This is a genomic window from Colwellia sp. MB02u-9 (genome assembly GCF_014077085.1).
Lineage (GTDB): Bacteria > Pseudomonadota > Gammaproteobacteria > Enterobacterales > Alteromonadaceae > Cognaticolwellia.
The window spans coordinates 1-57,671 of the sequence record NZ_JACGVF010000069.1 but is presented as its reverse complement, the minus strand read 5'-3'; the positions used below and the strand labels follow the sequence as shown (position 1 = coordinate 57,671).

Below are 57,671 nucleotides of genomic sequence, written 5' to 3'. Positions count from 1 at the left end.
CCGTTAAATAATGCTGATAATCAATTATTGTGGTGTTGATTGTTTCCATCACTATCTCTTTATTAACGAGTATTTGTTGTCAAAAAAGCTGAAATTATTGGTATTACTCACTTAACTATATTTTCAATATTGAATTTACTGCTATTAAACAAGCATAAAAATTTATCGGTCAACATCTGCCATCACGTAATCAACACTGCCCAGTGTCGCAATAAGATCAGCCACCATTTGTCCTTTGCTAATTAATGGCAACATTTGTAGGTGAGGGAAACTAGGCGTGCGAATACGGGTGCGATAACTCATGGTGCTACCATCACTAATAAGGTGATAGGCCATAATGCCTTTCGTTGCTTCAACGCTTATAGACACTTCACCTGCGGGGATCACAGGCCCCCATGAAACATTGAGAAAATGCGGTATTAAGGTATCAATATCACGCATGGTGCGATCTTTTAATGGTGGCGTAGTTTGCGGATGTTCAGCTTTATAGGGCCCTTCAGGCATATTGTTAAGGCACTGTTTAATAATGCGAATACTCTGGCGCATTTCCTCTATACGCACCCGACAACGATCATAGCAATCCCCCTTGTGGCCCAACGGTACTTCAAAATCAAATTGATCATAACCACCGTAAGGCCGCTGCTTGCGTAGATCCCATGAAAAACCGGTTGCCCTTAATCCTGGACCCGTTACGCCCCAGTCAATAGCTTCTTGCGTGGAATAAGCACCAATGCCGATAGTACGTTGCTTTAAAATTGAATTTTGCATGACCATTTTTTCATATTCATCAAGGCGCTTAGGCAGGTAATTAACGTAATCGCGCACTAACCCCTCCCAACCTATTGGCAAGTCTTGTGCAACACCGCCAATGCGGAACCAACTCGGATGCATGCGAGCGCCAGTAAAGGCTTCAATAATACCAAAGAGTTTTTCACGATCGATAAACATATAAAATATAGGTGAAAGTGCGCCAAGATCTTGCGCGAAAGTGCCATAAAATAGTAAGTGACTAAGAATACGAAACATTTCTGCGGTCATAATACGAATAACTTTCGCGCGATCTGGCACGGTAATGCCCGCCAGTTTTTCAACCGCCATCACATAGGGAAAGTTATTCATTACCCCGCCAAGGTAATCAATTCGGTCGGTATAAGGAATATAACTGTGCCAAGATTGTCGCTCGCCCATTTTTTCAGCACCGCGGTGGTGATAACCGATATCGGGCACACAATCGACTATTTCTTCGCCTTCCATTTGTAACACAATACGAAAGGCACCATGAACACTCGGGTGATTGGGCCCAAGGTTTAAGAACATAAAATCGCTGTCTTTACTTTGTCGCTTCATACCCCAAGCTTCAGGGTTAAATTGTAGTGCTGCTTGTTCTTTATCTTGTTGATAAGGAGGAAGCGTGAAGGGGTCCATTTCAGTTGCACGCGCAGGATGAGTTTTAAGTAACGGGTGTCCTTGCCAGGTATCTGGCATTAAAATTCGGCTTAAATGTGGATGGTTTTTAAAAATAATACCGAACATATCCCACACTTCTCGTTCGTACCAATTGGCATTTGGCCATAAACTACAAACACTTTCTAAACTTTTATCTGTAGTGCTCAGCGCAACTTTAATTCGAATGTCTTGATTACGTTGATATGATCGTAAATGGTAGCTGACCGTAAAGGCTTGTGATGACAATGATTGATGCTCTCGTTCGCTTTCATCGATAGCGGTAAGATCAAAACACATATCAAACGGCTGATCTAACTCTTGCTTTAACACTTGCATCAATGTCATTAACTGTTTTTTTTCTAACCAATAAGAAGGAATATCGTCAACAATGTTTTCAACGGCAGTAACCGGCTGTAAATTGAGCTTAGGTGCAAGGGCAATAATTTCATCAAGCAAAGGCACAGCTTGTAGCATCTGCCAATCATTACTCGCTTTGATATTTACTTGTGATGCCATCAGCTTCCCTTCACGCTTGCCATTTTTCTTATTAGTCTGTTTTTACTGGGTTTTCACTTTATTAACGCATTGTTTATTAACACTTTTCTTTAATAATACTTAGTTTTAATAACACTCAGTTTTTAAAACGTTAATGTTACAAAACACCAACAGCCGCTTAAATGTGATCGGGTGAATCAAGGTTCGTCACTTGAATACGCTCTTCGTGCTTAATGTCTCGCAATGACGGTTTACCAATTTCGCTGACTTGCTGTTCGCCAACCGCCCAACTTAGCGGTCGTGGCTGATGTTGAATTTTGGTTTGCAACAGCAATAAGGCTTCAAGTAAAGCTTCTGGCCTTGGCGGACATCCCGGCACATAGACATCAACCGGGATAAACTTATCAACCCCTTGCACAACACTATAAATGTCGTACATACCGCCAGAATTAGCGCAAGATCCCATGGAGATAATCCAACGAGGTTCTAATAATTGTTCATAAAGGTGTTGGATCACCGGCGCCATTTTTCGAAAGCAAGTACCTGAAATCACCATTAAATCAGCTTGTCTTGGGGTTGCACGAATCACTTCAGCGCCAAAGCGGGCAATGTCATGTCGCGAGGTAAAGCTCGTTGCCATTTCGACATAACAACAACTTAAACCAAAATTAAACGGCCAGATGGAATTTTTACGCCCCCAATTCACCATGTCATCAAGCTTAGCAAACAGAACACTGCGCTTTAATTCTGCTTCAGAAACCCCTTTCATCTCCCCCATGGCGTCATCTAATTTTGCTTTCGTCAGTGACCATTCCATTATTGCTGTCCTTTACTTTTTTCAAAAAGAGTTTGATCAAAAAGGCTTTGCTCAACGGGCTGGTTTTCAGCTTGTTGCAAACGCTGCAGTTGTGTTGCTCTAAAAGGTTGATGACGTCGGGTTAACTCTAAGGCGCCAATACGAATTAAATAAATTAATGCTGCCAGTAATACCGTAATAAAAATACTGGCTTCGATAAAACCAGGCCAACCCACCTCATCAAAAGCAATAACCCAAGCAAAAAGATAAATGGTTTCTAAATCAAAAATGACAAAAAAAATGGCATATAAAAAGAAGTGATTGGTAAAGCGGGTTTTATTATCAGAGACAGAAACAATGCCGGATTCATAAGGGGTGTTCTTCGCTCGCTGTTTACCTTTGGGGCCAAGAAAATGGGATAGCAGCATCATCAGAACGAGCATAGCAGCCAAAATAATAAAGTAAGCCGCAATGGGCCATACTTGTGTCATTTGATCCGATGTTTCCACACAGCCTCCATTGATAACCTAATGCGTGATAATGCCAAATATCATTGGCAAACAATTCATTAAACTACAAATCGACAGACAGCAAACTCATCGATACCTACTTATGATACCTACTTAAAATCCATCACCAAGATACTCATCAGCAGCTTGGCAATCGCATTAGCCATTAAAAAATATCAATGTTAGTTAGCTAGATTAGATTTCAGTGTCATTCAAATTCATCACACATATTTCATCACACATTAACAACTAAGTAGATGGGACAGACAAAAGTGTCTGTTCGGCAGCTTAAGTACCTGATCTTTATAGGGAGATCGCCATTACTGATTGATAAGGTTAACTCGCTGCATTTACTTTTTATTGTTGTTATTCCGCTTTCGCTAACATGCTCTCTCCATAAATCCTACTGAGATAGCACCTATAACTAAGTACAAATAGTCAAACTTTGCATCATCAATTTCTGAGCGATTTTCGGCTCTAATTTCGGCCCTCACTTCAGCTAGTGTGCTTGGGAAAATATTACGATGAAAAATATTGTTGATAATGCCAGTATAGAAAAGAATTTAAGTAATGCTTGTTTTTTAAGCGAATACTAACATTTAAACATTTTAACTGGTGTAAAAAGCAATAAACACGGCGCTTGCCGTGTTTATTGTTAGAGGAGGTTTTTTACTTAATTATTCAAGCTAACTTATCTTTTAAGCTTATCGTTAAAGCTTATTCTTCAGCGCCATTAATGAGCTCTGAAAACGCTGACAGTTTATCTAGCACCATACCATGGATTGATTTTCTTGGATAACGGCCAGTACGCGTGATTGCTCCAGCGGGTTGCGCCATTAAAATCTCTATCGCTTGATCAATATTGTCAACCGCATAAATGGCAAACTGTCCATCGGCCACTGCCTGTATCACCTCAGGTGCCAACATCAAATTAATAGTATTGGTTTTAGGTATAATAACACCTTGTTCGCCCGTTAAGCCTTTGTCCTTGCAGAGACGATAAAAACCTTCTATTTTCTCATTAACGCCGCCAATAGATTGCACTTCGCCATGTTGATTCATCGAACCTGTTATCGCGATACCTTGATTTATCGGTAACTTAGCGATAGCGGAAATTAACACACAAAGCTCAGCCATTGACGCACTGTCACCATCAATATGGCCATAAGATTGCTCAATTGCAATATTAGCAGAAATAGTCACTGGAAATTTCTGCCCATACTTGTGGCCCAAATAACCAGTTAAAATCAATACACCTTTTGAGTGAATAGATTTACCTAAATCGACTTCACGCTCAATATCTGTCACCCCTTGGCTACCAGCATATACGGTCGCCGTTATGCGAGCGGGCGTACCAAAAACACTATCACCAATCTCTAACACGGTTAGACCATTAATTTTACCTACTTGCCCACCTTCGGTATCAATAAGTAACTGACGCTCTTTAATTTCCTCTAACCAAGCTTCACTCATGCGGCCGGTACGTCGTTGTTTGGCCGCCAATGCCATGGAGATATGTTTACCGCACAGGTCATTTTTGCCATCTGATCGCTGCCATAAATAAAAAGCTTCGTCTAATAAGTCATTAACCTCCACTATATTAGCTGATATTTTTTGCTGGTGTTCTGCGCGCCTGAGCGCATATTTAACTAACTCAAATACCGCTTCATCTGTCACTTGTGGATAATGGTTACGATGGGCACGCTGGCGAATTAAACTGGCGTAGTCATTTAAGTTACTTTGGTTTTTTTCTAAGTGACGATCAAAGTCTGCCAAAACTCGAAATAACTCAGTAAACTCTTGATCATAATCTTGTAAGGTATAGTAAATTTCAGGATCGCCCAATAAAATCACTTTAACATTTAACGGGATTTTTTCTGGTTGCAAACTAAAGGCACCCGGTTGTGCATATTCTGAATGCGGATTTTCGATAGTAATTTGCTGCGACTTTAGCGCTAGCTTTAAACGCGCCCAAACTAAAGGTTGGGTCAAAAGTTTATCCGCTTCAAGTAATATATAACCGCCATTGGCTTTATGCAGCGCACCGGGTCTTATTAAACGATAACTGGTGTAACTGCTGCCTTGAAAACTACCAAAATCAACATGGCCAAACAGGTTTTGAAAGGTCGGATTCTGTTCATAAATAACTGGCGCACCTTCATTGGCTTTTCGGGTCACCAATAAGTTAGGTAAAAAACGTTCCACCATGAGTTTACGCATATCTTTGTCATTAGGCGCCTCGTTACTTTCATCGACCAGTAACTCTAAAACAGCATCAACAACGTGCGCTTTAACTTTAGCTAAGTATTTTTGTACGCCAGTATTACTGGCGAATTCTGTTTCTAATTCTTTCAAAAAAGGTTGAATACTTTGTGCTGCCGTTTCATGTTTTAACTTACGTAATTTGTCGGAAGAAATACGTTTCCATTGCGGTAATTCAATTAATTTTTCAGAAAGTAAATCTTCTAATTTGGCCAACAAAATATAAAAGTCAGCACGTTTTGGTTCATTGAGTTCAGCAAACTCTTTATCATTAAGTGGCTTACCTTTAACCAATGGTGAAAAGCCAATTTCACCATTTTCTTCGAGCAACACCACATCATCTTTTAATGCCGCCTTTTCAACCTCAGTAATCGCTTGATCATATTTTTTATTAAAGTCACGATCAATCGCCGCTTTTTGACGTTGATAGCCAGGGTTATCAAAAATCTCTGGAAACAAATCCATTAACTCATCAATAAAGGTATTCATGCGAGTAAGTAATTGCTTACCATCACCAGGACTAACATAAAGGCTATATGGCGAATTTGGGTCATCAAAATTGTTGATATAACACCATTCATCAGGTGTAGGCTCTTGACTCGCTGTTGAGGCTAACATTTGCTTGATCAGGGTTTGACGCCCGGTACCATGCTCACCCATGGCGTAAACATTAAAACCTGGTGCATCCATCGACAAGCCAAAAGTTAGTGCTTCTTTCGCTCTTTCATGGCCAATAAATACTTGTTCAATTTCTGAGGTCGATGTGGCATTAGCAAATTGTTTAACCGTTAGGTCTGCGGTTAACTGGCAAGGTTTAAGACGTGTATTTGTTGACACATTTGTCATAGAAGATCTCTCGGGAGTGCGATTTTAATATCAGGTGAAATAAATACGGCTACAATAAGCACAGTGTACAGCGACACGCCACTGAACAGCAAAATAATATAAAGAAAAACCATCAAAAAAAGTTGTTTTTACGGCGTTAAACTCAATCGATCAAAGTCTTGACCACCACAGGTAATACAATCCGTAACAACATTTGGGTGGCTATAAGTAACACAATCTTGGCATGCTTTACATTTTAACTGACCAAAACCAACATAATCACCGACATGGTAGCCATCTTGATGTTGAAAATCATCCATCAGCTCGGCCCATTCAACTTGCGACTTATCGGTAATTTGCGCCAAGCTTGACCAAAGGTTTTCATTAAGTAGCTCTAAATATATTGAATGCTTAATGTCCGCTTGATATTGCTGATAAAAATCCCCCAAGTCGTACTTAAGATTAGCGATAAACTGTTTAACTTGCTGCTCAGGAATTTGCTCAGCAGCCATCAATATTGTTTTCGCTTGTTCGAGTAATTCAACAGCCGAGCGAATTTCGTTATCCTTGGTGTCTTCCAACCATGTTTGTAACTTTTGATAAAGCTCTTGAATTTGAGATTGCTTTTTTTTCATCATGCTGCCCTCATTTAAAAATCACTTATTAGTCTACTTATTGAGTAGATAACCTCAGCCATTAGCACTTTATTAAAGCATATAACAAGGACTAAAGTGGCTTTTATCAGCTATTTAGCTGTTAATGCGCAATATTTTTCGCTTATCTAGAAAAATTTTCCGCATAGCCCTGCTTTAACTTGTCGCAACGGCTAGAGATAAGGTATCCTATCAAGAATATTTTTATCGCTAAAACCTGGCCTTAACATGACAAATTTTATCAAGGTAAAATTGTCAAAAAAGCGGGTTGAGGCTCTTATTTAAGTGTGTTTGAGAAATCTTAATGGAATCCATCTACAATCCCCAATCAATTGAAGCCGAAGTTCAGAAATTTTGGACTGATAACGACACCTTCAAAGCCGAAGAGTTACCAGGAAAAGAAAAATTTTATTGCTTGGCGATGTTTCCATACCCAAGTGGTCGACTCCATATGGGCCACGTGCGTAACTACAGTTTAGGTGATGTGATTTCTCGTTACCAACGCATGCAAGGCAAAAATGTGATGCAACCTATGGGTTGGGACGCTTTTGGTTTGCCGGCTGAAAATGCCGCGATTAAAAATAATTCTGCGCCGGCAAAGTGGACTTATGAAAATATTGATTACATGCGTAACCAATTAAAATCATTAGGTTTTGGTTACGACTGGAGTCGTGAATTAGCGACTTGTAAAAAAGACTATTACCGTTGGGAACAATGGTTCTTCACTCAGCTTTATGAAAAAGGCTTAGTGTATAAGAAAAATGCCACGGTAAATTGGGATCCTGTTGATCAAACCGTATTAGCTAACGAGCAAGTAATAGATGGTCGTGGCTGGCGCTCTGGTGCGCTAGTTGAGCGTAAAGAAATACCACAATGGTTCATTAAAATCACAGCTTATGCTGAAGAATTAATTAACGACTTAGACCAATTAACCGATTGGCCTGAACAAGTTAAAACCATGCAACGTAATTGGATTGGTCGCTCTGAAGGTGTAGATATGACCTTTCAAGTGGCCGACTCGACTGAAAGCTTCGATATCTACACCACGCGCCCAGATACCATCATGGGGGTGACTTATGTTGCCTTAGCTGCACAGCATCCATTAGCCTTAGCTGCGGCTGAAACGAATCCGGCACTAGCGGCATTTATTCAAGGCTGTAAAACGAATAAATCTACTGAAGCCGATATGGCGACAATGGAGAAAAAAGGCGTTGATACCGGCTTAAAAGCACTGCACCCGATTAGTGGTGAAATAGTACCTGTTTGGGCGGCAAACTTCGTACTAATGGACTATGGCTCAGGCGCCGTTATGTCTGTACCGGGTCACGACCAACGCGATTGGGAATTCGCCACTAAGTATGGTCTAGAGATTAAACAAGTTATTGCCAGCGATGAAAGCGCTGACGTTACAAAAGCGGCAATTACTGGCAAGAGTGTTTTAGTTAATTCTGGTGAATTTGACGGTTTAAATTTTGAAGCGGCTTTTAAAGCTATTTCAGAAAAATTAATCGCTGAAAACAAAGGTAAAGTAACGGTAAACTATCGCTTACGTGACTGGGGTGTTTCTCGTCAACGTTATTGGGGTACACCTATTCCAATGCTGCATTTAGCCAATGGTGAGTCTGTGCCGGTACCTGCGGATCAACTACCTGTTGAACTACCCGAAGATGTGGTGATGAATGGCGTAACCTCGCCAATTAAAGACAACCCTGAATGGGCTAAAACCACCTTCAATGGTGAAGAAGCATTTCGCGAAACTGATACTTTTGACACCTTTATGGAATCGTCATGGTATTACGCACGTTATTGTTCACCGAACGACGATACGCAAATGTTAGATCCAGCCAAAGCTAATTATTGGTTACCGGTAGATCAATACATTGGCGGTATTGAGCATGCCATTTTACATTTACTTTATGCCCGTTTTTTCCATAAATTATTACGTGATGCTGGCTTAGTAGAATCTAACGAACCTTTTAAGAAATTGCTCTGCCAAGGCATGGTATTAGCTGATACCTATTATCGTGAAGCAGACAATGGCGGACAAGATTGGATTGCACCAACAGATGTTGACGTTGAGCGTGATGAAAAAGGCCATGTTACCTCTGCTATCAGTAAATTAGATGGCAAACCGGTTATTTCTGCTGGCATGAGCAAAATGTCAAAATCGAAAAATAACGGTATTGACCCACAAGCAGTTATTAATTTATATGGCGCTGATACCGTACGACTATTTATCATGTTTACCTCACCACCAGAGCAAACATTAGAATGGTGTGATGCCGGCGTGGAAGGTGCACATAGATTCTTAAAGCGGGTTTGGAAACTCACTTATGACTTTACCCAAGTTGCAGAAGTGTCAAAAGCAGCACCCAAGATTGCCAACTTAACGCTTAACTCGGCGCAAAAATCATTACGCCTTGAATTGCATAAAACCATTGCTAAAGTCAGTGATGATATTGGTCGTCGAAACACCTTTAATACCGCTATTGCCGCGATCATGGAATTAATGAATCATCTAGGTAAAGCGAATATTGCCAGCACTGAAGATCGCGTGGTGATGCATGAAGCTATTCGTGCGGTAGTCTTAATGCTAACACCTATTGTGCCACATTTAAGTCATCATTTATGGAACATGGTTGGCGATGGTAAGCCAGTTGAAAATACTGCCTGGCCAGTGGTTGACCCCACCGCTTTAGTGGAAGATGAAAAGCTTATTATTGTACAAGTTAACGGTAAATTGCGCGCTAAAATTACTGTGTCAGCCGAGGCAACAAAAGAAGCGGTTGAAGAAATCGGTTTTAATGATGTCAATGTTAGCAAATTTCTTGACGGTAAAACCGTACGTAAAGTGATTTATGTACCGGGTAAGCTATTGAATATTGTTGCTAATTAGTAGCTTCTATTGTTACAGCTGTTAATGATAACTTAATTAAAACAGCGATTTAAAAGTGCATAGCTAAAACTTGTCGGCTATGCACTGATTGAATTTTACCTATAAAAAGTGAACACTTTATGCAGCCATTAATAATTCGTCGAGTAAGCAAACTTTTATCCTTTAGCATTGTCTTAATGATGTTAAATGGTTGTGGCTTTCAACTACGCGGCAATTATTTATTAGCGCCTGAGCTACAAACTATTGTATTTAGCTCGGTTGATCAATATGGTGAACTCACCCGTTTAGTCAAGCAGCACTTAAGCATTAACGATGTGACTTTAGTGCGACAAAGTGAAAAAGCTATTCCGCAAATGCGCATACTACAAGACAACTTAGACCGAAGAACACTGTCGGTTTTCCCGAATGGTCAAGTAGCAGAATACGAGCTTATTTATACCGTACGCTATCAAATTTTAATCCCAGGACAAGATATTCAAAATTTCCGCTTTGAGCTTAATCGTGACTATCAAGATGATCCTGATATTGCCCTAGCAAAAAGTCGCGAATTGTCGTTAATGTTACGAGAAATGCGTAAAGAAGCCGCCAATAAAATTTTACGTGACATGGCTAGTATTCAGCTCTAGGTAACTTCACATGCGCATTTATCATAATCACCTCGAGAAAACCTTAACACAAGGCTTTAAGCCGATATGGTTAGTCTTTGGTGATGAGCCATGGCAAAAAAATGACGCCTTAGAAAAAATTAAAAATAGTGCTAAAAAACAAGGCTTTGACGAAGTCATTCGTTTTAGCATTGACGATAAATTTAATTGGGATGAGCTGTTTCAAGAATATCAGTCGATGAGTTTGTTTTCATCGTTACGTATTATAGAAGTAGAGTTTACTACAGGTAAAATTGGCGATAATGGTACGAAAGGTGTCGCGCAATTACTCACCCTGTTACATCAAGATATTCAACTCATCTTTCATGGCCCTAAAATTGACGCTGCCACACAAAAGCGCAAGTGGTTCAAAGCGTTAGAAGCTGCTGGTTGCTTTGTGCCTTTATACGATATCGAAGGTAAACAATTAAAACAATGGCTCAGCAATCAAGCTCGGCAGTTACAATTAACCTTACCTGACGATGTTATTAATTTAATGACTGAATTATTTGAAGGTAATTTACCGGCATTAGCTCAAGAGTTGCAAAAACTGTCGATATTATTCTCACAGCAACCCGTGAGTGTTGAAGAAGCAGAGCAACTTTTAATTAAACAAGCGAGATTTAATCCTTTTCAACTGATCGACACTTTGCTGATTGGCGATCTTAAAAAGTGCTTAACTATCTTAGATCAAATGCAGCATGACGGTAGCGCATTTGGCCAATTAGTTTGGGTGGTTCACAAAGAAATTAGTCAGCTTTATGCCATGTTAGAACAGATAGCACAAGGTAGTAATATTAACGACATTTTTAAGCAATACCGTATTTGGGAGAAGAAAAAACCCTTATATCAGCATGCGTTAAACAATATAAGTTTAAGCAATGCCGAGCAAGCATTGGCGAGGTTAGCGCAAGTGGATTTACTCAGTAAAACCAGTAGCGACTTTAATGCTTTTATTTTGCTCAGTGATGTTTTTATCAGCTTATTTCACGATAACATCAGTCAACACTTCAGTTTAGATTATGAGTATAACTAACCAAAAAACGCCAACGCTTATCGCGTTACTTGGCGGTACCTTCGACCCTATTCATCTCGGTCACATCTTACCTGCCCAAGAAACCGCGCAATGGTTAGGCGCAAAAAAATTACATTTAATTCCTGCCCATATTCCGCCACATAAAGCTGGCACTCATGCCAATGCGAAACAGCGTACTAAAATGGTGGCTTTAGTCTGTGATAAAAGCCCAGTATTTACCCTTGATACTCGCGAGCTCAAGCGTCACAGCCCTTCATATACCGTCGATACCTTACAACAAATAAAAACTGAGCAACCTAATGCCGCTTTATATTTTATTATGGGTATGGACTCGCTCTTATCATTTACCCAATGGCACCGCTGGCAAGACATTCTCACCTTATGTAACTTAGTGGTTAATATTCGCCCAGGCTACCCGCACCTAGCGTTGGAAGCAGCACTTGAGCCAGCACTAAAGTCTCGTTTAATTTATAGTCTTGCGCAATTACAGCGCCAGCAAACGGGACAAATACTGATCCATGAAAGTAGCCCTGTGGATATTTCCTCGACCACAATAAGAGCCAAAATTAAAGCGGGCTCAAACGTCAGTCAATACCTACCTGAATGCGTATATGATTATATAGAGCAACATAAGCTCTATCGATAACGCCATTATTTTTCAATAATAGCCGCCAAATCACTCATTTTGTGTCACTTGGGGAGAAGTTAAGTGAAATAAATCCATTGTTGTGCAAAAAAACGGCTATTTACTGCATTAGATGGTTAACTGACAAACAAAATAATGCTATTATCGCCGATTATTGTTGTTAATTATAGAGATCCCACTTTGCAAAGTTCAGACCTAATTACTTTTGTTACCGAAAAAATCGAAGATATGAAAGGCCGCGATATCGTTACATTAGAAGTAGCTACAAAATCGAGTTTCACTGACTACATGTTAGTTTGCTCTGGTAACTCAAAACGCCACGTTATTTCCATTGCACAATCACTCACTATTGAATGCCGTGCAGCTGGTATTGAAGCCTTAGGTGTTGAAGGAAATGATGTTGGTGAATGGTCTTTAGTCGACTTAGGTGATGTTGTTGTACATGTGATGACTGATGAAACTCGTGAGCGTTATCAACTAGAACAACTATGGCAGTAGTCTAAACAACAATGCGTATTACCTTATATGCCGTTGGTAATAAAATGCCCGCTTGGGTTAGCCAAGGGTTTAGCGAATATTGCCGTAGATTTCCTCGTGATATGAGTTTCCATCTAGTGGAGATTTCACCAGGGAAACGCGGTAAAAATGCAGACATTGCCCGCATTCTTGAAAAAGAAGGTGAGCTTATGTTAGCGGCTATTCCAAAAGGTAATCGCATTGTTACGTTAGAAGTAGAAGGCAAGCCTTGGACCACTCCTGATCTTGCCAAACAACTGGAACGTTGGCATATAGATAGCCGAGATGTTGCGCTTTTAGTTGGTGGACCTGAAGGGTTAGCACCTGCTTGCATTCAGGCATCTGAGCAAAAGTGGTCATTGTCACCACTGACCTTACCACACCCTATGGTGCGAATTGTTGTGGCTGAAAGCCTCTATCGTGCTTGGTCAATCAATAATAATCACCCTTATCATAGAGAATAAATAATGGCACCCAAAAAACGTGTTGTTATTAGAAATCATAGCGCTGAAGCCAATTTATTTGCCCGCCGTACCTTCATCACCTTTGCGGGTATCATCATACTTTCATTAGTGTTATTTAGTAATGTTTATAATCTTCAAGTTAGCTCCTATGAAAAATACCAAACACGCTCAAACTCTAACCGTATTAAACTCTTACCTGTCGCGCCCAATAGAGGCTTAATCTACGATAGAAACGGTGTTTTACTGGCTGACAATACCCCCGTTTACAGCTTAGAAGTGATCCCCGAGCAAGTAAATAACATTAAAAAGCGCTTGTCAGCAGTTAGCCAACTGTTAGATATAAGCCAAGAAAAACAAGACAAACTACTGCAAGCAATGAAGAGCAAACGTCGTTTTAAACCGATAGAGCTTTATTCACGCTTAAGCGAGCAACAGGTCGCCTTGTTTTCAGTCAATCAGCATAAATTTCCGGGTTTTTTTATTGATGCACGTTTAAAGCGTTATTACCCTTTTGCTGAGTTAACCACCCACTCACTGGGCTATGTCGCACGTATTAATGGTAGAGACTCACTCGCGTTAGAACAGCAAGGCTTAGCTGAAAACTATGCCGCTACGCGCAATATTGGTAAACGCGGATTAGAACGTTATTACCAAGACATTTTACACGGCACCATTGGCCACCAAGAAGTAGAAATTAACAACCAAGGTCGGATCATTCGTACCTTAGACTTTACCCCACCCATTCCCGGTAAAGACCTGACCTTAACCTTGGATATTGAGCTACAAATGATCGCAAAAAGGGCGCTTTCGGGTAAACGTGGTGCGATTGTCGCCATTGACCCAAGAGACGGTGGCGTACTTGCTATGTATTCAAACCCAAGTTTTGATGGCAACTTGTTTGTGCATGGTATTAGCAGCAAAAAATATAAAAGACTTTTAGCCCCAGAAAGTAATAAACCTTTACTTAACAGAACATTACAAGGATATCCACCCGCTTCAACGATTAAACCGTTATTAGCTATTACAGGTTTAGACGCGGGGGTCATTACGCCAGAAACAGAAATTTATGATCCCGGATTTTATCAACTGCCCGGGATAGAAACTAAGCGACGTGACTGGAAAAAATGGGGCCATGGCAAAGTCGGTTTATCTAAATCGTTAGAGCAGTCTTGTAATGTTTATTACTACGATTTAGCCTATAAATTAGGCATTACCCGTATTAGTCAAATGATGAGAAAATTCGGCTTCGGTGAATATACTGGTATTGACCTACACGAAGAAAGTCGTGCAATTATGCCCAGTATCGAATGGAAAAGAGCCCGTTATAATAAACCTTGGTATACGGGTGAAACCCTATCGGTAGGTATTGGTCAAAGTTACTGGTCAGTCACGCCACTGCAATTGTCACAAGCCTTATCTATTCTAGTCAACAAGGGTGAGATTAAGGTACCACACTTATTAAAAGCAACCACTGAAGTGGTTGTTAACGACAAAGATGCTAGCACAGCGCAAACCATTGTCACTGAATATGTTGTTGATGAAAAACAGCCTATCGTCTTAAAAGACCAACATAGCTGGGATCTGGTTTTAGACGGTTTACATAATACCGTGCAAAAATTTGGCGCGACCGGTTATGCCGCATTTAAAGGCAGTAAATACGACGCGGCAGGTAAAACGGGTTCGGCACAAACCGCTAACATCGAACAAGGTGAAGAATACGATGCGAGTCAAGTTAAAGAAAGTAAACGTGACAATGCCATGTTCATTGCCTTTGCTCCGTACGAAAACCCTGAAATAGTGATTGCGGTTGCCATAGAGAATGTTGCTGAAGGTGGTGGTGGTACCAATGCCGGACCGGTTGCACGCCAGATTATGGATCAGTATTTTGGTGATCGCGAAATTATCAGTAAAGACCCGCGCAAGCATCCACATCATAGCAAGGATTTTCATCAAAAAATTAAAAATACAGCAGGTAATCCCTAGTGCGTAATACCGGACATGATCAACACCAAGAGCGCACTTTATGGCAAAATTTACATATTGACCTGCCATTATTAATCGGAATTTTAATCTTACTAACACTGGGATTATTTGTTGTCTACAGTGCAGGTGGGCAAGAGTCTGCCGTGCTAATAAGACATGCAAAGCGTGTTAGCTTAGCATTATTTGTGATGTTTATTGTTGCGCAAATCCCACCCTTGTCTTATCGAAGATGGGCGGTGCCTGTCTTCATTATCGGCTTAATGCTATTAAGTGCCGTACTACTATTTGGTCATGTTGGCAAAGGTGCTCAACGTTGGTTAGACCTTGGCTTTACCAAGTTTCAACCCTCTGAAATTATGAAACTTATCATGCCTATTATGATCGCTTGGTATGTTAGTCAATACGATTTACCGATCAAAATATCTAAAATAATCATCGCTTTTATTTTAGTCTTAATACCCACACTGCTCATTGCTAAACAACCTGACTTAGGCACGTCTTTACTGATCGCAAGCTCAGGCATCTTTGTTATATTTCTTGCAGGTGCCAGTTGGAAACTTATCGGGGCCTGTGTTGGTTTAGCGTCTGCATTTGCGCCAGTTTTATGGATGTTTTTGATGAAACCTTATCAAAAACAACGAGTGCTAACATTTTTAAATCCTGAACAAGATCCACTTGGCTCAGGCTACCATATTATTCAATCTAAAATTGCCATCGGCTCCGGTGGTATACACGGTAAGGGCTGGTTACAAGGTACTCAATCACAACTAGAGTTTTTACCTGAGCGCCATACTGACTTTATTTTTGCGGTATTTAGTGAAGAATTTGGCTTAATTGGTGTAGGCTTATTGTTAACAGTATATCTGGCCATTGTTATGCGCGGCTTATGGATTGCGGTCAATGCTCAGCATGCCTTTACTAAGCTTTTGGCTGGCAGCTTAACACTGACATTTTTTGTTTATATATTTGTTAATATCGGCATGGTTTCTGGTTTATTGCCTGTGGTGGGTGTACCCCTACCTTTAATTAGTTACGGTGGCACATCAATGGTGACATTAATGGCAGGATTTGGCATGCTTATGGCAATAAGCACCCATAGAAGATTTAATATCTAGCAAAAAGAATGGCGTATTAAATAATAGCGCATGGAATAATAGCGTATAAAAAATCACCGAATAAACGATTGACGTAAATAATAATAGAGTCTACTGATATTTATGGCGAAACTAAACATCAACCACCCTATATACCTATGTGTATTGATCATACTTGTCTCGGCTTGTAGCGCTAACTATGGTCGCTACCAACAAAAAAATGACAGTACACCAAGCCGCTTACCTACCGCTAGCGAACTTCATGATGCTACGCCGCGAGCTGAAGCCTTTAGCCTTGGTGGTAATAAACACTATCAAGTACGCGGTGAAGACTATCAAGTATTAAACAGTGCAGAAAATTTTAGTCAAGCCGGAACGGCCTCTTGGTATGGTCGAAAGTTTCATGGTCACTTAACCTCGAATGGCGAAATTTACGATATGTATGCCATGAGTGCCGCCCATAAGAACTTACCTTTACCTAGCTATTTAAGGGTCGTTAATAATAGCAATGGGCTATCTGTTATTGTTCGAGTTAATGACCGTGGCCCTTTTCATCAAAGCCGTATTATTGATTTGTCATACAGTGCCGCCTATAAGCTCGATATGCTAAAAACAGGTACTGCCAATGTAACCATTACAGCAATCACTGATTTTACGCTTAATGGTTTAGCCAAACTTCAGGCCCGCAATCAACGCCCCGCAGATAGCGCAACAACAATCACGCCTTTGCCAAAAACAACGCTTTCAGTCGCAACTGAAACAATAGCCACAAGAAAAATTGAGCTTGAAACAGTGACACCATCACCATTAAAGGTTACACCTACAGCACAATATATTCAGGTATTTGCTAGTAGAAGTCATACTCAAGCGACCAAACTTGCCAAGGGATTAATTAAACAGCATCAAATAAATACCCTATTAGAACAAATAAATGGAATTTTTCGTGTGCTTGTTGGTCCGATAGAGCGCAGTGATGAATTATCTAGGTTATTGTTAGCCATTAAAGCAGATGGTTACCCTAAAGCTTTTATTCGCCAGTAACTTTATTCACTAGTAGCTTTTATGCACGAGTAAAATATTAAGCCCTAACGTTAACCGTTATTTTTTAGCGAATATGTTTAACGAACAAGTCATATTACTACGACTGAACGTAGACAAATAATTAGCAAAATTCATCAAAGGTAACAAATTGATGGTAGCACTGATTAGTATTAAAAAAGAAAAATGTTATACTGCACAAAATTTTTATAATTTCCATTAAATGTTTTTATAATTTCCATTAAATGATAGCGCTGTAGGACAATTATGCCCCAAATCAAAGTTACTCGAGTACCTAAAAAACCGATAAAGTTATTAACTGTTTTAGGCTCTGTATTATTAAGTGTTTGCTCCCTTTCTCATGCACAAACTATTATCCCACCCGCTCCAGAAGTAAGTGCTAAAGGCCACATTTTAATAGATTATGCCACGGGTACGGTTATTGCAGAAAGTAATGCCGATATTTTACTTGCGCCAGCAAGCTTGACCAAAATGATGACTAGTTACATCATAGGTAAAGAGCTAGATAATGGTAATATCAGTAATGATGACCCCGTTAAAATTAGCGAAAAAGCTTGGGCAAAAAACTTCCCTGAGTCATCAAAAATGTTTATTGAAGTGGGTACAGAAGTATCAGTAAGCTTGTTAAACCAAGGTATTATTGTTGCATCAGGAAATGACGCCTGTGTTGCTATGGCTGAACATATTGCCGGTAGTGAAGGTGCATTTGCCCAATTAATGAATGCCCACGCTGAACAATTAGGCATGTATAGTAGCTTTTTTGAAAACAGTCATGGCTTAGACAGCAAAGAACACAAAACCACAGCGCGTGATATGGCAACACTGGCCATTGCCCTTATTCGCGATGTACCCGATGAGTACAAGTTGTATCGCCAAAAGTCTTTTACTTATAACAACATTAAACAATATAACCGCAATAGCTTATTGTGGGATAAAAGTATGAATGTTGACGGTTTAAAAACCGGCCATACCTCACAAGCAGGTTATAGTTTAGTCACATCGGCTACTAAAGGCGATATGCGCTTAGTCAGTGTCGTTATGGGTACCGATAGCGAGCGCGCTCGTAAAGTAGAGAGTAAAAAACTACTGAACTATGGTTTTCGTTTTTACGAAACATACACACCCTATAAAGCCGGTGAAAAGTTTGTTAGTGATAGAGTTTGGATGGGCGATCGCAAAGAAGTTGACTTAGGTATTATGGTTAATACCCCAATTACCATTCCTCGTGGTCAACGTAAAAACTTACAAGCAAATTTTGAGTTAGACAAGCAACTTACAGCGCCACTGCAAAAAGGTGAAGTAGTAGGCAAATTGTTTTTACAACTCGACGGTGAAGATATTGCCCAATACCCATTAGTAACGCTACAAGAAGTTCAAGAAGGTAGCCTGTTTAATAAATTGATCGACTATGTAAAGCTGCAATTTATTAACTAGTTTTAATCACTGTTTTATTGGTTATACTAAACTGCACAGAAAACTTAGCCTAGGCTAAGTTTTCTGCTTTAATTCAGCTGTATTAGAAAATAAAACCATCACCAAACATTGATATTAGTTAATCTCCCCCTCATTTATATCCAATAACTAGCCTCGACTGGTCACATTCGTAACAAATAGTGTTAAAATATCACCAATTGGCACATTCAGCCGCTTAAATTATTACCACATGGATTGGTTTATTTACCACTAACTCGAATATGCTAGTCATGATTAAACCACCTACAGCATATGGGTTTCTTTACCGATTAAGAGAATAAAATGAATACTAAATTTGATGAATTATTAGATTTCCCCACCGTACTAAACTTTAAAGTCATGGGTATCGCGTGTGACGAATTACCAGACCTAGTTGTTGGTGAGTTGCAAAAACACACGCCTGGTGATTATGCGCCAAAGGTAAAACCAAGCTCGAAAGGAAATTATCATTCAATTTCAGTGGTTGTTACGGTTACCAGTAAAGAACATATTGAAACAATATATAAGACCTTGAACGCCATTGAGCAAGTACGTTACGTGCTTTGACCCTACTTCTTATCCGGTGTATTCACATTATTATTTAGCTATAATACCCGCAATAAAACCTATAGAGATGTATTTTGAAAAACACATTGATTATTCGGCAACTGAATAACCTCGACTACGTCGATGTTTGGCATGCCATGCAAAATTTCACCGATAATCGAGACGAAAGTACTGCTGATGAACTTTGGCTGGTAGAGCATCCGCCAATATTTACTCAAGGACAAGCAGGTAAAGATGAACACCTACTTATGCCTGGAGATATTCCAGTGGTAAAAGTAGATCGTGGCGGGCAAGTCACCTATCACGGCCCTGGCCAACAAGTGATCTACTTTATGATCAATCTACGTCGAAGAAAAATGGGCATAAGAACACTGGTTACGCTAATTGAAGATGGCATCGTAGCCTCAATGGCAGACTTTGGCATTACGGCAAAAGCAAAGCCTGACGCACCCGGTGTTTATGTTGAAGATAAAAAAATTGCCTCTTTAGGTCTTAGAGTACGTAAAGGCTGCTCATTTCATGGTTTGGCATTAAATGTTAATATGGACTTATCACCATTTCTACGCATTAACCCTTGCGGTTACCAAGGCTTAGAAATGATACAAACAATCGATTTACAAGGCCCTGCCACAGTAGATCAAGCGGGTGACTCATTGGTTAAACACCTAAGTGAGTTATTAAACACCCAGCATTTATCTTATCAAACGGGATTGGAAACAATACATGACCACTAAATCATCACAAATTACTCCAGGCACTAAACTACGCGATGCCGAAAAAATGGCGCATATTCCTATTAAGGTTATGACTTCTGAGCGCGAAACCATGCTAAGAAAACCTAATTGGTTACGCATTAAACTGCCAAAAAGTTCAGAGCGTATTGATAGTATAAAAGCAGCACTACGTAAACATAATTTACATTCTGTTTGTGAAGAAGCGTCATGCCCAAATTTATCAGAATGTTTTAATAACGGTACAGCAACCTTTATGATTTTGGGTGATATTTGTACCCGTCGTTGTCCATTTTGTGATGTTGGCCATGGCCGCCCAATGGCGGTAAATAAAGAAGAGCCGCGCAAGTTAGCCTTAACGCTAAAAGACATGAAGCTGAAATACGTAGTGATCACTTCTGTTGACCGCGATGACCTTCGTGATGGCGGCGCACAACAATTTGTTGATTGTATTACCGAAATTGCCGAGCATTCACCACATACTAAAGTAGAAATTTTAGTCCCTGATTTTCGTGGCCGTATGGATCGTGCTTTAGAAATTTTAAATACCCATCCACCGGGTACTTTTAATCACAACCTAGAAACCGCACCGCGTTTATATACCAAAGCTCGCCCAGGCGCTAACTACCAATGGTCATTAGATCTATTGAAAAAATTTGGTGAGGCGAACCCAAGTGTACCGACTAAATCTGGTTTAATGGTCGGCTTAGGTGAAACTAACGAAGAAATTCTTCAAGTGATGCGGGATTTACGTGCTCATGGCGTTACCATGTTAACTATTGGTCAATACTTACAACCGAGTAAACATCATTTACCGGTCGAGCGTTACGTTCACCCAGATGACTTTGCTATGTTTAAACGTGAAGCAGATAAAATGGGCTTTGATCACGCCGCATGTGGTCCACTTGTACGTTCTAGCTACCATGCTGATAAACAAGCCGCTGGTGAAGAAGTAAAATAGTACCTACCGCCTAAGTACATACTGCCTAGTTAATTAATATTAACTAGGCAAAATCAAAAAAGCTAGCCGATATAATGGCTAGCTTTTTCGTTACTAGCAAAGTAAAACGGTGAACTTATCGCCAGTGAAATAAATAATCGATTATTCTAAGGTAGGCTGACTTTTCGCTTAATGGGTTTATTACGCAAAAATAGCGCTAAAACCCCGCCAATTAGGGCGGTAATCGCCGCAAAATCAAAGGTTATCACGGCGCCAATACCCTCTTGCCATAATAAGCCAGCTACATAGGCACCAATCGCACCACCAACACCATAAACACCACCGATATAAATCGCCTGCCCTCGGCTTTGTTGGTTCGCGTTAAAGTGCTGTTGAATAAAGCTAATACTGGCACTATGGTATAAACCAAAACTTAGCGCGTGGATCAGTTGGGAGAATGCCAATGCCATATCGCTATTGGCAAAATGTCCGACAATAAACCAGCGAAATGCCGTCAATAATATACTCATGCTAATTAACGTTTTTAGTGAGAAACTCTTAAAGAAAATAGCGGCAAAAACAAAAACCCCAATTTCAGCAACCACACCAATAGCGATAAAAATACCAATTAAAAAGCCTGAGTAAGCTAAATTTTTAAGGTATAAAGCAAAAAAAACATAATAAGGTCCAAAGCTCATTTGCAACATTAAGCCGGCAAAAAAGAATAACAAAAAGTTACGGTTTAGCACTTTGGCTTTAATAGAGACATTATCAAGTGAGGTTTTTTTAGCTATTCGAGGTTGCTTGTTGAACAGTGTCGATATAAAAAGCCCTGCTAATATGACAATACCAATATAACTAAAGGCTTCGGCAGAATAACGCTCAATGAGTTCACCACTGAGCATAGCAACGATGACAAAACCGATACTGCCCCATAAACGAATGCGGGCATATATTTTCGCACTTTTGCGAATAGAGTTCAGGGTCATCACTTCAATTTGCGGTAATATTGAGGTAATAAAGAGGCTAAACATGGCCAAACTAAACATTAATGGCCAGTAACTGAATGTCCAAATAATCAAACTAAAACAAAACAACGACAGCAGTGCGCCAACCTTCACTATCGTTAGTTGTTGACCTGACTTGTCAGCAAGCTGCGCCCATAATGACGGCGCTACTATTTTTGTTGCGGTGATCACCGCTAATATTTCACCAATTTCTAGCGAAGTAAAACCTCTGTCATCAAGGAATACCGCTAAAAAAGGCACGATTAGACCTAAGAGACCAAAATACCAAAAATAATTTGTCGACAGACGCATGAATTGTTTTGAAGCCATTAGGTTAGGCTACCATAGCTTGGGGATTTACCCGCAAGCTTAACGTTCAATATCTGGTGTTTGACAAATCACATCCATATTTTGTGCTCGATGTCTCAAATAATGATCCATCAAGGTCAAGGCTAACATAGCTTCAGCAATCGGTACTGCGCGAATGCCTACACAAGGATCATGACGGCCTTTAGTCACAATGTCAGCAGACTTACCCGCAAGATCAACGGTTTTACCACTAACACCGATACTAGAGGTTGGCTTTAATGCAATCGACGCAACAATAGGTTGGCCTGAAGATATGCCACCTAAAACACCACCCGCATGATTTGACGCAAAACCCTCAGGGGTTAACTCGTCTCTGTGCTCAGAGCCTTTTTGATTAACAACAGCAAAGCCGTCGCCAACTTCTACCGCTTTCACCGCATTAATGCCCATTAAGGCATGGGCAATATCCGCGTCTAAACGATCAAAAATAGGTTCACCTAAACCCACAGGCACATTATTCGCTACTACCATCAATTTAGCGCCGATAGAGTCTTTTTTACGCATAATGCCACGTAATAATTCATCTAATTGCTCAAGTTTATTTGCATCTGGAAAGAAAAACGGATTTTCTTCAACAATATTCCAATCAATATTTTCAGCACATACCTCACCAATCTGGGTGACACAAGCTTGAATAGTGATACCAAATTTCTGTTTTAAATATTTTTTTGCTACTGCACCCGCTGCCACACGCATCGCAGTTTCACGCGCCGAAGAGCGACCGCCACCACGGTAGTCACGAATGCCATATTTTTGCCAGTAAGTATAATCCGCATGTCCAGGACGAAATGTCTTGGCAATATCACCGTAATCTTGCGAACGTTGGTCGGTATTCTCAATTAATAAACCAATAGGTGTGCCGGTAGTTTTACCTTCAAAAACACCTGACATTATTTTGACTTCGTCGGCTTCTCGGCGCGCGGTGGTAAAACGCGATGTACCCGGTCGGCGTCGATCAAGGTCGTGCTGTAAATCAGCTTCGTTAAGCTCTAAACCTGGAGGGCAACCATCAATAATGGCCCCTAAGCCTAACCCGTGGCTTTCACCAAATGAAGTAACTGTAAATAACTTACCAAAAGTATTACCTGACATAATGAATCTTACCCGTAAAAAATGATGATATACCAAATGCCTTAATGAATTGGTATCAGAGTGCCCAACAAACTACGCTAGGCAGCTTGTTGGGTATTAATTATTTATTGCCTGAAAATCTTGCTGATGATTTTCTAGTTGTGCTTTAGTTAAACGAAACACGCCATGGCCACCTCGTTCAAACGCCAACCACTGAAATGGCACGTTGGGGAAAGCAGCACTTAAATGGATTTGTGAATTGCCCACTTCACAAATCAATACGCCATTATCATGCAGATGACTCGCGGCTTGCGCCAAAATTTTTCGTACGATATCTAAGCCATCAAAACCACTGCCTAAGCCCATTACTGGCTCATGTAAATACTCTTGCGGCAATGCATCGACATCCTCTTGATCAACATAAGGCGGGTTTGTCACTATTAAATCATAACCTTGCCCTACGAGCCCAGAAAAAACGTCAGATTCAATTGGCATAACTTGTGCTGATAAACCATGACCTTCAATATTGATTTGTGCGACATTGAGTGCATCAATAGAAAGATCGGCTGCATCAACTTCTGCTTCAGGAAACGCAACAGCGCAGGCAATAGCAATACAACCACTACCGGTACATAAATCTAAAATTTGTTTTGGCGCATAATCAATTAAACCGGCAAATTTATTATCGATTAACTCACCTATGGGTGAGCGTGGCACTAGCACCCGTTCATCAACATAAAAGGGCAAGCCACAAAACATCGCTTGATTAGTTAGATATGCTGCAGGTAGCCCTTCAACCATTCGCCGCTCAAACAAGTGTAAAATCGCTATTCGCTCTTGAGATACCAAACAACATTGCATAAGATCATTAGATATTTCTTGCGGTAAAGCCAGTTGATGCATCACCAAAATAAGCGCTTCATGCCAAGCATTGTTTGTACCATGACCAAAATACAACTCAGCCTGATTAAACTGACTCGCACCAAAACGCACATAATCATTAACGGTATGTAATTGTTCACTTACCTCTACAAAATTTATTATTCCCACGCTTTCCTCAGGTTTTATTATCATAACACTTGTTTTTATTATTATACTTTCACTTGTTATTGTTCGTCGATGTTTTAAACTTCGCAAATGAAATCTAAAGACGCACTTAATGTGGAAGAAATAAATTTATTTAAAGACACCATAGGTAAGGTAAAACCTATGGTGCAGGACAGAATACACCCGGCAAAAAGAACCAGCAAGCAGAAAACGACTTTAGCAAAACAAAAAGATAAAAAAGCCTTGGCTGAGTTTCATTTCTCGGATGAATTTGAACCCGCGCTGAATCTTAATGGTCCTCTAAAGTACGTTCGTGATGGCGTTGATAGTTTTGAAGCTAAAAATTTACGCCGTGGTCAATACGCCCCTGACTTAATTTTAGACTTACACGGCCTTGATCTTTACCAGTCAAAACGTGAAATTGCCGCATTGCTTGCCGCTTGTGAAAAAGAGCATGCACAATGTGTTTGTATCGTTCATGGTTTAGGTGGCCGCATATTGAAAAATAAAGTGCCGCACTGGTTAGTACAACACCCTGATGTGATGGCCTTTCATCAAGCACCATTGGAATGGGGTGGCAATGGCGCCATACTGGTTTTAGTCGAATTAAAAGACAAGTTTAGTATTGATTAACCAAAACACTTAACGAGCCAGAGTCTCAAAAACATCATGGCAACCTAGCGCCGAACTTCATTAACTGAAAGCTTCATTAACTGACGACTTGATTAGGTGACATTAAGCGAATAAGCTCGCCATGCATTTTGTCGGTATCATAGTCAATTTGCGCTACCGAGCCCGTTTGAAATATCGGCATAGTGTTATCACTGCTCAATTCGGCGACCAAATAACTTACCAAAGGCATATGTGACACTAATAATATTTTCTGGTACTGCTCAACAGCGCAAACGGCATCAAGATAATCATGAACATCTTTAGCACTATCTTCTGGTGTAATAATACTTAAGGTTTGCCTTTTACCTACATTGCCTAATTGGCTAATCACGGCATCTGCCGTTTGTTGCGCGCGTAAATATGGGCTAACAAAAACACAATCAAATGAAAGACTGTTTTCTAATAACCATTGTCCCATAATTTTAGCTTCTTTGACGCCGTTTTCAGTTAACGGTCTGAGTGCATCAGACGGCGCAATCATTTTAGCTTGTCCGTGACGCATAACAAAAATTTGCATAAACACCTTAATTTCAACACAATTTTCAATATTGTTGATTGTAGGTCTAAACAAGATGAATCTTATATATTCAAGTGGTTTAGCCCTAGTTCTCAATAATTTTGGCTATAGTAAACGAATTGTTTAGCTTTTTATAACATCTAATAAGAATAAAATGGACTCACCTTATTCCTTAAGGTAATTTAGAAAGATTATCAATAGAGCATAGCCATACCGAGCTACAGCATAAATTGTGCGGGAGTAACCGTGAAACAAAGCCCGAATGACGCTAAACACTATCAAACCATCACCTTAGGCAATGGCTTAAGAGCTTTGTTGATCCATAACCCTGAATCAAATAAATCTGCCGCTGCTTTAGCCGTTAACGTGGGGCATTTTGATGATCCTAATCATCGACAGGGACTTGCTCATTTTCTTGAGCACATGCTATTTCTTGGCACCAAAAACTTTCCTGATGGCAGTGAATATCAGAAATTTATTAATCAACATGGCGGCAGTAATAATGCTTGGACAGCAACAGAACATACCTGTTTTTTCTTTGATATAGGTTATCAACATTTCAGCGCGGCAATAGCACGTTTTGGCGAGTTTTTTACTATGCCGTTATTATCTGAAGAATTTGTTAACAAAGAACGTAAGAACATTGACGCCGAATTCAAACTCAAGCTTAAAGACGATATTCGACGCCTTTACGACGTTCACAAAGAAACCATTAATCAAGCTCACCCTTTCGCAAAGTTTTCTGTCGGTAGCAGTGAGACCTTAGCCGATAAAGTCGGTTACAATTTACGCGATGAGTTGTGTGAGTTTTTTCAAAAGCATTATCAAGCGCATTTTATGACCTTAGTGTTAGAAGGACCACAAACGCTCACCGAATTAGAAAACTTAGCCCATGAGCATTTTTCCAAGATCAACACTAATGGCATGGCTAAAACAAAAATTAGTGAGCCGCTTTACTTGGCCCAGCATCAACAAAAATGGATCACGGTGCAGCCAGTTAAAAACGATCAACAGCTGATCATTAGCTTTGCCATGCCAAGTATTGATCAATTTTATCGTCAAAAGCCTGAAGCTATTCTGGCCTACTTAATTGGGCATGAAGGTCCGGGTAGCATTTTATCATTATTAAAAAGTAAACAATGGGCGCTGGCTTTAACGGCTGGCTCAGGCATAAATGGCTCTAATTTTAAAGATTTCAATATTAGCATCTCACTTTCTGAATTAGGTACACAGCACATCACTACCATTGTCAGTATCGTATTTTCATATCTAAATTTACTTAAACAAGCGCCAATTAATCAACAGTATTATCAAGAGAAAAAAGCCTTAGCTGAGTTATCATTTTCTTACCAAGAAAAACTATCACCTCTGAACTCTGTCAGCCAACTTGTGATCAATATGCAACATTATCCAGAGCAAGATTACATTTTCGGTGATTACGTTATGGAAGGTCAAAATCAAACAACACTAAATACCTTACTTAGCTTAATGGTTGCGACTAATATTCGCATTATTTCTATCGATAAAAATGTTCCTCAACAGTCTCATGTTAACACTAGTAAATGGTATCAAGTTCCCTACTCGGTCAAGGATATTAAACCTGAGGAAATTGAGCAGTGGCAAAATGCCCCCAAGATAGACGCGCTTTTTTTACCCAGCAAAAACCCTTATATAGTGTCCCGGCCTAAGCTGATAAAAAATGATGATACAGAAAATAGCCCGCTGACACCGCCCAAAAATATTTGTCAGCAAAATGGTTTAAATGTTTGGTTTAAACATGACACTAGTTTTAATACTCCTAAAGGCTATATCTATCTCTCTATAGACTCTCCAGCCGTAATAGAAAGTGCTAGCACGATAGCAATGACACGTTTATTTATTGACCTTTACAGCGACGCTGTTATTGAGGAGCATTACAACGCCGAATTAGCAGGCATTCACTATCACCTATATTCTCATCAGAGTGGGCTAACGCTAAAATTATCAGGCATTAGTACAAAACAAGAAAAACTATTGCCGCTATTGTTAGCTAGTTTAATGCAGGGAAAATTTTGTCCGAATAAATTCGAATTATTTAAGCAAGAGCTGCTCAGTCACTGGAAAAACGCAGAAAACAGCAAATCAATTTCACAACTATTTGCCAACCTTAGCGCCACAATGCAACCCAAAAGCCCCAGTAACCAAAGTTTAATTAATGCCCTAGAAAAAATAGCGTTTCAAACGTTTACAAATTTTGTAGCCCGTATTTTTGAAAACACCGCGGTCAATTTACTCATTCATGGCAATTGGTCCCGACGGTCTGCTGACCATATTATTACCAAGATTAAACAAGTTTTTGATGGCAAGTTATCTCAAGATAACCAAGTTGAAGTTCCATGTCTAGATCTTCAAGGCATAGGCCCATTAACACTACCGATGGAGTTACCAGAGCATGATCACGCAGCTTTACTCTACTACCCCATGCCAAATAAAGATTTGCGCACAATCGCGTTAACCATGTTAACTAATCAATTATTGTCGCCTATTTTCTTCCAAGAAATGCGCACAGAAAAACAATATGGCTATTTGGTTGGTGTCGGTTTTATACCGATTAATTGTTACCCAGGCATTGCTTTTTATATTCAATCGCCGCACACCGACTCAGTAACATTAACAGAGGCCATGAATGACTTTATCGCTCGAACAAATAATTACATTACCAATTTGCCTGCTGAGCACTGGCAGCATTTACAATTTGGCCTAGCAAGTCAGTTACAAGAAAAAGATACGAACTTGAGAATTAAAAGTCAGCGTTATTGGGCCGCTATTTGTAATAAAGAAGCCTCTTTTGACCAAAAGCAAAAACTCATTGCTATGATTAAAACTATCTCAATAGATAATGTAGCTGAATTTCTCCAACAATATTTTAATGGCGCAGAGCTAAAAGATCGCTTGTCGTTATTAAGTTATGAAAACAAAACGCAGTTAGATAAAATGACCAAGAATGTAACTATTAATGACAATATCGAATTTTTATTGAAAAAATGTCAAAGAAAATATTAAGTTAGCCGATACAAACAAGTGAATATATTAATAACCGGAATATCACCACACAATGCCGACACAATAACAGCAAAGATTGACTTAGTTCCTCACATCCATTGTAATAGGGCCTAGCATCCAGAAATAATCAAAATATATGGCATACCTAATAAGCTAAATCATTAAGGTATAGGTTTAACTAAAAAGGGTTGTATTAGTGCTTTTGCTTTTTTTCAAAAAAAAATTAATTTCTCAATTTCGTGCCATGTTTGCTGTCTTAGCTCTAGTGACTCTCCTATACCCTTATGGCAAAATTCTAGCGTCAGAAAACAATATTAATACCCCCCCACTGAAGTTTGACCGCATCTCAATTGCCGAAGGTTTATCACAGAGCTATGTTTACGATATTATACAAGACAACAATGGCTTTATATGGATAGCTACACAGGACGGTTTAAATCGTTATGATGGCAAAAACTTCGTTTATTATCGTCACGATAGTACCGATAAAAGCTCTATTGCTGGCAACTTCATTCGCAAACTTTTTATAGATAAGCAAAATATAATGTGGGTTGGAACAAACGAAGGATTAAGCCGTTACAACGAAGCATTAGACAGTTTTGACAACTTCTTTCATCAAACCAACGACAGCAACTCGCTCAAAGACAACGAAATTTGGGACATTTATCAAGACCAACAAAATGATATTTTAGTATCCACCAAAGAGGGTCTACATAAATACGACCAAAACAATAAAAACTTCTCTCGAATAAGAATTCGAGGTTTTGATTCGGCTTTAAGAGAAATTAAAACCATCTTTCAAGACAACAAAGGTAATTATTGGCTTGGCACTTATGATAAAGGGATATATTTAGCCAATAGTGCAATGTCATTTTTAGTCCCACTGTCAGGCGAAAACAAGTGGAATTTATCAATTAATGCTACGGGCCTTTTTGACCTGAAAATTATTGATAATCAATATTGGCTAGCAACTGATAATGGTTTATTTGTTATTTCTCAAGAATATAAAATTAAAAAGCATTATTCAGCTAACGAAGAAAATGTAAATGGTAAATTATTATCAAATAATGTGAGAGCTATCACATTATTAAATGAATCAGCGGTTTGGTTAGGTACGCTAAATGGCCTAAACATTATCAACTTGTTAACGGGAAATATAGATGCATATCAAACTGTGCAACATAAAAATGCTATCTCCAATAATTATATATTAAAGTTGTTCAAAGACAGTGCAGATAATATTTGGATTGGTACAGACGGAAATGGCATTAACACCTTTAATAGCTTGCAGCTAAAGATTAGGCATGGCTTATTTAATTATGAAAAAGCATCGAGCGCTGTATATGCTTTTGCAGAATCTGAAGACGGGAGGGTTTGGTTTGCAACAGATGATGGAAAACTAAGCTACCTAAATGCAGAAGAAAAAATCGTCCAACTAAAAATTGGAAATATGTCTACTATTTCTCACTTAATGTTAGATAATAAAGATAATTTTTGGCTACGAACTGAAGCAGAAAGTTCGAATCAACCAGGAAGTCTCTATTACTTTAATACTAAAACTTTAAAATTAACTGAAAACAAATTTTGGAAAAACAATTCCCATCACACCAACTTAAGTCAATTGTTTTTAATAAAAAATAAAATTTGGTTTATAGATAGCAAAATGCAGTTAGCATCGTTTAACATTCAAACCAATCAATTTGAAACTTATGTGCAGGAAAATGGAAGTATATTTACTACATTAAAATACGATGATGATAACAGAATATGGCTCTCCACAAATAAAGGTGAAATTTTAAACTTTAATGTTGAAAAACTTGAATTTTCAAAAAAACTATATTTACTTTCAGATAGAAGTAAATTTGGAGAAATATCAACTATTGCTATATCAAATGAATGGATCTGGTTAGGCTCACGACGCAATGGCTTAGCAATAATAAACAAAAAAAATAGTACGGAATTACATTTTAACGAAAAGAACGGTCTGAGCAACAACTTCATTGCTGATATAGTTATTGACTCGATTGGTACAGGTTGGCTTTCAACCAATATCGGAATCAACTCAGTTGACCCAAAAAATAAATTAGTTAAGTCTTTTAATAAAGATATGCTAATAAGTGACAATGAGTATATTAGTGATAGTTCAATACTAACATCTGGAGAGACTATTTTTTTTGGTGGAATAAATGGTTTTCATACATTTATCCCTCAAGAAGTTTCTCAAATAAGACAACGTATACCCACTCCCATTATTTCTAATATATTAATAGCCAACAAAGAGGTGCCTGTTGCTAGCGCTTTACAACCAAACGCAATAGATAAAGAATTTCATATAGAAAACTCACCGAATCATTTAACTTCTCTTAATTTACAGCATATTCAATCTCAATTTAGTATTGAATTTGTCGCACCTAACGCAAAGCTACCAAACCAGATAAATTATCGTTATCGTCTGGTTGGTTTAGATGAGAATTGGATTGATGCCGGTAAAAATAACCAAAGAGCAACTTATACAAATTTAAGTCCCGGTGACTACACTTTCGAAGTACAAGCATACGATTTACAAAACAACCAAGAAAGTGCAATAAAAACGCTAAATATTACCATAATGCCACCATGGTGGCTGTCACCTGGTGCCATATTTTTCTATAGCCTTATTGCACTATTAATCTTCGCCTACATATTGCAACAGATACGCCATAAGCGTCTTTATCACCTACAAATAAAGTTAAGTGAAGAGCGTCTTAAACTATCTCTTTGGGGCAGTGGCGATGAAATGTGGGATTGGAACATAAAGAGCGGAAAAATATTTCGCTCGAATATATGGGGAGTTTTAGAATTCCCGCAAGATGGCAAGCGAAATGTTGGAGCAGATCAAACCAATATTCACCAACACGATATCCCACGAGTACGGGAAGCTTTAAACCAGCACATGGAAGACAATAGCGAACACTTTGAAGCGACCTATCGTGTTAAAGATAAAGACGAAAAATGGATCTGGGTGCTAGACCGTGGAAAAATTGTCGAACGAGATGAAAAAAACAAACCTAGCCGAATGACAGGGACCTTAAAAGATATTAGTCAAATTAAACGCGCCGATGAACGTTTAAAGCTTTTTGCAAAATGTATCGAGAATATTTCAGACGCGATTGTTATTTATGACCGTCAATTTACTGTCGTAGATATCAATCAAGCATTTCAAAATATAACCGGTAAAAATAAGTTACAAATGCAAGGGACTTTACTTAATTTTGATCAATATCCTGATAGCTTTAATCAAAAGGTTAAACAGCATTTAATGACCAAAGGTAATTGGCACGGTGAAATAAAAAGTAAACGTGACAATGGCGAGATTTATTCAACTGACTTTAATATCGATATCATTCGTGACGACAGTGGTAATATATCGCACTTTGTCGGCGTTTTTTCTGATATAACCAAACGCAAGCAAACAGAAGCAGAATTAAGAAAACTTGCCAATACCGACACCTTAACTGGGTTACCGAATCGTGCTTATTTTCAAGCCAATCAACAAAAATTAGTGAGCAATAAAGTCCCACATGCCTTACTGGTGTTTGATTTAGATAACTTTAAAAAAGTTAATGACTCATTAGGGCATGAAGTTGGCGATGTTTTGCTATGCAAAGTGGCCGAACGCATTAAAATTCTAGGCCGAAATCAAGATACGGTTTATCGTTTAGGTGGCGATGAATTTAGTTTAATTGTTGAGAACACCAATGATCTTCATACCATCACCCACATCGCCAAAGAAGTTTTAAAATCTATTGCACTACCGCTTAGGCTTAAAAGCCAAGAAATTGTGCTTTATAGTAGTATTGGCATCGTAATTTATCCTGAAGATGGCGCGAGTCCACAAGAGCTCCTTAAGAATGCCGATACGGCCATGTACCATGCGAAAAACACGGGTGGTAATAAATACCAATTTTTCAGCGACTCAATGAATAAAACCGCCGTTAAACGCCTGCAAATAGAAAGCTTAATTCGACACGGATTAAAGGAAGATTTATTTTCGGTTTTTTATCAACCAAAAATCGAGATTGCAACAGGAAAAATAGCGGGTATGGAGGCCTTAGTTCGTTTTGAAACACCGAATAAAGGCATAATAAGCCCAGTGGTCTTTATCCCTGTGTCAGAAGAAACAGGGCAAATTATAGATATTGGTGAGATAGTTTTACGCAAAGCATGCTTTGCCACTAAAAAGTGGGTCGATACCGGGCTTTTTGACGGACGTGTGGCGGTTAACCTTTCGGCAGTGCAGTTTACCCAACCAAATTTGGTGGCAATGATTGCTGATACGTTAAAAGAAAGTGGCTTATTGGCAAAATATCTTGAGCTAGAAATCACTGAAGGCACGGTAATGGACTCACCACAAAAAGCGATTGATACTATGTTACAAATTCGTGCGATGGGCATCCATTTATCACTGGACGATTTTGGTACGGGTTATTCTTCACTAGCCTATTTGAAAAAATTCCCCTTAAATACGTTAAAAATAGACAAAGCCTTTGTTGATGATATTGAAACCTCAGAGCAAGGACGGAATATGGTGGCAACGATAGTGACTATCGCGCATAACTTAGGTATGCAAGTGGTCGCAGAAGGTGTTGAAACCAATCAGCAATTGAGTTTTTTATCTGGCTTACGTTGCGAACAATTACAAGGCTACCTTTATAGTAAACCGCTACCTAAAGGTGACTTCCAAAAATATCTGCTTTCTTTTCAAATTGCCAATAAATCCACTTCATTTGGAAAAAATGCCATTTAAACAAAGTCGTCAACTTTATGACGCTGTAAATTTTATGTAAAAATTGCGTTAAGAGCCTTGTAAATTAAGACTTTTATTGTTGGCACGATTTTCGCTTTACTCTTATTGAATTTAATTTAATTTAATAACAATAAGGAATACCATGCTTAGTTCATTAATTTTATCTTTGGTAATGTCAGGTGCACCTGCTGCTGCAAACGTAAACGTAAACGACTTCAACGCTGAAGTCACTGGTACAAAGCGAGGAACAGTTCGTATAGGTACTAAACGCGGCACAGTTCGCATTGGTACTAAACGTGGCACCGTTCGCATTGGCACTAAACGTGGCACCGTTCGTATATAGGAGGCTTTATGATTAATTTAATTAAATCATTATTTATGACTGCGAAAACTGAAAACACTATTGCGGCAAGCATCGAAATAAAAGAAATGCCTGCAAGTACTTGGTGGAATTAAGACCTTATAAAGCCTGTTGATTTTTATAAAGATTATTAGACACTACGCTACAAGGAAGTTAGCGTCTTTATAAATTAAAAGTTACTGACATTAAAACAGGCTATATTTTTTATTATGCTGGAAATAACAGGCAATCAAAACCAAAACGCTGGTATATCTTTACACGTTTTTTCATACAAAACATAGGCCAAACAAAAGGACCAAACATTAAACCGGCTATTGCCCATCGCTTTATACCTAAGCCACTGCTGATTGCCTGGCAATAAAAAAACAAAGAAAAAACAACGCTTAATACCCCGCTGAATAACAAAATCATGCTCTACTCACTTTGAAAAATTAGACTTGAAAAGTAAAAAAACCAACACGCCTAGTTATTTTAACAAGTTTAGAGTAATTATTCAAAAACTATGTATTTTATTGTTAGCTTATTATCTCAAATTAATAGACCTCTATTAAAAAAAACAATAAAAAAAGAGGCAATAAATTGCCCCTTAGTAAATCAATTATCACCACCTTAGCGGTAAATAAATACCGTATAAGATAATGTTAGCCAGAGTATAGGCTAATTATAAAAGCTTTCATTTTGCTCTGCCATTTTCACTAAGGCATCACAAGGCGTAAATCGCTCACCAAATTCAGCTTGCCATTTGGTTAATTTACTCACTAAAGTTGCCGCGCCAATCTTATCCATATATTTGAAGGGTCCACCAAGGAAAGGCGGGAAGCCTATACCAAAAATAGCGCCAATATCGCCGTCACGGGCATTGCGGATAATATCTTCATCTAAACAACGAGCTGCTTCATTAAGCATCATATAAACACAGCGCTCAACTTGTGCGTCAGTAACCGTGGTATTGCTCACCTTAAGCCCTAGCAAGGCGTATACACTTTCATCGACTAATTTTTTCTTACTTTTAGTATTATATTGATAAAAGCCTTTTTTAGTTTTTTTACCTAAACGGCCATCATCAATTAATTTAGAAAATGCCTTTGGTGGAGCAAATCTATCACCTAATTCTGCTTGTAGAATGGGACCGATTTTAGCACCGACGTCAAGACCCACTTCATCTAATAGCTGCATAGGTCCAACGGGAAAACCAAACTTAACCATAGCTTTATCAAGCGCTTTAATAGAGCAACCTTCAAGCAATAACGTCGCGGCTTCATTTAAATAAGGCGCTAAGATACGGTTAACATAAAAACCGGCTTTATCTTTTACCACAATCGGTGTTTTGCCTTGCTGCTTGGCAAATGCGACGGTAGTCGAGATAGTTTGATCAGAGGTTTTATCGTGGGCGATAATTTCCACTAACGGCATTTTGTCAGCCGGTGAAAAGTAATGTAGACCAATAACATTTTCAGGTCGTAAAGCGTGCTCTGCTATTTGGCCTATTGGCAAGCTTGAAGTGTTACTGGCGAAAATAGCACTTTCTTTACAATGGCTTTCAATATCCGCCAGCATATTTTGTTTTAAGGCTAAATCTTCAAACACCGCTTCAACAACAAGACCAACATTGCCAAAGCCAGTATATTCTGTCGTACCGGTTATTAGGGCTAATTGACTTTGCATTTCGCTATGACGCATAAAACGGCGTTTAACTTTTTTGTTTAACAAATCATAACCATATTTTAAGGCATGGCTGATACCTTGATTTGAAATATCTTTTATCCGCACAGGTAATTTAGCTTTTGTTGCTGTGACAAAAGCGATACCTCCCCCCATTAGACCGCCACCGAGTACTGCGGTATTAGTTATTTTTTTAGGCGCCACACCTTCAACGCCCTGCTCTTTTTTCATATCTGTGGTCGCAAAAAATAGTTGTCTAAGCTGAACAGAAACATCACTCATCACTAATTGACCAAAATGGTCAGCTTCCACTTGATAACCTTTTGAAGCAGCTTGCTCAACACCGGCTCGAATACAGTCAATTATTTTTAAAGGTGCAGGATAGTTACCTTTAGTTTGACCTAATACCATTTTTGTCGCTTTAGAGAATAAAATATTTCGGCCTACGCTGTTACCTTCAAGTAACTTATCCATCATTGATAATTGACGAACTTTAGGTTTTACCTTGCCAGAAAGCGCTAGCTGCTCTGCAGTTTTCAGTAAAATACTCGACGGCACTACCTCATTTACCAAACCCGATTTTAATGCTTGCTTAGCACGTAATTGCTTACCGGTTAGCATCATATCTAATGACTTTTGAATCCCAACACGCTTGGGTAATCGTTGCGTGCCACCACCACCTGGCAGTAAACCTAATTGCACTTCAGGCAAGCCTAGGACGGTTTTTGGGCTGTCGCTACAAACGATGGCATGACACGCCATAGCAAGCTCTAATCCGCCACCTAAACAAGCGCCATGCACTGCAGCAACAACCGGGATTGATAAATTTTCCAGTTGATCAAAAATCATTTGCCCTTGACGTGACAAAGCCGTGGCTTGCGCAGCAGAAGTACAATTCGCCAACATATGCACATCAGCGCCGGCGACAAAAGAATCCGCTTTACCACTGGCTAATACTAAGCCAGTAATCGACTTGTCTTCGCGAATCTCTTTTAATATTTCCGCGATCTCATCAGAAAATTCAGCTTTTAAAGTGTTCATAGAGTCGCCTTTAACGTCCATGATCAAATGCGCTATACCATTTTCTTGGCGAGCTAAACTAAAGCTTTTATTATTTTCTGCTTGTTCACTATTTGTTACATCAGTCATTAATCTGTCTCCACAATCATAGCCGCGCCTAAACCACCAGCTGCACAAGCTGTGGTTAAGCCAACACCGCCGCCACGGCGGTTTAATTCATTCAATGTTTGTACAATCAATCGAGTACCTGTTGCTGCAAACGGATGACCATAAGCTAACGAACCACCCATGACATTGAATTTGTCCATGTCGATTTCACCAATGGCTTTATCACGCCCTAAATGCGTTTGGGCAAACTTGTTACTGGCAAACATTTTCACGTTGGCCAGCGCCTGTGCCGCAAAGGCTTCATGCATTTCAATTAAATCTATATCGGCTAAATTCATGCCGGCACGCTGTAAGGCGATTGGCGAAGCATAACTTGGCCCCATTAGCATATCTTCCCAAACATCAATAGCGGCAAAGCCGTAACTGCGAATGTAGCCTAAAGGTTTATAACCTAGTTCTTTAGCTCGGCCTTCACGCATCATTAAAATGGCCGAAGCGCCATCGGTTAGCGGCGTACTTGTCGCCGCGGTTACCGTACCGTGTTTGCGATCAAAAACGGGGCGTAATTTTGCATAACTGGCTAACTCTGAGTTTTCACGAATACAATTATCTCTTTCGATAAATGACTTATAGGGTTCGCTATGGGCGGTCATCACCTCACCGGCTAGCTTACCTTCTTGCCAGCTTTTCGTGGCTAAAGTATGTGAGCGATGCGCTAATGCATCTTGTGCTTCACGGGTAATACCATGTGTTTTTGCCATTTGTTCTGCAGTATGTCCCATTGACAAACCAGAAGAATATTCGGCAACGGCCGGAGGTACAGGTAATATATCCTTAAAGTTAAGCTGGCGAATAAGCGCCATTTTTGCACCAAATGAGCGGGCTTTACTTAAATCTAATAAGGTGCGAGCAAATTTCTTCGAGACACCAATGGGCGCAACAGACGAAGAGTCAGCACCGCCAGCAATACCCACATCAACAAAACCCGCCATAATTGACTCAGCAACATTAACGGCAGATTGAAAACTAGTCGCACAGGCACGAGAAACACTATAAGCATCAGTATGAACATTCATGCCAGTACCTAGTACAATTTCACGGGCAATATTGGGTGCTTCTGGCATTTGTACTACTTGCCCAAACACTAACTGGTCGATAATTTTTGGGTCAACGTCATGCTTTTGTAGTAATTCATTGACAACAATTTTGCCTAAGTCGACAGCAGGAACACCATGAAAAGCAGTCGCTTGTTTTGCAAACGGCGTACGTAATCCCGCGACTATAGCTATACGCTCTCCACTGCCGGTTATTAATTTTGATTTTGTCATTTTTAATTCCATCTTGTTGCAACACTCAAGAGGTCAGACCTCTTCGGATTTGTGATAATTCTAACCAACTATAGAAATAATTCAATCATTAGCTTCAAAATTTAAGCAAACTTATATTCTGAACATACCGAGAACACACCAAGTAACTAAAAAGATAAAGAAAAAACCCTACAATTTTGTCATGGTGGTTGTTTTTTTAAAAGCTGAACCTTATATCTACTTATGTGTCAGACCTGCTGACTTAAACTTTTTTAATCAATAAGAACGATAAACTATGGCTATTGAACACTTTTCCTCATTAAAAGAACATTTATCTTCACAAATTATTGGACAGCACGCCCTTGTTGAAAACTTACTGATAGCGCTTTTAGCTGATGGACATCTTATTGTAGAAGGTCCTCCGGGTTTAGCAAAAACTCGTGCAGTTAACGCATTAGCGCAAGGTATCGAAGCAGACTTTCATCGCGTTCAGTTTACCCCTGATTTATTACCAGCAGATTTAACCGGCACAGATATCTATCGCCCTGAAGATGGTACCTTTGTTTTTCAACCCGGACCATTATTTCGTAACTTAGTCTTAGCCGATGAAATAAACCGCGCGCCGGCAAAAGTTCAGTCTGCCTTATTAGAGGCGATGGCGGAAGGCCAAATTACGGTGGGCCGCAATACTTACCCCTTACCTGAATTATTTTTAGTTATGGCAACACAAAACCCGATTGAGCAAGAAGGCACTTATCCGCTGCCTGAAGCGCAGCTTGACCGTTTTTTGATGCATGTTGAAATCGATTACCCTGATGCCGCTAGTGAGTTAGAAATTTTAAAACTTAACCGCGGTGAAGCATTAAAAGTAGCAACAAAAACCATTGAAAAAATGACTCAGGCTGATATTTTTGCTGCTCGCAAAGAAACCATGCAAATTCATATGGCGCCAGCGGTGGAAAACTATATCGTTGATTTGATCATGGCAACTCGTCATCCAGAAAAGTACGACGACAAATTAAAACAATGGCTTGCCTACGGTGCTAGCCCGCGCGCTACTATCGCACTTGACCGCTGTGCACGAGCAAGAGCTTGGCTAAATAACCGAGACTTTGTTAGCCCTGAAGATGTTCAAGCGGTTTTTCACAACGTATTGCGTCACCGGATAATAATGACTTATCAAGCTGAAGCAGAAGGTATCAGTAGTAATCAACTACTTGATCACTTACTCAGCTTAGTGGCGGTTGCCTAAGCGCAAGTTACCTTTATGTGGTTTAATCAAAAAAAATCGACCGAGCAAAACAACCCGCAATTGTTGCTTAATGAACTGGTCAGTAATGGCATCGAATTAACCATTGAAGAGTTAATTCGTTATCAGGCTAAAAGCTCACTCATTAATTTAGCCGCCTCAAAAAGTTTACGTGGCAAAATGTCAGGCAATTATCTCGCCCGCAGCAAAGGTCGAGGCATGGAGTTTGATGAAGTTCGCCATTATCAAAATGGTGACGACATTCGCGCTATTGACTGGCGGGTGACGGCTCGCACAGGAAAAACACACACAAAATTATTTCATGAAGAAGTGGAACGACCCGTGCTTATTGCCACCGACTTAAGCACCAGCATGCTTTTTGGTAGCCGTTTACTTTTTAAATCAGTGCAAGCAGCACATGTTGCAGCCTTAGTGGCTTGGCATGCCAAGTCACGCGGCGATCGCATTGGCGGTATTGTTTTTAACCAACACAATCACCAAGAATTAAAACCCCGTAGCAGGCAACAAGGTGTGCTGCATTACTTGCATGCGTTAGTCCAGAAACACGCGGATTCTTTAACTATTGCTAGCGACCCCTTAAACCGTGAACAAGCAATATTAGCCTTTGAACAAAACTGTGCTCGCCTACGCCAACTCGCTAAACCCGGTAGCTTAGTTTATCTGATCACCGATGCCTTTAATCTCACGGATGAAGCGGTGCGCCATTTAGCTCATATTACTCGACATTGTGAATTAGTCGTTTGCTTGCTCAGCGATCCACTCGAACAAAAACTGCCAGAAAGTAAACATAAAATCAGCGTTGGCATCACTAATGGTGGTGATAATGATGAGCGTCAACAATTAATACTCGGTGACCCAGCACTGGCAGAAAAATATCATCAACAGGCCCTGAGTTTAAGTAACACCAAAGAAGAAAAACTAACTAAAGCTGGCGTGCGCTTACTGCACTTTTGTGCCAGTGAAGCACTCGAAACTCAATTACATCGAGGAGTAGCGTCATGGATCCGCTAGCACAATTAAGTGATATTCATCTACCGGCCAATGTGCACGGTTATCCTATCGCACCAGGTTGGTGGCTTTTAGCCGTTATTGTTTTAGCCTTAATCATTTATGGCCTATTAAAACTGCGACAAGCCATGATTAAACGTCAGGCGCAAAAAATGGCACTCAAACAATTATCAACAGCGACTGACATCAGCGCTATGGTAGCCTTACTAAAATGGGCGGCTTTACAATACTTTCCACGACCACAAGTCGCACACTTAACTGGCCATGCTTTTAAAAGCTTTTTAATTGCCACATTACCCCCTAAGCATCAGCAAGAATTTACTGAACTTAGCGCCGAACACTTTGTTTCTGTTTACCAAAGTACTGCGGTAAGTACTACAACAAGTACTACAGCAAATATAATATCGGCTGAATTTTCAAATGCAGCGAAATTATGGCTTAGCCATGCTTTACCACCCAAAAAAGAGTTAGCTAGGTTAGCGCCTGCAATAATTAAAAACGCAAAAACTACCTTGCATAACAGCCCAGCAGCAGATAAATCAGCTAACGTAGTGCTTGAAAATGACGGAGAAAAATCATGATCCATTTTGATTTCCTCTGGGCCTTAATCGCCCTACCACTACCGTTACTTGTCTATTGGTTACCGGCTAAAAAACAAGTACAAGCCGCGCCACTTAGAATGCCCACCATCATTAAAGGTATTCAGACACCAGAGTTTGCCCCCGAAAAGAAGAAGTCATCAATACTCATACTCAGCCTTACTTGGCTGTTACTGGTACTAGCGAGCACTCAACCACAATGGCTGGGTGAATCTGTCAATGTGCCCACTGAAGGGCGCGAGATGATGATCGCGGTTGATTTATCCGGCAGTATGCAAGTAGAAGACATGAGCCTCAATGGCCGCAGCGTTAATCGTCTTGATATGTTAAAGCAATTACTAGGTGAATTTATCGCACGACGCAGTGGTGACAGGTTAGGTTTGATCTTATTCGCTGACGATGCTTATATGCAAACGCCGATGACCTTTGATCGTAAAACCGTGCAACAAATGCTTGATGAAACAGTGTTGGGCTTAGTCGGCAAAAAAACTGCGATTGGTGACGCTATCGCACTTGCGGTTAAACGCTTTGATGAAAAGAAAGAATCAAATAGGGTTTTATTGTTACTCACCGATGGTCAAAATACCGCGGGTAAAATTACCCCCGACCAAGCGCTTGAATTAGCTGTAGCAAAAAACATCACCATATACACTATTGGTATTGGCGCTGATGTTATGGTGCAAAACTCATTATTTGGCGCTCGTCGCGTCAACCCTTCAAGTGATCTTGATGAAGAGTCTTTACAACGTCTGGCTGATGAAACCGGTGGTTATTATTTTCGCGCTCGCGCCAGTGAAGACATGAGTGAAATTTATCAACTATTGGACGCTCTTGAACCCGTAGAACAAGAACAACAACAAATGCGACCTTTAACCGCTTTGTTCCACTGGCCTTTAGGCTTAGCCTTGCTGATAAGCTTACTCACGTTGTTAACTAAGAGCATCTCCAATGGTCGATTTTTCCTCAACAAAAAAGCAGCAACCGGAGTGACGGATTAATATGGCTGACTTTCATTTTATTCGCCCGCTCTGGCTATTAAGCATAATTGGCTTATTTTTAATGCTGTTTATGTTAAAAAAATTGCGTGTTAAGCAGTCAGGTTGGCAGCAACTGCTACCGGCACATTTAGCAAAAGTATTAGTGCAAGGTAACGCTAAAGCAAAATCTAACTCATTGCTGCTGCCGTTTTTAATCGGCTTACTGTCAATTTTAGCCATGGCAGGACCGAGTTGGCAAAAACTACCACAGCCGGTTTATCAAGTAGCACAAGGCTCAGTGTTGATCATGGACATGTCGTACTCTATGTATGCCACCGACGTTGCTCCTAATCGCCTAACACGCGCACGTTATAAAGCCATAGATTTACTCGATAGTATTAAAGACGGTGAAATCGGTCTTATTGCCTATGCGGGTGATGCTTTTAATATTAGTCCGTTAACCGATGACAGCAATAACATAAAATTACTTTTACCCTCATTAAGCCCGGAACTTATGCCGGTGTTGGGTAGCAACCCATTTGCCGCATTGGCACTGGCCAATGAAATGTTAATCAATGCCGGTCATAAAGACGGCGATATTTATTGGTTCACTGACGGTATCGATAATATTGATATTCAAGATATAACCCAATGGTCACGCGATCATCCTTATCGGCTTAATATTCTTGGCATTGGTACAAAAACTGGCGCGCCCATTAAACTCAGTAATGGCGAACTGATGAAAGATGACAATGGCGCGATTATTGTGCCTAAGTTAACAGTGCAAGCTTTACAGGGCTTAGCCCAACGCGGTAGAGGCAACTACGCCACCCTGACCCAGAACAACAAGGATATTGAACGACTGACCTTCAAACCGCTCAGCACTGACATGGACACTGACAACACCAAAGCCAGTGAAAATACCGGCGATCAATGGCAAGAGTTTGGCCCCTACTTACTGTTATTAATTCTGCCTATGGTGTTAAGTTATTTTAGACGTGGCGCACTACTGGCAACCCTGCCGTTCGCTTTAATGTTAATACCCAATAACCAGGCTCAGGCTGATATTTGGCAAGATCTTTGGAAAACTAAAGATCAACAAGGTCAAGCGCACTTTAACAGTGAGCAATATCAGCAAGCAGCAGAACAATTTAAAAACCCACTATGGCAAGGTAGTGCCTACTACAAAGCCGGTGATTACCAACAAGCCTTAGCCGCATTTAAACAAGAAAACACCGCAGAGGCGCTATTTAATCAAGGTAATGCTTTAGCTAAATTAGAAAAATTTGACGATGCAATAGCGGCCTATGAACAAGCCTTACAGCGCGATCCAAACTTAGCCGATGCAAAAGCGAATAAAGCCTTGCTTGAAAAGTTAAAGCAACAACAAGAACAGCAAGAGCAAGAATCTGGTGACGAAGAACAGAAAAATGATCAACAAAACAATGACCAGCAAGACAATGATCAACCAGGTGAAAACCAAGACGGTGACAGTCAAGACAGCCAAAGCCAGAACAGTGACAGCCAAGACAGCGAACAGCAGCAGCAAAATCAACAGAACTCAGATAAACAAGAGCCAGGCGAACAAGATGAATCTTCTGCGCAAAAAGATGCTGAAGAAGGCCAAGAGCAAAAAAATCAGCAAGAAACTGACCGCGATAAACAACAGCAAGCTAAAAATGCACAAGAAGCGAAAGCCCCTGAAGATTCAAGCGATGCACAAAGCCTAGCAGCCAAAGAGTTAGCCGAACAATTGGCCAAAGAAACCGAACAAAAACATCAACAATTACTCAACAAAGTCACTGATGACCCCTATATGTTACTGAGAAATAAAATGCAGTTAGAGTATCAAAAACGTAGTCAAGATCGTCGAAATGTAGGAGTTAAGAAAAAGTGGTAAAAGTTATAATTTCTTTGTTGGCTATTTTATTATCATGTCATAGCTACGCATTAACAAAAGTCAGCGCATCGGTTGATAAAAACCTGACCATGGCTAATGAATCGTTAATATTAACCATTACCGCCGATGATGATGTTAACGCAAACGCCTTAGATACATCAGCACTATTAACTGACTTTATTGTCGGTAGAACATCGGTTAGCTCACAAACTAGCATGATCAATTTTGACACCACACGCACCACCACATGGAATACGGTGTTAATACCTCGAAGTTCAGGTGAGCTAGTGATACCCGCGTTTGACATTAATGGTTTCAAAACCCAAGTCATCACCATTAATTCACTAGCGGCAAACGAATCAGCCACTGCAAACCAGCAAGACCTGTTTATCACCACACAAGCCTCTGCCACCGACTTATATGTTCAGCAGCAAATCACGTTAACCGTAAAACTACACTTCGCTGCAGAATTAAAGCGTGGCAGTTTGAGCGAGCCCAGCCTAGTCAGCGCCAATATTTTACAAATTGGCAAAGACAAAGAATCAGAAAGTATTATCAAAGGCAAACGTTATCGTGTTATTGAACGCGTGTACGCCATTAGCCCACAAAAAAGCGGTGATATGATATTAAAAGCACCGGTTTTTTCTGGCGAGATCATCATAGCCTCGGCAAGGCGATCTAACTTTTTAAGTTTTGCCGATACTAAACCGGTTAGTGTGGTAGGTGACGATATAGCGTTAACGGTTAAAGCTATTCCAGCGCAAGTTAGCGGGTTATGGTTGCCCAGCGAATTATTCGCTTTGCAGCAAGAGTTTCAACCCGCGCCAAGAAAATTTAAAGTGGGCGAACCGATCACTCGCACCATTACACTTACCGCAGTAGGGCTTTCAGAGGAGCAACTACCTGAAATTACCATGCAAGTTCCGCAAGGACTTAAAGTGTACCCAGATCAAGCTAAACTGCATACCGGCCTAAACAATGAACGTTTAGTCAGCCAAAAAGTGGTTAACTTTGCTATTGTTGCCAGTAAAGCCGGTGAATATCAGTTACCCAAAATTAGTATTCCTTGGTGGAATACCGTCACTAATAAAGCAGAAATAGCCACAATAGCAGGGCAAAAAATCATCGTATTACCCAACGCTGATATAGCACCAAGTACCATGCAGCAGCAACCACCGCGCATGAATTTTGAAAACCCAACCACACCAAAAGTTGTAGAAAGCGTAATCATTCAGCAAAACACCTTCTTGCAATGGCTATTTCTAGCCTTATGGCTGCTCACCTTATTAGCTTGGTATATAACAGCAAAGCGCCCTTTTAAGCCTAAGCAAGCCAATAGTGAAACTAACACCAAGGTCAGTAATGCTCATCTTGCTATTTTAGCTGCCTGTAAGAAGAATAATGGCGAATTAGCCTTAGCATGTTTGCTGCCATGGGCACGCTCTCAATCACAATCATTAGGCGATAATCAAAGCCAAGTACTAACAACACTTGACTCATTGCACGATTATTTTAACGACCCCGCACTGTCTAACGCTATTATTGAGTTGCAACAAAGCTATTATGGAAAAAATCCAAGTGCTTGGTCAGGCAACAAGCTGAGCCTTGCCATTCAAGCTCTGAATAAAATCAAACTCAGCAAGTCATCCGAGGTTGATATCAGTATTAATCCTTAGCAGCGTCTAGCAATTAAGCTTATCTACATTAACGTTATTGAAATCACCTGTTCAACATAAATAAAGCCGACCTATTCAAGGTCGGCTTTTGTGTCAAAGATAGTTAAATTTTATTTAACTTAATGGACTAAAGTCCAATCTACAGAAAAACTTCGAGTGACAATGCAACCTTGGCCGATTTTTTCTCGGTCAGGCTTTAATCCGTTAAGCGTTAAGCAAACGATTAACCTCAAAGAGCCAAAAAACCTAGCGCTAATAACTTAACACTAAAAACCTACCACTAAAAAACATCACTTTTGACTTAAAAATTTTTTAACAACAGCTACATCTAGAAAAAGTTAATTCAATTAAATTTCAAGCAGTTATTTGAGCTATAGTGGGACTATGTAAATAAATGCTTTTGTGTGAAATAAAATGACAAAGCCTCAGGTCTTTTACAACATGGCGACAAAACAAGTTAGATACGAAGCACTCGTTAAAGCATTACATGCAGATTTATATCGATATGGCTACTGGTTATGCCACGATAAGCATATTGCCGAAGACTTAGTGCAAGAAACATTTTTACGTGCATGGCGCGCGCTTGACTCGTTGAAAGACGAAAAGGCGGCAAAGTCATGGTTAATCACTATTTTGCGCAGAGAAAACGCTCGTCGTTTTGAGCGTAAGCGTTTTGACATGAGCGAATATGAAGAAGCCACTATTGCCGATGTCAAAGCCACCAGTAGCGAACAGGAAATTGAAAACTACTGGTTACGGGAAAAAATAGCAAAAATGCCTGAAGAATATCGTGAACCCTTAGTTTTACAGGTAATTGGTGGTTTCAGTGGTGAAGAAATTGCCAGCATCTTGTCACTCAATAAAAATACCGTGATGACACGATTATTTCGTGCACGCAATCAATTGAAAGAGGCCGTAGACGACGAGCCAAAATTAAGAGGTCTACACAATGGATGACTTAAAATTTAGACGCAGTATGCTAGCAGAGCCAAATAACCGTGATGATGCTATCAAGGCCGCGATTAAAAGTGATTCCGCAAAACAAAAATTTTCGCAAGAACTTGACACATTAGAACATAAAATCGCTCAAGCCATGCATATCCCCGTGCCTGAAGATTTAGCTAATAAGTTAATTTTACGCCAAACTTTTGCTAGCCATCAGCAACAAAAACGTAAAACACGTGTGCGTTTGTCGATGGCAGCATCTGTTGCTCTGGTGATGGGCTTAACCGTTAACTTTATGATGTTTTCTAACACCTATAAAAACTTGGGTGACTATGCTATCGCGCATGTTAATTATGAAGCATCGCACTTCTCTAACAATGATCAACCAAGGGTAACACTGGCCTCATTAAATGAGAAAATGGCGACATTTAAGGGCAGTTTTGATAGTACCTTGGGTAACTTAATCTTCGCTGATTATTGTCGTTTTAATGGCAGTAACAGCCTGCATTTAGTGTTTCAAGGTCAATCAAGTCCGGTCAATATTTTTATTTTACCCGATGACAAAGACATTAAGTTTGTTGCTAATTTTGCTAATGATAAGTTACAAGGTCGGTCATTAAACTTTAATCATTCAAATATCATTGTAGTAGGAGATAAGAACGAGCCTATAAAGCAATGGCAAGAACGAGTGAGTGATCATATTACTTGGTCAATTTAGTCGTCAAACTGATACTCATGCCAATAAATCCCTTACCTCTTAGCCAACTTAAAAAAACTTAGATTACAGGTTCGTCGTTTCAGACTGAGCCTGAATACCTACATCCATGTGTTGATTGCTACGACATTGATAGCTTGCATCTGAGGCCAATTAGAGCGGTTACCCAAATTTCATCAAGATAATAGTTATGCTCGTTCACTGCTAATACGTTGCCCCAATGTTCTTCACCCTTTGTACATCAACGTACTAGTGTTGTGCCGCTATGAGTGGCTAATAACAACCTTATTAGCTCCTTATCAAATAGTAAACACCGCATATTAAGTCGCCTTTAAACGCACTCTTTTGCCGTTCCCTCGCGCTTCGATCACCGCCCATAGTTTTGTTGTATAGTTAGTCACTATACAAAATGCTATTTATTCTAAAAGCTCTGGCAAGCGCTAAGTGAGAGCTAACTTAATGGCTTGGGTTTAAATTCCACGATTTAACAATAGATAGAGATTAAAGCCGTCAGCTTAAAAAACTATTGCTCAGAAAAAAAATAACAAAAAAAAGCCGTTAACATGAATTAACGGCTTCTATAACTTACTTAAAACTATTTAAAGTTTTACTGACAGCTAATAACTTAAAACTCAACGCTATCTATATCAGTTTATTTTAGTTTTAACTATGTTTAGCAACAACCTCATCAAATAATTTTTCGATTTCTGGTTGCTCTTTGGTTGTTAAGCGACTAACCAATACAATAGCGATACTTGCCATAATAAAGCCAGGTACAATTTCATACATCACATCACTAAGATGCTGACCATTTAGCGTTATAGGTGCATATATCCACACTAAAACGGTAATAGCTCCGGTCAACATACCGGCTAATGCACCATGTCGATTCATTTTCTTCCAATACAAACTCATAATAACCAAGGGTCCAAATGCAGCACCAAAACCGGCCCAGGCATTACTGACTAAAGTTAATATTGAGCTTTCTCTATCGTAAGCAAGAAAAATAGCGACAATGGCTACCAAGGCGACTGATATTCGGCCAACCAAGACTAATTGCTTTTCACTAGCGTTCTTATTCAAAAAGGCTTGATAAATATCGCCCGTTAATGAACTTGATGTCACCAATAATTGCGAAGAAATGGTGCTCATAATCGCCGCTAGAATCGCCGCTAGAATAAAGCCAGCGATAAGAGGGTGAAACAGTACCTGCCCTAATAAGATAAATATTGTTTCCGCATCATCAACTACCAAGCCTACTTTAGCCGCGTAAGCCACACCGGCAAGACCCGTAGCCATAGCACCACACAATGAAACGATCATCCAACTCATACCAATTCTTCTCGCTGCCGGTACATCTTCTACCGAACGAATAGCCATAAAGCGTACAATAATGTGAGGCTGACCAAAATAACCTAATCCCCATGCCATGGCAGAAATTATGGTGATAATAGTGACACCACTAAATAAGTCTATGAAGGCAGGGTCGACTTTTTCAATAGCTTGCATCATAGCGTCAGTACCTCCAACATCAGAGATCGCGACAATGGGCACAAGCACCAAGGCAACAAACATAATACAGCCTTGTACAAAATCAGTCAGACTCACAGCTAAAAAACCACCGAAAAGTGTATAAAGTACAACAACACCAGCGGTAATATATAAACCTACTTCATAGGTTAGACCAAACGAACTTTCAAATAATTTACCACCGGCAACAATGCCTGAAGAAGTATATAAGGTAAAAAATAAAATAATAACAATCGAAGAGGTGATGCGAAGTGCGTGTGAGCTATCAGCAAAGCGATTTTCGAAAAAATCGGGCAAAGTAATCGAATCATTTGCCATCTCGGTATAAGTTCTTAATCTTGGTGCTACGATAAGGTAATTTAAATAAGCACCTAGGACTAAACCAAAAGAAATCCAAGCACTGCTCAAGCCTACTGTGAACATTAACCCGGGTACACCCATTAGCATCCAACCGCTCATGTCAGAGGCCCCGGCAGAAAGCGCTGTTACCCCAGGTCCTAAACTACGTCCCCCAAGCATAAAACCAGATACATCGCTAGTTGATTTTCTATAGGCATAAATACCTATTCCCAACATAACAACAAAGTATAGTGCCAATGAAATCATCGTTCCTACAGCCATTTAACCTCCGAAAAACATTATACCAATCGAACCAATTTATTTTATCACTTAACGGTCATTGATTTGTTTGGTATTAAAACTGTTCAAATATATAGCACATTGCTACTCAATTGAACGTGAACAACAATAATAGGCTTAGTTAATAATTGATTCCATGTTTTTCGTAAGTATTAACAATTATTTGTGTTATAAATGAATCAGCTAATGTGAAAATTAAGTTAACTAAACAATAATACTAAATAAAAAAACTAAAATTATTTTTTATAACATAGGATTAATTAGGAATTTGAATGTACTTTTACGCAGCTAGGCAGCCAATATTAGATATAGATAAAAATCTATTTGCCTACGAATTGTTGTTTCGCGATAGCATCATCAATGTTTTCCCCGATATTGATGGTGACGAAGCGACAACAAAAATTATTGAAGCCAGTAACTTTAATCTTGGCATTAGTGAATTTACTGGCAATAAACCTGCCTTTATTAATTTTACTTTAGAAACCCTCATTAAAGGTTATCCAGAAACATTAACACCAGAAGAAGTGGTTGTTGAAATTTTAGAGACCGTAAAGCCAGGTAAAAAGTTATTATCGATATGCAAAGATTTACATAAAAAAGGCTATACTATCGCGTTAGATGATTATATTCATCAATCTGTATGGCAGCACTTTTATCCTTTTATACACATCATTAAAATTGACTGGCAAATCACCACATTAGACACCATAGAAATTGTAAAAGCTGCCATTAAAGATTTTCCGCACATTAAATTGCTGGCAGAAAAAGTTGAAACCTACGAAGAATATAACCAAGCATTAGCGTTAGATTTTGAATTATTTCAAGGCTTCTTTTTCGCTAAGCCTGAGATGATAAAAACCAAAAGTCTATCGCCATCACAAATAGCAATGGCAGAACTCCTCTATGAAACCTCAAAAAAAGAGTTAGACCTTGCCAGTATTACATCAGTTTTTGAACGCGATGTTACTTTGTCCTACAAACTACTGCGTTATGCTAACTCAGCAATTTTCAAACGTCGCACTGATATTTCAACGATTAAACAAGCACTTGTTATATTAGGCTCAGCTGAATTAATACGTTTTCTGGGTTTAATGTTTGCAGCAAATATTAATCCTGATAAGCCATCTGAACTTATTAACGAGGCTATGATCCGAGCAAAATTTTGTGATTTAATGGCCAGTGAAATTAAATCACCACTAGATAGCTCAATTGCCTTTTTAACCGGTTTATTGTCGTTAATTGATGCCATTGTTGACGAAGACTTAGCCAATATTCTCACCAAGTTGCCACTAGCTCAAGAAATCAAAGACACGTTATTAACCCGTAAAGGTGATATGGCGGCCTTAATTATGCTGTTAGAGTTTATTGAACGAGCCGAGTGGTCAAAAACCAACATAGTCATGGCCAAGCTTGGCTTAAACAAAGCCACTGTCCTTAAAAGCTATAATCAAGCAATCGCTTGGGCAGACGAACAAAAACTTGCCAATTATTAGTCATCACTTAACAAAAATTTAAAGGCGTGGCATAGATAGCTGTCAGTAAAAATAGCGATCAGCTTTCAGTTAACTCTCTTTGGCACAAATGACGACTGAAAAAACAAGACTCAGCTGTAAATGGTTGATTGCCGATCACGTAAATCAACTGCTTAACAGCTGACGGACTGAAATCCGATCGACAAAACAACCGCCCAAGGTTGCATTATCACCTGTATTTTTTATGTAGGTTGGACTTTAGTCCATCGAGTTAAATGCAATTTAACTACCTGTGGCATAAATACTAATCAAGAATAAACAGTGTTTGGTTATTCAAAAAGGCTATTCAAAAATATCAGATTTTTAAAGACATATAAATATCCACGTCTTCTTCAGCGTTAAATTTAAGATAGTATTTAGATAAAATAGCCTCGTCAAAGCTTATAGACTTAAGTTGACGAGTATTGCTCTGCTATCCAATTTTGGTATGAGCCATCCATCACACTCTGCCACCAGGATTCATTATCTAAATACCAAGCAACCGTTTTAGCGATACCGGTTTCAAATGATTCTTTAGGTTGATAGCCTAACTCATTATTGGTTTTAGTCGCGTCAATAGCGTAACGACGGTCATGGCCAGGCCGGTCTTTGACATAAGTAATAAGTGATTCAGTATTTTGCTCAATGGCCGCTTTTGCATTCGGAAAACGTGTTGCTAAAGCTTTATTTTTAATAAATTCTTGTTCTACCAGTTTTGAAATGGTTTTAACAATATCAATATTTGCCCATTCATTATCGCCACCAATATTATAGTTTTCACCCACTCGACCATTTTGTAAGACTAAATCAATGCCATAAGCGTGGTCTTCAACGTATAGCCAGTCACGAATTTGTTGGCCATCACCATATATTGGCAAAGCTTTATTATGCAAAATGTTAGTAACCACTAAAGGAATAAGCTTTTCAGGAAAATGAAACGGCCCATAATTGTTTGAACAGTTACTCGTGGTAACATTTAAACCATAAGTATGGTGATAAGCACGTACCAAATGATCACTTGCCGCTTTACTGGCAGAATAAGGCGAATTGGGGGCGTAAGCAGTATCTTCTGTAAAAGCAGGGTCGGTCGCTAAAAGCGTGCCGTACACTTCGTCTGTAGACACATGATGAAAACGATGCTCGGCAAGTACACCATCACCGTCTAACCAAACTTTTTTCGCCGCTTTAAGTAAGCTATAGGTACCAATAATATTGGTTTCAATAAAAGCATCAGGGCCAGTAATTGAGCGGTCAACGTGAGATTCTGCCGCAAAATGCACCAAGGTATCAATACCCTGTTCAATCAGTAATGCTTCAACTAACCCTTGGTCGCAAATATTGCCATGCACAAAAGTGAAGTTTCCTTCATCCTTTACACTATCTAAATTAGCCATATTTCCTGCATACGTTAGTGCATCAAGTACAACAACTTTATCGGCTGGATACTTTGCCATCCAGTAGTGTACGAAGTTAGCCCCTATGAAACCTGCACCACCTGTAACTAATAATTTTTTCATAACAACTCTCTAAGAAATTTGATATATAAGCGATCAACACTGAGCAATACATAATAAATAAACAATAAATTAAGACTGCTCTGCTTTTAACGCATGCATCATAGTGGCCAACTGTGTTTGCCAGTGAACAAACGAAAGCTCAGGCAAGGCAAGCATTAAACTGCTTTTATCTAACACACTATAATGTGGCCGTTTGGCCGGCGTTGGGTATTGGGCAGTAGTTATCGGTTTGATGGGTATTTTTTTAGTTAATAAACCCAGTTCATAGCCCATATTTTGAATAGCGACCGCAAAATCAAACCAGCTGGCAACACCCGTATCGGTATAGTGATGAATACCTGTGATATTGTGCGTTAAACTTGCAATACAAGCTGCAGCCAAGCCCTTCGCGTAAGTAGGCGACCCTACCTGGTCACTAATAATGCCAAGCTCAGGCTTGGTATTCATTAAGTTCAGCATAGTTTTTACAAAATTATTACCGTGCGTTGAATACACCCAAGACGTGCGAATAATAGTGCTTCGCTCTGGGTAAACCTTGGTAATTAACTGCTCACCTTGAGCTTTACTCGCGCCATAAATCCCTAAAGGCCGTATTTCATCCTTAGGTAAATAAGGCGCGCCTTTATCACCATGAAAAACAAAGTCTGTCGATATATGCACAAAAGCCAAGGATAAATTTTTACACGCCTGCGCGAGATTACCTACCGCTTTAGCATTAAGGGCGTAGGCATTGTTAACATCACTTTCAGCCTTATCTACGCCGGTATAGGCAGCAGCATTTATAACACCCGCAGCTTTATGCTGCTGTAAACTATGAGTGATTGCTGCAATATTTTGCAGGTCAATATCATTACGCCCTAAACAGAGTATTTCATGCTCGGGAGATGAAAACTGACTTAACTCCCAAGCTAATTGACCCGACTTGCCTATAACAATTATTTTCATGGTTTTATCTGACTTTACGTATACAAGGAAGTAAGCGAAGCAGTAAACGCGGGGGCATCTTTAAACAACAACCCCACTTCATCTTTTACGGCTAAAACAGGCGCTTGACCATTAACCAGCGGCCACTGAATATTTAACGCTGGATCATTCCACAATAGTGACACTTCATGCTCTGGCGCATAATAATCTGTGCATTTATAAACAAATTCTGCTGACTCACTCATGACATAAAAACCATGGGCAAAACCTTCAGGCACCCATAATTGACGCTTATTTTCACCAGAAAGCACCACGGCGACATGCTGACCGAAAGTAGCCGACGATTTACGCATATCAACCGCAACATCATAAACCTCACCTGAGGTAACACGTACTAACTTACCTTGAGTGTTTTTCAGTTGGTAATGCAAGCCGCGCAAAATACCATGGCTCGATTTACTGTGGTTGTCTTGTACGAAAGTATGTTCAGAGCAATGCTCATTAAACGTATCAACACGGAAGGTTTCCATAAAAAAACCACGTTCATCACCAAATACTTTTGGTTCAATAATTTTAACGTCGGCTATCCTAGTATCAATATAATTCATAAAATCCCATCAAAACTTCAAAATCAACTTATGTAGGGGCGAATTCATTCGCCGTGGCAAAACCTAATTATGAATCCAAAAAGCGACTAAAGTCGCCCCTACAAGGAGATAAAATAAAAACCAAAAGCTCTTTTGTTAAAAACCTCATTCGCTTCTTATTGTTTCCTTCCTGTAAAAAAATAAGGCCATATTTCACAGGGAGAAATGAATGAGAACAGCAGAAGAGAAGCCCTTTAAAACACACGCTCTTCAATCAGCTTGATCAAATATTCGCCATAGCCACTTTTAAGTAAAGGCTGGGCAATTTCACGCAGCTTTGCTTCAGTTAACCAACCATTGCGAAAGGCAACCTCTTCAGGGCAGTTAACCTTTAAACCCTGGCGCTTATCAATAGTGGCAATAAATTGTGCTGCAGCGAGTAAGTCGTCATGAGTACCGGTATCAAGCCAAGCCGTGCCACGGCCCATAATTTCGACCTTCAATTCACCCGCTTGCAAATACTGCTCAATCACATCAGTAATCTCTAATTCACCGCGCGCTGAAGGCTTAACATTTTTAGCTAATTGCACTACGCGAGCATCAAAAAAGTACAAACCAGGTACCGCATAATTTGACTTAGCCACTTGAGGTTTTTCTTCAACAGATATTGCCGTACCGTTCGCGTCAAACTCCACCACACCATATGATCTTGGATTCGACACATGGTAGCCAAATACAGTACCACCACTTAATTGTGCATTAGCATTTTTAAGTGACTTGACCAAATCGTGGCCATAAAACATATTGTCACCAAGTACTAAAGCCGCCGCAGAGCCATTAAGAAAATCTTCAGCTAATATAAAGGCTTGGGCTAAGCCATCTGGGCTAGGTTGAATTTTATAAGAGAGGGTAATACCAAAATTTGAGCCATCACCTAATAGTTCTTCAAAACGGTGGGTTTCTTCTGGTGTTGATATGATGAGTATTTCTTGGATACCTGCTTGCATTAGTGTCGCAAGTGGATAATAAACCATAGGTTTATCGTAAACAGGCATCAGCTGCTTACTAACAACTTTCGTGAGTGGGTAAAGTCGTGTGCCACTGCCGCCGGCTAAAATTATTCCTTTATGCATAAATCGTCCTTGTTTATAATAAATTCAGTACAGTAATTATTGTGCTTAGAAAACATTAACTAAAGTTGCATTATCACCCATAGGCTATATCTAGCTTGACTTTAGTCCATCAAGCTTAAATACAGCTGTCAATTATTCATCTGCCAAGCGTGCTAATATCTGCTTGGTTTTACTGAGAGCTGACAGCTGATAGCTAACAGCTTTACTTCGAATTAAAATCAGTAATTTAGCTATTCAAAACCATTGGGGTTTTTAGACTGCCAGCGCCAAGTATCTGTAATCATAGTAGCTAAATCAAGTTTTGCATGCCAGTCGAGTAAGGTCTTCGCAACACTTGCATCAGCGTAAACGGTGCCAATATCACCGGCTCGGCGTGGCGCAATGTTATACGGGATATCTTGTCCTGAAATCTCTTGAAAAGTGTTAACTATCTCTAACACCGAGGTACCATTACCTGTGCCCAAGTTAATCGGTACACAGCCTTTAATGTCACTTAATGCCTCTAACGCTTTAACATGCCCTTGGGCCAAGTCTACTACATGAATATAATCTCTAACGCCTGTGCCATCGGGGGTCTGATAATCGTCACCAAAAACTTGTAATTGCGCTAATCGGCCAACAGCCACTTGTGACACGTAAGGCAATAAATTGTTCGGAATACCATTAGGGTTTTCACCAATAAGACCAGATTCGTGTGCGCCAATCGGATTAAAGTAACGTAAACAGGCGATTGACCATTGTTCGTCACTGCGTGCTAGATCAAAGAGAATATTTTCAATCATCAGTTTGGTTTGACCATAAGGATTGGTCGCAGACGTTGGCATAGTTTCATCAAGTGGCGAGGGATTATTTTCACCATACACAGTTGCTGATGAACTAAACACTAAGTTTTTAACGTTATGCTCTGCCATAACTTGCAACAGTGTTACCGAACCAGAAACATTATTATGATAATAACTTAATGGCTTAACACTCGACTCACCCACAGCTTTTAAACCGGCAAAGTGCACTACAGCTTCAATGTTATGTTGCTCAAATACTTGCTTTAGTGCTTGGCGATCACAAATATCAGCTTGAATAAAGGTTACCGACTTGTCTGTTATTTGTTTAATACGGTCCAGCACTAATGTTGAAGAGTTGGATAAATTATCAACAATAACAATGTCTTTATCTAGCGCCAGTAATTCAATAACGGTATGGCTACCAATAAAGCCCGTTCCGCCTGTGATCAACAAACTCATCTTTAAATCCTTATAAGGTTAATGCTATTTATTATTGAATACCCGAAAGTAAACTATTGATAATATTTTGACACCAACGCAATGAATTTACCAAGTTTTTCTTTCGGTAGTTGATTGATGCCCGCCGCGGCAGCTCGACCACCGCCGGTGTCAAATTGTGCACAAAGTTCACCAGCGCCCACTTTATTATTAATAGGGGCACGCAGGCTTACCGTGTAACTAGCATCAATATTTAAGGTGATCACCGCATGCGCTTTATCAGGCTCCTGATTGGCTAATTCATTACCATAAACCCCACTGACTCTGCGCGACCAAGCGGCATCTTCAAGCTCAATAAGCTGCAAAGCTGCATCATCATGCAATACGTTCGCCTGTTTAGCTTGTGCCATGTCGCTTAAGTAGGCTTGCTCAAGAATGGCAAAAATAGAGTTGGCTTCATTAATCAAGGTAAAAGGGTCTGGATAGCCCAATAAAGTGGTAAATAAAACATCAGGGGCAATATGTAAATCATCAACCGTGCGACCGTAACCGTTATAGTTAATATAAATCCCTAAATTTTTCAGCTGAGCTTGTTCGCTATCTGACAAGCCAGCTTGCTGCGCTAACTGCTCGGCCGCTCGTAACATATTATCGCCAAAAGCCCCAACAATAGCCCATAAAGCAGATTTGCCAGCTAAATATTGATTCACCAATAAACTGGTGCAAGTATTGGCGTCAATATCTATAATTTTATCTAAATGTACAGAGGTCGGTATTTCACCCGTGCGATGATGATCAACATAAAACACCTCAACATTATTGGCAAGCAAGGCCTCTAAAGCGACAATGTTTTTTTCCATAGAAATATCAAGCACAGTAACAGAAGTTGCCTGTTCGACAGGTACTTGCTGTAATAATTGAATGTCGCGTTTAACGCCAGTGATCAGTGTTGAGGCTTTCGGTTGAGCCAAGCGCAGTTGTAACAGGGCAATAATGCCGTCAGCATCGCCATTAAAAACATCATAATGCATGCAAAAATCTCCTATATAAATTGTTTACTGATAAAGTTAGCATAAGTTACTGGTTAGTGTAATCTAGCTTGGATTTTAGTCCCTCGGGATAAGCGCCTGCTAATAGTTGTCGGACTAAAGTCCGACCTACATAAACAATTGCCCAAGGCTACATTATCACCCGTAGGTTTTATGTGGGCCTTTGTAGGTTGGACTTTAGTCCATCAAGTTAAATGAAATTTAACCGTCTTCTGCCTCAATGCCAATTGAGAAAATAATACTCGCTACCAGTGCTTGCTGGCCCATCACGTTAATCGCCGGCTAATAGTTGTCGGACTAAAGTCCGACCTACATAAACAATCGCCAAACGCTACGTTATCACCCGTAGGTTTTATGTGGGCCTTTGTAGATACCATCTCTCTATACCGATTTCAAACACTCATTTAAATTGCTTGAGATCGGTATTCGCTTTGGTGCTTTAACACCCCAAAACAAATCTGTACTAACTTTCTCATTGCAGCGCCAAG

The 57,671-nt window shown here is 39.7% G+C and carries 45 protein-coding genes (1 of these 45 running past the window's edge); 26 read left to right on the top strand and 19 right to left on the bottom strand.

The genetic code is table 11. The annotated features are described in order from the left end of the window. From nuoE to H4J65_RS02840, 6 genes are all read right to left on the bottom strand, one after another. Positions 1-40, bottom strand: partial view of an NADH-quinone oxidoreductase subunit NuoE gene (gene nuoE, locus H4J65_RS02865; protein ID WP_404851933.1) — the 5' end (the start) only. 476 nt of this gene lie to the left of the window's left edge; 40 of the gene's 516 nt are visible here — the first part of the coding sequence; the start codon lies at positions 38-40; the stop codon falls past the left edge of the window. 122 nt (positions 41-162) lie between these two features. Further along, positions 163-1,962 carry an NADH-quinone oxidoreductase subunit C/D gene (gene nuoC / locus H4J65_RS02860; RefSeq protein WP_220465077.1) on the bottom strand — a complete coding sequence of 600 codons (1,800 nt, stop codon included), beginning with the start codon at positions 1,960-1,962 and terminating at the stop codon, positions 163-165. 157 nt (positions 1,963-2,119) lie between these two features. Next, a complete protein-coding gene (locus H4J65_RS02855; protein WP_310649913.1) occupies positions 2,120-2,719 on the bottom strand; it encodes an NADH-quinone oxidoreductase subunit B family protein in 600 nt (199 codons plus the stop codon). Positions 2,720-2,757: 38 nt separating this feature from the next. Next, positions 2,758-3,246: an NADH-quinone oxidoreductase subunit A gene (ndhC, locus tag H4J65_RS02850; RefSeq protein ID WP_310649910.1), complete on the bottom strand. Its 489-nt coding sequence runs from the start codon at positions 3,244-3,246 to the stop codon at positions 2,758-2,760. A gap of 717 nt (positions 3,247-3,963) precedes the next feature. Further along, positions 3,964-6,354 (bottom strand): ATP-binding protein, encoded by a 2,391-nt coding sequence (locus H4J65_RS02845; protein WP_182195258.1) that lies wholly within the window; start codon positions 6,352-6,354, stop codon positions 3,964-3,966. A 128-nt stretch (positions 6,355-6,482) separates the two neighbouring features. Continuing rightward, positions 6,483-6,971 carry a zinc ribbon-containing protein gene (locus H4J65_RS02840; RefSeq protein WP_259363158.1) on the bottom strand — a complete coding sequence of 163 codons (489 nt, stop codon included), beginning with the start codon at positions 6,969-6,971 and terminating at the stop codon, positions 6,483-6,485. 319 nt (positions 6,972-7,290) lie between these two features. On the opposite strand from H4J65_RS02840, the gene leuS reads away from it, so the two are divergent. The 13 genes from leuS to lipA all read left to right on the top strand — a co-directional run bounded on the left by leuS (position 7,291) and on the right by lipA (position 21,035). Next, on the top strand, positions 7,291-9,882 hold the full coding sequence (gene leuS, locus H4J65_RS02835) for a leucine--tRNA ligase (RefSeq protein ID WP_182195255.1): 2,592 nt from the start codon (positions 7,291-7,293) through the stop codon (positions 9,880-9,882). Between the two features lie 119 nt (positions 9,883-10,001). Further along, positions 10,002-10,508, top strand: a complete 507-nt coding sequence (lptE, locus tag H4J65_RS02830) for an LPS assembly lipoprotein LptE (RefSeq protein ID WP_182184474.1) — start codon at positions 10,002-10,004, stop codon at positions 10,506-10,508. A gap of 10 nt (positions 10,509-10,518) precedes the next feature. Beyond that, complete coding sequence (gene holA / locus H4J65_RS02825) at positions 10,519-11,562, top strand: DNA polymerase III subunit delta (protein ID WP_182195251.1); 1,044 nt, start codon at positions 10,519-10,521, stop codon at positions 11,560-11,562. Continuing rightward, positions 11,549-12,208, top strand: coding sequence for a nicotinate-nucleotide adenylyltransferase (gene nadD, locus H4J65_RS02820; protein WP_182195247.1), 660 nt, complete (start codon positions 11,549-11,551; stop codon positions 12,206-12,208). The genes holA and nadD overlap by 14 nt, the downstream gene beginning before the upstream one ends. 180 nt (positions 12,209-12,388) lie before the next feature. After that, positions 12,389-12,706 carry a ribosome silencing factor gene (gene rsfS / locus H4J65_RS02815; protein ID WP_259364505.1) on the top strand — a complete coding sequence of 106 codons (318 nt, stop codon included), beginning with the start codon at positions 12,389-12,391 and terminating at the stop codon, positions 12,704-12,706. 11 nt (positions 12,707-12,717) lie between these two features. Further along, a complete protein-coding gene (gene rlmH / locus H4J65_RS02810; RefSeq protein WP_182138305.1) occupies positions 12,718-13,188 on the top strand; it encodes a 23S rRNA (pseudouridine(1915)-N(3))-methyltransferase RlmH in 471 nt (156 codons plus the stop codon). A 3-nt stretch (positions 13,189-13,191) separates the two neighbouring features. Further along, complete coding sequence (gene mrdA, locus H4J65_RS02805) at positions 13,192-15,171, top strand: penicillin-binding protein 2 (RefSeq protein ID WP_182195244.1); 1,980 nt, start codon at positions 13,192-13,194, stop codon at positions 15,169-15,171. Beyond that, the gene (gene rodA, locus H4J65_RS02800; protein WP_182195241.1) at positions 15,171-16,286 is read left to right on the top strand and encodes a rod shape-determining protein RodA; all 1,116 of its coding nucleotides are present in this window, start codon (positions 15,171-15,173) and stop codon (positions 16,284-16,286) included. The genes mrdA and rodA overlap by 1 nt, the downstream gene beginning before the upstream one ends. Positions 16,287-16,388: 102 nt before the next feature. Further along, a complete protein-coding gene (locus H4J65_RS02795) occupies positions 16,389-17,306 on the top strand; it encodes a septal ring lytic transglycosylase RlpA family protein (protein ID WP_182195238.1) in 918 nt (305 codons plus the stop codon). 264 nt (positions 17,307-17,570) lie between these two features. After that, the gene (locus H4J65_RS02790) at positions 17,571-18,758 is read left to right on the top strand and encodes a serine hydrolase (protein ID WP_182184481.1); all 1,188 of its coding nucleotides are present in this window, start codon (positions 17,571-17,573) and stop codon (positions 18,756-18,758) included. Between the two features lie 321 nt (positions 18,759-19,079). Further along, entirely contained in the window at positions 19,080-19,343 is a 264-nt protein-coding gene (gene ybeD, locus H4J65_RS02785) for a DUF493 family protein YbeD (protein ID WP_182138300.1), read from the top strand. 71 nt (positions 19,344-19,414) lie between these two features. Then, positions 19,415-20,077, top strand: coding sequence for a lipoyl(octanoyl) transferase LipB (gene lipB, locus H4J65_RS02780; RefSeq protein ID WP_182138384.1), 663 nt, complete (start codon positions 19,415-19,417; stop codon positions 20,075-20,077). Next, positions 20,067-21,035 (top strand): lipoyl synthase, encoded by a 969-nt coding sequence (gene lipA / locus H4J65_RS02775; RefSeq protein ID WP_182138299.1) that lies wholly within the window; start codon positions 20,067-20,069, stop codon positions 21,033-21,035. Before lipB ends, lipA begins: the two co-directional genes overlap by 11 nt. Positions 21,036-21,181: 146 nt before the next feature. Here lipA and H4J65_RS02770 read toward each other — a convergent pair whose 3' ends face one another. The 3 genes from H4J65_RS02770 to prmB form a co-directional block, all read right to left on the bottom strand. Next, complete coding sequence (locus tag H4J65_RS02770; RefSeq protein ID WP_182195235.1) at positions 21,182-22,351, bottom strand: MFS transporter; 1,170 nt, start codon at positions 22,349-22,351, stop codon at positions 21,182-21,184. Positions 22,352-22,390: 39 nt separating this feature from the next. After that, a complete protein-coding gene (gene aroC, locus H4J65_RS02765) occupies positions 22,391-23,482 on the bottom strand; it encodes a chorismate synthase (RefSeq protein WP_182195232.1) in 1,092 nt (363 codons plus the stop codon). A 96-nt stretch (positions 23,483-23,578) separates the two neighbouring features. Continuing rightward, a complete protein-coding gene (gene prmB / locus H4J65_RS02760; protein WP_310649909.1) occupies positions 23,579-24,511 on the bottom strand; it encodes a 50S ribosomal protein L3 N(5)-glutamine methyltransferase in 933 nt (310 codons plus the stop codon). A gap of 87 nt (positions 24,512-24,598) precedes the next feature. Here prmB and smrB point away from each other — a divergent pair, with 87 nt between their 5' ends. Further along, positions 24,599-25,141 (top strand): endonuclease SmrB, encoded by a 543-nt coding sequence (gene smrB, locus H4J65_RS02755; RefSeq protein ID WP_182195207.1) that lies wholly within the window; start codon positions 24,599-24,601, stop codon positions 25,139-25,141. Between the two features lie 76 nt (positions 25,142-25,217). Here smrB and sixA read toward each other — a convergent pair whose 3' ends face one another. Further along, positions 25,218-25,697, bottom strand: coding sequence for a phosphohistidine phosphatase SixA (gene sixA / locus H4J65_RS02750; protein WP_182195204.1), 480 nt, complete (start codon positions 25,695-25,697; stop codon positions 25,218-25,220). 246 nt (positions 25,698-25,943) lie between these two features. Here sixA and H4J65_RS02745 point away from each other — a divergent pair, with 246 nt between their 5' ends. From H4J65_RS02745 to H4J65_RS02735, 3 genes are all read left to right on the top strand, one after another. Further along, the gene (locus H4J65_RS02745) at positions 25,944-28,739 is read left to right on the top strand and encodes an insulinase family protein (RefSeq protein ID WP_182195201.1); all 2,796 of its coding nucleotides are present in this window, start codon (positions 25,944-25,946) and stop codon (positions 28,737-28,739) included. A 196-nt stretch (positions 28,740-28,935) separates the two neighbouring features. Next, positions 28,936-33,525: an EAL domain-containing protein gene (locus tag H4J65_RS02740; RefSeq protein WP_182195197.1), complete on the top strand. Its 4,590-nt coding sequence runs from the start codon at positions 28,936-28,938 to the stop codon at positions 33,523-33,525. A 142-nt stretch (positions 33,526-33,667) separates the two neighbouring features. Continuing rightward, positions 33,668-33,868 (top strand): hypothetical protein, encoded by a 201-nt coding sequence (locus tag H4J65_RS02735; protein WP_182195193.1) that lies wholly within the window; start codon positions 33,668-33,670, stop codon positions 33,866-33,868. A 675-nt stretch (positions 33,869-34,543) separates the two neighbouring features. Here H4J65_RS02735 and fadJ read toward each other — a convergent pair. Together fadJ and fadI are read right to left on the bottom strand one after the other, a co-directional pair. Further along, positions 34,544-36,697: a fatty acid oxidation complex subunit alpha FadJ gene (gene fadJ / locus H4J65_RS02730; protein ID WP_182195190.1), complete on the bottom strand. Its 2,154-nt coding sequence runs from the start codon at positions 36,695-36,697 to the stop codon at positions 34,544-34,546. Further along, positions 36,697-38,004, bottom strand: a complete 1,308-nt coding sequence (fadI, locus tag H4J65_RS02725) for an acetyl-CoA C-acyltransferase FadI (RefSeq protein WP_182195187.1) — start codon at positions 38,002-38,004, stop codon at positions 36,697-36,699. Before fadI ends, fadJ begins: the two co-directional genes overlap by 1 nt. Before the next feature lie 274 nt (positions 38,005-38,278). Between fadI and H4J65_RS02720 the strand changes: the two genes are divergently transcribed. The 8 genes from H4J65_RS02720 to H4J65_RS02685 all read left to right on the top strand — a co-directional run bounded on the left by H4J65_RS02720 (position 38,279) and on the right by H4J65_RS02685 (position 47,076). Continuing rightward, positions 38,279-39,235 carry a MoxR family ATPase gene (locus tag H4J65_RS02720; protein WP_182195184.1) on the top strand — a complete coding sequence of 319 codons (957 nt, stop codon included), beginning with the start codon at positions 38,279-38,281 and terminating at the stop codon, positions 39,233-39,235. A 15-nt stretch (positions 39,236-39,250) separates the two neighbouring features. After that, complete coding sequence (locus H4J65_RS02715) at positions 39,251-40,264, top strand: DUF58 domain-containing protein (RefSeq protein WP_182195181.1); 1,014 nt, start codon at positions 39,251-39,253, stop codon at positions 40,262-40,264. Continuing rightward, on the top strand, positions 40,252-40,842 hold the full coding sequence (locus H4J65_RS02710) for a DUF4381 domain-containing protein (RefSeq protein WP_182195178.1): 591 nt from the start codon (positions 40,252-40,254) through the stop codon (positions 40,840-40,842). The genes H4J65_RS02715 and H4J65_RS02710 overlap by 13 nt, the downstream gene beginning before the upstream one ends. Then, positions 40,839-41,858 carry a VWA domain-containing protein gene (locus H4J65_RS02705; protein ID WP_182195175.1) on the top strand — a complete coding sequence of 340 codons (1,020 nt, stop codon included), beginning with the start codon at positions 40,839-40,841 and terminating at the stop codon, positions 41,856-41,858. Before H4J65_RS02710 ends, H4J65_RS02705 begins: the two co-directional genes overlap by 4 nt. A 1-nt stretch (position 41,859) precedes the next feature. Further along, on the top strand, positions 41,860-43,737 hold the full coding sequence (locus H4J65_RS02700; RefSeq protein WP_182195172.1) for a vWA domain-containing protein: 1,878 nt from the start codon (positions 41,860-41,862) through the stop codon (positions 43,735-43,737). Then, positions 43,731-45,413, top strand: coding sequence for a BatD family protein (locus tag H4J65_RS02695; RefSeq protein WP_310649908.1), 1,683 nt, complete (start codon positions 43,731-43,733; stop codon positions 45,411-45,413). The genes H4J65_RS02700 and H4J65_RS02695 overlap by 7 nt, the downstream gene beginning before the upstream one ends. Before the next feature lie 441 nt (positions 45,414-45,854). Next, positions 45,855-46,370, top strand: coding sequence for a sigma-70 family RNA polymerase sigma factor (locus H4J65_RS02690; RefSeq protein ID WP_259367490.1), 516 nt, complete (start codon positions 45,855-45,857; stop codon positions 46,368-46,370). After that, positions 46,363-47,076 carry a DUF3379 family protein gene (locus tag H4J65_RS02685; RefSeq protein ID WP_182138281.1) on the top strand — a complete coding sequence of 238 codons (714 nt, stop codon included), beginning with the start codon at positions 46,363-46,365 and terminating at the stop codon, positions 47,074-47,076. The genes H4J65_RS02690 and H4J65_RS02685 overlap by 8 nt, the downstream gene beginning before the upstream one ends. A 660-nt stretch (positions 47,077-47,736) precedes the next feature. Here H4J65_RS02685 and putP read toward each other — a convergent pair. Beyond that, complete coding sequence (gene putP / locus H4J65_RS02680; protein ID WP_182195166.1) at positions 47,737-49,224, bottom strand: sodium/proline symporter PutP; 1,488 nt, start codon at positions 49,222-49,224, stop codon at positions 47,737-47,739. Between the two features lie 290 nt (positions 49,225-49,514). On the opposite strand from putP, the gene H4J65_RS02675 reads away from it, so the two are divergent. Continuing rightward, the gene (locus tag H4J65_RS02675) at positions 49,515-50,735 is read left to right on the top strand and encodes an EAL and HDOD domain-containing protein (protein ID WP_182138279.1); all 1,221 of its coding nucleotides are present in this window, start codon (positions 49,515-49,517) and stop codon (positions 50,733-50,735) included. A 428-nt stretch (positions 50,736-51,163) separates the two neighbouring features. Here H4J65_RS02675 and rfbB read toward each other — a convergent pair whose 3' ends face one another. The 6 genes from rfbB to H4J65_RS02645 form a co-directional block, all read right to left on the bottom strand. Continuing rightward, complete coding sequence (gene rfbB, locus H4J65_RS02670) at positions 51,164-52,270, bottom strand: dTDP-glucose 4,6-dehydratase (RefSeq protein WP_182195163.1); 1,107 nt, start codon at positions 52,268-52,270, stop codon at positions 51,164-51,166. Between the two features lie 69 nt (positions 52,271-52,339). Next, positions 52,340-53,215, bottom strand: a complete 876-nt coding sequence (gene rfbD / locus H4J65_RS02665) for a dTDP-4-dehydrorhamnose reductase (protein ID WP_182195160.1) — start codon at positions 53,213-53,215, stop codon at positions 52,340-52,342. A 14-nt stretch (positions 53,216-53,229) separates the two neighbouring features. After that, on the bottom strand, positions 53,230-53,802 hold the full coding sequence (rfbC, locus tag H4J65_RS02660) for a dTDP-4-dehydrorhamnose 3,5-epimerase (RefSeq protein ID WP_182195156.1): 573 nt from the start codon (positions 53,800-53,802) through the stop codon (positions 53,230-53,232). 233 nt (positions 53,803-54,035) lie between these two features. After that, positions 54,036-54,914: a glucose-1-phosphate thymidylyltransferase RfbA gene (gene rfbA, locus H4J65_RS02655; RefSeq protein ID WP_182138275.1), complete on the bottom strand. Its 879-nt coding sequence runs from the start codon at positions 54,912-54,914 to the stop codon at positions 54,036-54,038. A gap of 230 nt (positions 54,915-55,144) precedes the next feature. Continuing rightward, positions 55,145-56,155 carry a UDP-glucose 4-epimerase GalE gene (gene galE, locus H4J65_RS02650; protein WP_182195151.1) on the bottom strand — a complete coding sequence of 337 codons (1,011 nt, stop codon included), beginning with the start codon at positions 56,153-56,155 and terminating at the stop codon, positions 55,145-55,147. Positions 56,156-56,208: 53 nt separating this feature from the next. Next, positions 56,209-57,165 (bottom strand): DHHA1 domain-containing protein, encoded by a 957-nt coding sequence (locus tag H4J65_RS02645; RefSeq protein WP_182195148.1) that lies wholly within the window; start codon positions 57,163-57,165, stop codon positions 56,209-56,211. Positions 57,166-57,671 lie beyond the last annotated feature (506 nt).

Excerpts from the sequence above, each read along its gene's own strand:
- nuoC (WP_220465077.1), bottom strand. The coding sequence starts at position 1,962 with ATGGCATCACAAGTAAATATCAAAGCGAGTAATGATTGGCAGATGCTA.
- H4J65_RS02855 (WP_310649913.1), bottom strand. The coding sequence starts at position 2,719 with ATGGGGGAGATGAAAGGGGTTTCTGAAGCAGAATTAAAGCGCAGTGTT.
- H4J65_RS02845 (WP_182195258.1), bottom strand. The coding sequence starts at position 6,354 with ATGACAAATGTGTCAACAAATACACGTCTTAAACCTTGCCAGTTAACC.
- H4J65_RS02840 (WP_259363158.1), bottom strand. The coding sequence starts at position 6,971 with ATGATGAAAAAAAAGCAATCTCAAATTCAAGAGCTTTATCAAAAGTTA.
- leuS (WP_182195255.1), top strand. The coding sequence starts at position 7,291 with ATGGAATCCATCTACAATCCCCAATCAATTGAAGCCGAAGTTCAGAAA.
- lptE (WP_182184474.1), top strand. The coding sequence starts at position 10,002 with ATGCAGCCATTAATAATTCGTCGAGTAAGCAAACTTTTATCCTTTAGC.
- holA (WP_182195251.1), top strand. The coding sequence starts at position 10,519 with ATGCGCATTTATCATAATCACCTCGAGAAAACCTTAACACAAGGCTTT.
- nadD (WP_182195247.1), top strand. The coding sequence starts at position 11,549 with ATGAGTATAACTAACCAAAAAACGCCAACGCTTATCGCGTTACTTGGC.
- rlmH (WP_182138305.1), top strand. The coding sequence starts at position 12,718 with ATGCGTATTACCTTATATGCCGTTGGTAATAAAATGCCCGCTTGGGTT.
- mrdA (WP_182195244.1), top strand. The coding sequence starts at position 13,192 with ATGGCACCCAAAAAACGTGTTGTTATTAGAAATCATAGCGCTGAAGCC.
- H4J65_RS02795 (WP_182195238.1), top strand. The coding sequence starts at position 16,389 with ATGGCGAAACTAAACATCAACCACCCTATATACCTATGTGTATTGATC.
- H4J65_RS02790 (WP_182184481.1), top strand. The coding sequence starts at position 17,571 with ATGCCCCAAATCAAAGTTACTCGAGTACCTAAAAAACCGATAAAGTTA.
- ybeD (WP_182138300.1), top strand. The coding sequence starts at position 19,080 with ATGAATACTAAATTTGATGAATTATTAGATTTCCCCACCGTACTAAAC.
- lipA (WP_182138299.1), top strand. The coding sequence starts at position 20,067 with ATGACCACTAAATCATCACAAATTACTCCAGGCACTAAACTACGCGAT.
- H4J65_RS02770 (WP_182195235.1), bottom strand. The coding sequence starts at position 22,351 with ATGGCTTCAAAACAATTCATGCGTCTGTCGACAAATTATTTTTGGTAT.
- aroC (WP_182195232.1), bottom strand. The coding sequence starts at position 23,482 with ATGTCAGGTAATACTTTTGGTAAGTTATTTACAGTTACTTCATTTGGT.
- smrB (WP_182195207.1), top strand. The coding sequence starts at position 24,599 with ATGAAATCTAAAGACGCACTTAATGTGGAAGAAATAAATTTATTTAAA.
- sixA (WP_182195204.1), bottom strand. The coding sequence starts at position 25,697 with ATGCAAATTTTTGTTATGCGTCACGGACAAGCTAAAATGATTGCGCCG.
- H4J65_RS02735 (WP_182195193.1), top strand. The coding sequence starts at position 33,668 with ATGCTTAGTTCATTAATTTTATCTTTGGTAATGTCAGGTGCACCTGCT.
- fadJ (WP_182195190.1), bottom strand. The coding sequence starts at position 36,697 with ATGACTGATGTAACAAATAGTGAACAAGCAGAAAATAATAAAAGCTTT.
- fadI (WP_182195187.1), bottom strand. The coding sequence starts at position 38,004 with ATGACAAAATCAAAATTAATAACCGGCAGTGGAGAGCGTATAGCTATA.
- H4J65_RS02720 (WP_182195184.1), top strand. The coding sequence starts at position 38,279 with ATGGCTATTGAACACTTTTCCTCATTAAAAGAACATTTATCTTCACAA.
- H4J65_RS02715 (WP_182195181.1), top strand. The coding sequence starts at position 39,251 with ATGTGGTTTAATCAAAAAAAATCGACCGAGCAAAACAACCCGCAATTG.
- H4J65_RS02710 (WP_182195178.1), top strand. The coding sequence starts at position 40,252 with ATGGATCCGCTAGCACAATTAAGTGATATTCATCTACCGGCCAATGTG.
- H4J65_RS02705 (WP_182195175.1), top strand. The coding sequence starts at position 40,839 with ATGATCCATTTTGATTTCCTCTGGGCCTTAATCGCCCTACCACTACCG.
- H4J65_RS02700 (WP_182195172.1), top strand. The coding sequence starts at position 41,860 with ATGGCTGACTTTCATTTTATTCGCCCGCTCTGGCTATTAAGCATAATT.
- H4J65_RS02690 (WP_259367490.1), top strand. The coding sequence starts at position 45,855 with ATGGCGACAAAACAAGTTAGATACGAAGCACTCGTTAAAGCATTACAT.
- H4J65_RS02685 (WP_182138281.1), top strand. The coding sequence starts at position 46,363 with ATGGATGACTTAAAATTTAGACGCAGTATGCTAGCAGAGCCAAATAAC.
- putP (WP_182195166.1), bottom strand. The coding sequence starts at position 49,224 with ATGGCTGTAGGAACGATGATTTCATTGGCACTATACTTTGTTGTTATG.
- H4J65_RS02675 (WP_182138279.1), top strand. The coding sequence starts at position 49,515 with ATGTACTTTTACGCAGCTAGGCAGCCAATATTAGATATAGATAAAAAT.
- rfbB (WP_182195163.1), bottom strand. The coding sequence starts at position 52,270 with ATGAAAAAATTATTAGTTACAGGTGGTGCAGGTTTCATAGGGGCTAAC.
- rfbD (WP_182195160.1), bottom strand. The coding sequence starts at position 53,215 with ATGAAAATAATTGTTATAGGCAAGTCGGGTCAATTAGCTTGGGAGTTA.
- rfbC (WP_182195156.1), bottom strand. The coding sequence starts at position 53,802 with ATGAATTATATTGATACTAGGATAGCCGACGTTAAAATTATTGAACCA.
- rfbA (WP_182138275.1), bottom strand. The coding sequence starts at position 54,914 with ATGCATAAAGGAATAATTTTAGCCGGCGGCAGTGGCACACGACTTTAC.
- galE (WP_182195151.1), bottom strand. The coding sequence starts at position 56,155 with ATGAGTTTGTTGATCACAGGCGGAACGGGCTTTATTGGTAGCCATACC.
- H4J65_RS02645 (WP_182195148.1), bottom strand. The coding sequence starts at position 57,165 with ATGCATTATGATGTTTTTAATGGCGATGCTGACGGCATTATTGCCCTG.